The organism is Flammeovirga agarivorans (assembly GCF_012641475.1).
GTDB classification, from domain to species: Bacteria; Bacteroidota; Bacteroidia; order Cytophagales; family Flammeovirgaceae; genus Flammeovirga; species Flammeovirga agarivorans.
Genome location: NZ_JABAIL010000005.1, coordinates 173,015 through 230,685 on the forward strand (window position 1 = coordinate 173,015; position 57,671 = coordinate 230,685).

General features: G+C 34.0%; 54 protein-coding genes and 2 tRNA genes (2 of these 56 running past the window's edge). 31 read left to right on the forward strand and 25 right to left on the reverse strand.

What is annotated here, in order from left to right; genetic code table 11:
* The 3 genes in view from mutY to HGP29_RS16815 are tightly spaced (at most 1 nt apart) and all read right to left on the reverse strand, a layout consistent with a single transcriptional unit that may run on beyond the window.
* A protein-coding gene (mutY, locus tag HGP29_RS16805; protein ID WP_168883592.1) for an A/G-specific adenine glycosylase crosses the window boundary here: on the reverse strand, positions 1 to 591 show its 5' portion. 465 nt of this gene lie to the left of the window's left edge; 591 of the gene's 1,056 nt are visible here — the first part of the coding sequence; its start codon is at positions 589 to 591; its stop codon lies beyond the left edge, outside the window.
* Position 592: 1 nt separating this feature from the next.
* On the reverse strand, positions 593 to 1,114 hold the full coding sequence (locus tag HGP29_RS16810; RefSeq protein WP_168883593.1) for a DUF2062 domain-containing protein: 522 nt from the start codon (positions 1,112 to 1,114) through the stop codon (positions 593 to 595).
* Positions 1,102 to 1,725, reverse strand: a complete 624-nt coding sequence (locus HGP29_RS16815; protein WP_168883594.1) for a rhomboid family intramembrane serine protease — start codon at positions 1,723 to 1,725, stop codon at positions 1,102 to 1,104. Before HGP29_RS16815 ends, HGP29_RS16810 begins: the two co-directional genes overlap by 13 nt.
* Positions 1,726 to 2,048: 323 nt before the next feature.
* Here HGP29_RS16815 and HGP29_RS16820 point away from each other — a divergent pair, with 323 nt between their 5' ends.
* On the forward strand, positions 2,049 to 2,609 hold the full coding sequence (locus HGP29_RS16820; protein WP_168883595.1) for a 30S ribosomal protein S16: 561 nt from the start codon (positions 2,049 to 2,051) through the stop codon (positions 2,607 to 2,609).
* Positions 2,610 to 2,828: 219 nt separating this feature from the next.
* The gene (locus HGP29_RS16825; RefSeq protein WP_168883596.1) at positions 2,829 to 3,239 is read left to right on the forward strand and encodes a hypothetical protein; all 411 of its coding nucleotides are present in this window, start codon (positions 2,829 to 2,831) and stop codon (positions 3,237 to 3,239) included.
* 68 nt (positions 3,240 to 3,307) lie between these two features.
* On the opposite strand, the gene HGP29_RS16830 is transcribed toward HGP29_RS16825, so the two are convergent.
* The 12 genes from HGP29_RS16830 to HGP29_RS16885 all read right to left on the reverse strand — a co-directional run bounded on the left by HGP29_RS16830 (position 3,308) and on the right by HGP29_RS16885 (position 15,830).
* Positions 3,308 to 3,448, reverse strand: a complete 141-nt coding sequence (locus tag HGP29_RS16830) for a hypothetical protein (protein ID WP_168883597.1) — start codon at positions 3,446 to 3,448, stop codon at positions 3,308 to 3,310.
* 113 nt (positions 3,449 to 3,561) lie between these two features.
* Complete coding sequence (locus HGP29_RS16835) at positions 3,562 to 5,040, reverse strand: cysteine peptidase family C39 domain-containing protein (RefSeq protein WP_168883598.1); 1,479 nt, start codon at positions 5,038 to 5,040, stop codon at positions 3,562 to 3,564.
* A complete protein-coding gene (locus HGP29_RS16840; protein ID WP_168883599.1) occupies positions 5,037 to 5,579 on the reverse strand; it encodes a hypothetical protein in 543 nt (180 codons plus the stop codon). The genes HGP29_RS16835 and HGP29_RS16840 overlap by 4 nt, the downstream gene beginning before the upstream one ends.
* Before the next feature lie 229 nt (positions 5,580 to 5,808).
* Entirely contained in the window at positions 5,809 to 5,964 is a 156-nt protein-coding gene (locus HGP29_RS16845) for a class IIb bacteriocin, lactobin A/cerein 7B family (RefSeq protein WP_168883600.1), read from the reverse strand.
* A gap of 30 nt (positions 5,965 to 5,994) precedes the next feature.
* Positions 5,995 to 6,162, reverse strand: coding sequence for a class IIb bacteriocin, lactobin A/cerein 7B family (locus tag HGP29_RS16850; RefSeq protein WP_168883601.1), 168 nt, complete (start codon positions 6,160 to 6,162; stop codon positions 5,995 to 5,997).
* Positions 6,163 to 6,342: 180 nt separating this feature from the next.
* A complete protein-coding gene (locus HGP29_RS16855; RefSeq protein WP_168883602.1) occupies positions 6,343 to 7,674 on the reverse strand; it encodes a TolC family protein in 1,332 nt (443 codons plus the stop codon).
* Between the two features lies 1 nt (position 7,675).
* Entirely contained in the window at positions 7,676 to 7,939 is a 264-nt protein-coding gene (locus HGP29_RS16860) for an HTH domain-containing protein (protein WP_168883603.1), read from the reverse strand.
* A 20-nt stretch (positions 7,940 to 7,959) separates the two neighbouring features.
* On the reverse strand, positions 7,960 to 10,149 hold the full coding sequence (locus tag HGP29_RS16865; RefSeq protein ID WP_168883604.1) for a peptidase domain-containing ABC transporter: 2,190 nt from the start codon (positions 10,147 to 10,149) through the stop codon (positions 7,960 to 7,962).
* Between the two features lie 33 nt (positions 10,150 to 10,182).
* Positions 10,183 to 11,370: an HlyD family secretion protein gene (locus HGP29_RS16870; RefSeq protein ID WP_168883605.1), complete on the reverse strand. Its 1,188-nt coding sequence runs from the start codon at positions 11,368 to 11,370 to the stop codon at positions 10,183 to 10,185.
* Between the two features lie 471 nt (positions 11,371 to 11,841).
* Positions 11,842 to 12,294 carry a hypothetical protein gene (locus tag HGP29_RS16875; protein WP_168883606.1) on the reverse strand — a complete coding sequence of 151 codons (453 nt, stop codon included), beginning with the start codon at positions 12,292 to 12,294 and terminating at the stop codon, positions 11,842 to 11,844.
* A 99-nt stretch (positions 12,295 to 12,393) separates the two neighbouring features.
* On the reverse strand, positions 12,394 to 13,002 hold the full coding sequence (locus tag HGP29_RS16880) for a hypothetical protein (protein WP_168883607.1): 609 nt from the start codon (positions 13,000 to 13,002) through the stop codon (positions 12,394 to 12,396).
* A gap of 20 nt (positions 13,003 to 13,022) precedes the next feature.
* Positions 13,023 to 15,830, reverse strand: a complete 2,808-nt coding sequence (locus HGP29_RS16885; RefSeq protein WP_168883608.1) for an outer membrane beta-barrel protein — start codon at positions 15,828 to 15,830, stop codon at positions 13,023 to 13,025.
* A gap of 217 nt (positions 15,831 to 16,047) precedes the next feature.
* Here HGP29_RS16885 and HGP29_RS16890 point away from each other — a divergent pair, with 217 nt between their 5' ends.
* The 4 genes from HGP29_RS16890 (at position 16,048) to HGP29_RS16905 (ending at position 18,931) form a co-directional block, all read left to right on the forward strand.
* On the forward strand, positions 16,048 to 16,410 hold the full coding sequence (locus HGP29_RS16890; protein ID WP_168883609.1) for a hypothetical protein: 363 nt from the start codon (positions 16,048 to 16,050) through the stop codon (positions 16,408 to 16,410).
* Positions 16,411 to 16,660: 250 nt separating this feature from the next.
* Entirely contained in the window at positions 16,661 to 17,092 is a 432-nt protein-coding gene (locus HGP29_RS16895) for an ATP-dependent zinc protease family protein (RefSeq protein WP_168883610.1), read from the forward strand.
* Between the two features lie 20 nt (positions 17,093 to 17,112).
* Complete coding sequence (gene rimK, locus HGP29_RS16900) at positions 17,113 to 17,985, forward strand: 30S ribosomal protein S6--L-glutamate ligase (RefSeq protein ID WP_168883611.1); 873 nt, start codon at positions 17,113 to 17,115, stop codon at positions 17,983 to 17,985.
* Positions 17,978 to 18,931, forward strand: a complete 954-nt coding sequence (locus tag HGP29_RS16905) for a succinylglutamate desuccinylase/aspartoacylase family protein (RefSeq protein WP_168883612.1) — start codon at positions 17,978 to 17,980, stop codon at positions 18,929 to 18,931. Before rimK ends, HGP29_RS16905 begins: the two co-directional genes overlap by 8 nt.
* 118 nt (positions 18,932 to 19,049) lie before the next feature.
* Here the strand turns inward: HGP29_RS16905 and leuB are convergent, their stop codons facing one another.
* The 3 genes from leuB to leuC are packed head-to-tail and all read right to left on the reverse strand — an operon-like array spanning position 19,050 to position 22,202.
* Positions 19,050 to 20,138, reverse strand: a complete 1,089-nt coding sequence (gene leuB / locus HGP29_RS16910; RefSeq protein ID WP_168883613.1) for a 3-isopropylmalate dehydrogenase — start codon at positions 20,136 to 20,138, stop codon at positions 19,050 to 19,052.
* Positions 20,139 to 20,180: 42 nt separating this feature from the next.
* Positions 20,181 to 20,777 carry a 3-isopropylmalate dehydratase small subunit gene (leuD, locus tag HGP29_RS16915; protein WP_168883614.1) on the reverse strand — a complete coding sequence of 199 codons (597 nt, stop codon included), beginning with the start codon at positions 20,775 to 20,777 and terminating at the stop codon, positions 20,181 to 20,183.
* A 24-nt stretch (positions 20,778 to 20,801) separates the two neighbouring features.
* A complete protein-coding gene (gene leuC / locus HGP29_RS16920; RefSeq protein WP_168883615.1) occupies positions 20,802 to 22,202 on the reverse strand; it encodes a 3-isopropylmalate dehydratase large subunit in 1,401 nt (466 codons plus the stop codon).
* 359 nt (positions 22,203 to 22,561) lie between these two features.
* Here leuC and dxs point away from each other — a divergent pair, with 359 nt between their 5' ends.
* The 4 genes from dxs to HGP29_RS16940 all read left to right on the forward strand — a co-directional run bounded on the left by dxs (position 22,562) and on the right by HGP29_RS16940 (position 29,083).
* On the forward strand, positions 22,562 to 24,505 hold the full coding sequence (gene dxs, locus HGP29_RS16925; protein ID WP_168883616.1) for a 1-deoxy-D-xylulose-5-phosphate synthase: 1,944 nt from the start codon (positions 22,562 to 22,564) through the stop codon (positions 24,503 to 24,505).
* 105 nt (positions 24,506 to 24,610) lie between these two features.
* Positions 24,611 to 26,410 carry a GAF domain-containing protein gene (locus HGP29_RS16930; RefSeq protein ID WP_168883617.1) on the forward strand — a complete coding sequence of 600 codons (1,800 nt, stop codon included), beginning with the start codon at positions 24,611 to 24,613 and terminating at the stop codon, positions 26,408 to 26,410.
* 165 nt (positions 26,411 to 26,575) lie between these two features.
* Complete coding sequence (gene nhaC / locus HGP29_RS16935) at positions 26,576 to 28,015, forward strand: Na+/H+ antiporter NhaC (RefSeq protein ID WP_168883618.1); 1,440 nt, start codon at positions 26,576 to 26,578, stop codon at positions 28,013 to 28,015.
* Between the two features lie 699 nt (positions 28,016 to 28,714).
* Positions 28,715 to 29,083 (forward strand): MotA/TolQ/ExbB proton channel family protein, encoded by a 369-nt coding sequence (locus tag HGP29_RS16940; RefSeq protein WP_168883619.1) that lies wholly within the window; start codon positions 28,715 to 28,717, stop codon positions 29,081 to 29,083.
* A gap of 45 nt (positions 29,084 to 29,128) precedes the next feature.
* Here the strand turns inward: HGP29_RS16940 and HGP29_RS16945 are convergent, their stop codons facing one another.
* Positions 29,129 to 30,541 carry a methyltransferase RsmF C-terminal domain-like protein gene (locus HGP29_RS16945; RefSeq protein WP_168883620.1) on the reverse strand — a complete coding sequence of 471 codons (1,413 nt, stop codon included), beginning with the start codon at positions 30,539 to 30,541 and terminating at the stop codon, positions 29,129 to 29,131.
* Positions 30,542 to 30,791: 250 nt separating this feature from the next.
* Between HGP29_RS16945 and rpsO the strand changes: the two genes are divergently transcribed.
* The 3 genes from rpsO (at position 30,792) to HGP29_RS16960 (ending at position 34,690) form a co-directional block, all read left to right on the forward strand.
* Positions 30,792 to 31,067, forward strand: a complete 276-nt coding sequence (gene rpsO, locus HGP29_RS16950; RefSeq protein WP_168883621.1) for a 30S ribosomal protein S15 — start codon at positions 30,792 to 30,794, stop codon at positions 31,065 to 31,067.
* A 251-nt stretch (positions 31,068 to 31,318) separates the two neighbouring features.
* Complete coding sequence (gene pnp, locus HGP29_RS16955) at positions 31,319 to 33,604, forward strand: polyribonucleotide nucleotidyltransferase (RefSeq protein ID WP_168883622.1); 2,286 nt, start codon at positions 31,319 to 31,321, stop codon at positions 33,602 to 33,604.
* Positions 33,605 to 33,826: 222 nt separating this feature from the next.
* Complete coding sequence (locus tag HGP29_RS16960; RefSeq protein ID WP_044207596.1) at positions 33,827 to 34,690, forward strand: sigma-70 family RNA polymerase sigma factor; 864 nt, start codon at positions 33,827 to 33,829, stop codon at positions 34,688 to 34,690.
* 161 nt (positions 34,691 to 34,851) lie between these two features.
* Here HGP29_RS16960 and HGP29_RS16965 read toward each other — a convergent pair whose 3' ends face one another.
* The gene (locus tag HGP29_RS16965; protein WP_211093321.1) at positions 34,852 to 36,516 is read right to left on the reverse strand and encodes a tetratricopeptide repeat protein; all 1,665 of its coding nucleotides are present in this window, start codon (positions 36,514 to 36,516) and stop codon (positions 34,852 to 34,854) included.
* Positions 36,517 to 36,695: 179 nt separating this feature from the next.
* On the opposite strand from HGP29_RS16965, the gene HGP29_RS16970 reads away from it, so the two are divergent.
* From HGP29_RS16970 to HGP29_RS16980, 3 genes are all read left to right on the forward strand, one after another.
* Positions 36,696 to 38,942, forward strand: a complete 2,247-nt coding sequence (locus tag HGP29_RS16970) for a S46 family peptidase (RefSeq protein ID WP_235958315.1) — start codon at positions 36,696 to 36,698, stop codon at positions 38,940 to 38,942.
* Positions 38,943 to 39,063: 121 nt separating this feature from the next.
* Complete coding sequence (locus HGP29_RS16975; RefSeq protein ID WP_168883624.1) at positions 39,064 to 39,588, forward strand: DUF3124 domain-containing protein; 525 nt, start codon at positions 39,064 to 39,066, stop codon at positions 39,586 to 39,588.
* A 5-nt stretch (positions 39,589 to 39,593) separates the two neighbouring features.
* Positions 39,594 to 40,775, forward strand: a complete 1,182-nt coding sequence (locus HGP29_RS16980) for a potassium/proton antiporter (RefSeq protein WP_168883625.1) — start codon at positions 39,594 to 39,596, stop codon at positions 40,773 to 40,775.
* A 62-nt stretch (positions 40,776 to 40,837) separates the two neighbouring features.
* Here the strand turns inward: HGP29_RS16980 and HGP29_RS16985 are convergent, their stop codons facing one another.
* Positions 40,838 to 41,434: a NifU family protein gene (locus HGP29_RS16985; RefSeq protein WP_168883626.1), complete on the reverse strand. Its 597-nt coding sequence runs from the start codon at positions 41,432 to 41,434 to the stop codon at positions 40,838 to 40,840.
* A 247-nt stretch (positions 41,435 to 41,681) separates the two neighbouring features.
* Here HGP29_RS16985 and lipA point away from each other — a divergent pair, with 247 nt between their 5' ends.
* The 4 genes from lipA to HGP29_RS17005 all read left to right on the forward strand — a co-directional run bounded on the left by lipA (position 41,682) and on the right by HGP29_RS17005 (position 44,748).
* Positions 41,682 to 42,575 (forward strand): lipoyl synthase, encoded by an 894-nt coding sequence (lipA, locus tag HGP29_RS16990; RefSeq protein ID WP_168883627.1) that lies wholly within the window; start codon positions 41,682 to 41,684, stop codon positions 42,573 to 42,575.
* A 73-nt stretch (positions 42,576 to 42,648) separates the two neighbouring features.
* Entirely contained in the window at positions 42,649 to 42,879 is a 231-nt protein-coding gene (locus tag HGP29_RS16995; RefSeq protein ID WP_168883628.1) for a cytochrome b5 domain-containing protein, read from the forward strand.
* 1 nt (position 42,880) lies between these two features.
* Positions 42,881 to 43,777, forward strand: coding sequence for a DMT family transporter (locus tag HGP29_RS17000; protein ID WP_168883629.1), 897 nt, complete (start codon positions 42,881 to 42,883; stop codon positions 43,775 to 43,777).
* Between the two features lie 65 nt (positions 43,778 to 43,842).
* Positions 43,843 to 44,748 (forward strand): DMT family transporter, encoded by a 906-nt coding sequence (locus HGP29_RS17005; protein WP_168883630.1) that lies wholly within the window; start codon positions 43,843 to 43,845, stop codon positions 44,746 to 44,748.
* 1 nt (position 44,749) lies between these two features.
* Here the strand turns inward: HGP29_RS17005 and HGP29_RS17010 are convergent, their stop codons facing one another.
* From HGP29_RS17010 to HGP29_RS17020, 3 genes are read right to left on the reverse strand one after another with little or no spacing between them, the layout of a single operon-like run.
* Complete coding sequence (locus HGP29_RS17010) at positions 44,750 to 45,412, reverse strand: ABC transporter ATP-binding protein (protein ID WP_168883631.1); 663 nt, start codon at positions 45,410 to 45,412, stop codon at positions 44,750 to 44,752.
* 4 nt (positions 45,413 to 45,416) lie between these two features.
* Complete coding sequence (locus HGP29_RS17015) at positions 45,417 to 46,448, reverse strand: DUF4465 domain-containing protein (protein ID WP_168883632.1); 1,032 nt, start codon at positions 46,446 to 46,448, stop codon at positions 45,417 to 45,419.
* Between the two features lie 5 nt (positions 46,449 to 46,453).
* A complete protein-coding gene (locus HGP29_RS17020; protein WP_168883633.1) occupies positions 46,454 to 46,912 on the reverse strand; it encodes a type I restriction enzyme HsdR N-terminal domain-containing protein in 459 nt (152 codons plus the stop codon).
* A gap of 58 nt (positions 46,913 to 46,970) precedes the next feature.
* Here HGP29_RS17020 and HGP29_RS17025 point away from each other — a divergent pair, with 58 nt between their 5' ends.
* The 11 genes from HGP29_RS17025 to HGP29_RS17075 all read left to right on the forward strand — a co-directional run bounded on the left by HGP29_RS17025 (position 46,971) and on the right by HGP29_RS17075 (position 57,308).
* Complete coding sequence (locus HGP29_RS17025) at positions 46,971 to 47,498, forward strand: hypothetical protein (protein ID WP_168883634.1); 528 nt, start codon at positions 46,971 to 46,973, stop codon at positions 47,496 to 47,498.
* Positions 47,499 to 47,615: 117 nt separating this feature from the next.
* Positions 47,616 to 47,688, forward strand: a tRNA-Gln gene (locus HGP29_RS17030).
* A 34-nt stretch (positions 47,689 to 47,722) separates the two neighbouring features.
* Positions 47,723 to 47,795, forward strand: a tRNA-Gln gene (locus tag HGP29_RS17035).
* A gap of 91 nt (positions 47,796 to 47,886) precedes the next feature.
* A complete protein-coding gene (locus HGP29_RS17040) occupies positions 47,887 to 48,612 on the forward strand; it encodes a hypothetical protein (protein ID WP_168883635.1) in 726 nt (241 codons plus the stop codon).
* Positions 48,613 to 48,736: 124 nt separating this feature from the next.
* The gene (locus tag HGP29_RS17045) at positions 48,737 to 49,846 is read left to right on the forward strand and encodes a tetratricopeptide repeat protein (protein ID WP_168883636.1); all 1,110 of its coding nucleotides are present in this window, start codon (positions 48,737 to 48,739) and stop codon (positions 49,844 to 49,846) included.
* Positions 49,847 to 49,884: 38 nt separating this feature from the next.
* On the forward strand, positions 49,885 to 51,432 hold the full coding sequence (locus HGP29_RS17050) for a YifB family Mg chelatase-like AAA ATPase (RefSeq protein ID WP_168883637.1): 1,548 nt from the start codon (positions 49,885 to 49,887) through the stop codon (positions 51,430 to 51,432).
* A gap of 89 nt (positions 51,433 to 51,521) precedes the next feature.
* Complete coding sequence (trkA, locus tag HGP29_RS17055) at positions 51,522 to 52,865, forward strand: Trk system potassium transporter TrkA (RefSeq protein WP_168883638.1); 1,344 nt, start codon at positions 51,522 to 51,524, stop codon at positions 52,863 to 52,865.
* Positions 52,866 to 52,894: 29 nt separating this feature from the next.
* The gene (locus tag HGP29_RS17060; protein WP_168883639.1) at positions 52,895 to 54,364 is read left to right on the forward strand and encodes a TrkH family potassium uptake protein; all 1,470 of its coding nucleotides are present in this window, start codon (positions 52,895 to 52,897) and stop codon (positions 54,362 to 54,364) included.
* Between the two features lie 37 nt (positions 54,365 to 54,401).
* Positions 54,402 to 55,037 carry a lipoprotein signal peptidase gene (locus tag HGP29_RS17065; protein ID WP_168883640.1) on the forward strand — a complete coding sequence of 212 codons (636 nt, stop codon included), beginning with the start codon at positions 54,402 to 54,404 and terminating at the stop codon, positions 55,035 to 55,037.
* Between the two features lie 249 nt (positions 55,038 to 55,286).
* The gene (locus HGP29_RS17070) at positions 55,287 to 55,844 is read left to right on the forward strand and encodes a YceI family protein (protein WP_168883641.1); all 558 of its coding nucleotides are present in this window, start codon (positions 55,287 to 55,289) and stop codon (positions 55,842 to 55,844) included.
* Between the two features lie 114 nt (positions 55,845 to 55,958).
* Positions 55,959 to 57,308, forward strand: a complete 1,350-nt coding sequence (locus HGP29_RS17075; protein ID WP_168883642.1) for a hypothetical protein — start codon at positions 55,959 to 55,961, stop codon at positions 57,306 to 57,308.
* Positions 57,309 to 57,381: 73 nt separating this feature from the next.
* Here HGP29_RS17075 and HGP29_RS17080 read toward each other — a convergent pair whose 3' ends face one another.
* Positions 57,382 to 57,671, reverse strand: partial view of a lactoylglutathione lyase family protein gene (locus HGP29_RS17080; RefSeq protein ID WP_168883643.1) — the 3' portion only. The gene runs 214 nt beyond the window's last position; only the last 290 of its 504 coding nucleotides appear in the window; its start codon lies off the right edge, out of view; it ends in the stop codon at positions 57,382 to 57,384.

The following is a 57,671-nucleotide window of genomic DNA, read 5'->3' on the forward strand; positions in this document are numbered from 1 at the left end:
ATCTTCACAGCGAGGACTTTTAGGAGTACATTGGATAGCTCCCATTTCCATTAATGCCTGATTGAATATATCTGGTGAGCTTTCTGAAATCAATTCATTGGCTACTTCAGTAAAAACTTTTTGTCCTTTTCCAGATGCAATGTCATGGTCGATATCAAATATTCTTGATAATACTCGATAGACATTACCATCTACAGTTGCGACTTTTTCCTTAAAACCAAATGATGCAATAGCTGCTGCTGTATATTTACCAACCCCTTTTAAGGTCAGTAAATCTTTATAATTATCAGGAAATTGACCGTTCCACTTTTCCATCACTTCATTGGCAGCAATATGCATATTTCTGGCTCTAGAGTAATATCCTAACCCTTGCCATAAATGAAGTACTTTGTCGATATCTGCTGCAGCAAAATCTTTTACCGTTGGAAAATTTGCTACAAACTTTTCATAATAAGGTAATCCTTGTTGTACTCTTGTTTGTTGAAGGATAATTTCCGATAACCATATTTTATAAGGATCGGTAGTATGTCTCCAAGGAAGGTCTCGTTTATTTTTCTCGTACCAATTGATGAGCCGATCGGCAAATTCCATATTATTCTGTTACTTCAGTTTGATTAAGATGGTTCATACGTTTGAGCATTCTCTTAAATGCGATTTGAAGAATTTTCTGTAATGGGACTACTACAATTAGTGATACTAATAGCCATGCAGTTGCACCTTGTAACATGAGTAATCCTATTTCCTCCAAACCTTTGAATAGACTTTCATCAATGGCAGCTTGTATTTTTTCTAAAGTGATACCTTTAGATTCTAAACCAAAAATAAAAGTACCTAATTGTATGTATGGGATTATCAAAAATGCTTGTAGTGGAGAAACAGCATAGTTCGCCGCCTGAATTGCAAATTGATTTAGTTTAAAAATAGATGCAATGATAATACATATCCAAGTACATAAACCCAACATAGGAGATGATCCTACAAGCATACCGACACCTACACTCCAAGCCAATTCATTAGGAGTCATTCCTTGTCTTAATAATGTACGGATAGGTACCAAGATTCTATGTGTTACTTGATGCTTAACAGATAAGCGAATATCTTTTAGAATGCCCATGATGAAATTTGTTGGATAAATTGTGGTAAGGCAGAAGGTTCCATCACAATAGCGAACAAAATACCAAAAAGTGCACCATAAAGGTGGGCAGAGTGGTTTACGTTGCTGTCTATATTATTCGTTTGGTATTGTGTATAGATCAAATATATTGCCCCCCAAATAAATCCTGGAAAACATAAGATGCCGTATAGACAGATATCATTCAGTGGGGAATATAGAATACTAGCAAAGATGATTGAAGATACACCTCCAGAAGCACCTAATGATCTATAGTTAAAATTATTTCTTTGTTGAATAAATGTTGGGATATCCGCGACAATTGCCCCTAATAAAAATAAACTAAAGTAAGCTAATGCTACTAATGTTTCATCACCAAGGATAATCATAAAATAATACTCAATATATCTCCCAAAGAAGTAGAGAGTAAACATATTGAAGAACAAATGCATCCAACTTCCATGTACAAATGCAGAAGTAATAAACCTGTACCACTGATTTTGTTTTTGCACCATATATGGCTGCATAAGAAGTTTATTTAATACATCTGGTTTTTGCCATGCATAATAGCTTATAGCTACATTGATAGCGATTAAAATAAGTGTTAGTGACATCTATTTTCTTGAAAAATTTTCTAATAATAATTCTACGCAAGATAGTAATATTGAATCAGAGAAAAGTAAGTATTCAGAGTTATTTTATTTAACAATTACTGAGTGATATTGTTCTCCATACACAATTATTATGAACTAAGATTCTTGAGAATTGCATCTATTAGAGCAATTCGCCGTTTAGATTATTGTTTATTTACGTGTTTAGGTAGTAGAATTCAATTAGTTATATTATCTTTGCACGCTGTAAAGGGAACGCGTTTCCCATATGTTCAACTGTGTCACAAAGGACGAGTTCCTTTCCAACACACAAATGCTTATTTAAAATGGCAGTAAAAATCCGTTTAGCACGTCGTGGTCGTAAGAGAAGACCTATCTACAACGTAGTAGTAGCTGATTCAAGATCTCCACGTGACGGTCGTTTTATCGAGAAATTAGGTACTTTCAACCCTAACACTCACCCTGCAACAATTGATATTGATCCTGCAGCTGCTGCAAAGTGGTTATTGAATGGTGCTCAGCCTACTGACACTGCTCGTATGGTACTTTCTAAAGCTGGTGCAATGTTCAAGAAACACTTACAAGTAGGTGTTATCAAAGGTGCAAAAACTCAAGAGCAAGCTGATCAAGAATTCGACGCTTGGATGTCAGAAAGATCTTCTGCATATGCTGCTGAGTTAGAAGCTAAGAAAACTGCTGCTGAGGCTGCTGTTAAAGCTGAATTAGAAGCTGGTATCGCTGCTCGTAAAGCTGCTGAAGAAGCTGAGAAAAAAGCTGAGGCTGAAGCTCTTGCTGCTGCCGCTGCTGCTCAAGCTGAAAAAGAAGCTGAAGCTTCAGAAGAAGAGGCTGCTGAAGAATCATCAGAAGAAGAAGAATCTGCTGAGTAATTCAAGCAAAAATCTTAAGTCGAAGGTGAATACCCTTGTATTTACCCCGTAAACTAGGTTTACGTAATCCCCAAATCGAAAATATATAGTCCTACTCCTCCCAGGGTAGGACTTTTTTTATTAATAAATTTTAAATTGTTGTTTAAACAAGAACTCTATTAACAACTCTCCGTATATTCATAACACAATACACTCAACTCATACATTCAAAAATAACCTATGGAAAGAAACATAGTAGGTGTTGTTCTAGCTTCTTTCTTTGTATTATCAACTATACTATATGGCGTACTTGGCGAAGACAGTTTTGTATTTCATGTAGATAGTAAAGAAGACCTAAAAGAAGCAATAACAACCACCGATTCACTAATAGAGAATAATAACCTTAATTTTCACAGAGCAGAATTGATAGTCTGCGGTGAAGTAACCCGAAGTTTAATTGATGACATTGATACCATGAATATGCTAAAGTCTGTAGATAAAGAGCATGTACAGGTAACAGTTTGTGAAGCTTCATTAGAGAAGTTAAACATTAACCCAGACGAGCTTCCTCTAGAAATTAAAGTTGTAGAAAGCCCTGAAAGACGAATCAGCGTTCTTAAGCAGTTAGGTTTTGTAACAATAGACTTATAAGAAAACACCTGAAATAGATTAATTCTACTTCAGGTGTTTTTTTATTTAAAAATATGATTTATATCCTTCTAGTGTGAAACATGATAAATAAACTCACCAATTTTTTCACCTACTTTTACAATCATAAAGAAAGAGAATCCTAAACTCATTAGAGTGAAAGAGAATTTTGATAATGAGTTTGCTTCGATAAAATTTTTAATATTTTCCATTTAATAGATTTATATAAAGTGATAAAATGATTTTAGTATTTAAGTAGTTGATTTTAAGTTAATAATATTGATGATTAACTCCAATAATAATAACTATAAAAACCAAAAAGGTATCATAAATTATAATTATCAAACTTTAAAACATCAGATATACTGTATGAAGAGTCAATAAACTTGTCTTCATATATAACTACTGGTATATATGAAAGCTTATTCACTTTTATAAATTTATCAATATCAAGGTTTTCATTTTTTATGGTCTCTATTTTTGAATACTTTTTTATAAACGTTGTATGATTAAAGTGAGTATACCATTCTTGAAATGAATTATAAAAATCTTCTGTGTTTATTGTAAAAAGCTGTGACATAATTTTATTAACTCTACTACTTTCAAAAGTATCTTTATTATCAATAAAAAAAATATCTATTTTTTCAATATCTTTTTTTGATAATGATAAAGCAATCTCTGCACATTTTGGACAAAATAAACTTAATATTAATTTCATTTTGTTGTTTTTTGATAGTGATTTTAGATAATTTTCATTTAAAACAGGTTTATTATTTACAATATTAAAGTTATATTTTTTTATATATTTTATTTCATTATTTTTTTCATAAGCGTATAATAGTATGTATAATATAAAAAAAACAAGAAATTTATATATTAATAAATTTTGATAAATATATATATGATTAATGTTTATAAAACTATAAATACTAATACTAAAATAAAATGACATTATTGTAAAACAGTATATACATAATTTTTTAAAATTTACTATTTGATATAGTAATAAATAAAATAATAAAGGGGTGACTAAAATTGAACTAAAAAATAAAAAATCAACATTATTATTAATAACAATAATTATTGATAAAGTTAATGAATAACATAATGCTATTTTCTCAAAAGATAATGTATAGGTTAAAGCCCATATTTTGAAATTAATTACTGGTTTACATTTTTTTGATGTTTCATTTTTACATGATTCTAGAGGTAACTCATTACTAGTAATTAACCTTAATGCTATTATGTTTATGATAAATAGGTAAAGTGAGCATAATTTAAAATAAATCCCATTACCATGAGTAAAAGAGAGAATAAATATAAAAATTATGCCAATTAATATTGATAATATTTTTATAGATAAAACCCATTGAAATTGATGTTGAATTAAAATTAATCTTAACTTACATACGTATTGGAGAATTTTATTATAGTTATTTTTTTTCTTTAAAGAGATAATAATACCATCCCATTCAAATAAAAAATCATTAATAAATATATTAATATTACTATTTTCTCGAGTGGAGAATATAGTAATATTATCACCTTTTATACTTCTTATTATAACTAAACCGTAGTTGTAAGTATTGTATATGGCATTTAATTTAATATCTTTTTCTTCAGGGAAATCTATTTTATACTTTTTATAATTTACTTTGTATGTATCTAAATATTTAATTATTCTATATAAAGAAAGATCATTTTTATGCCATTCTAAATACTTTAATAATTTAATTATAGAACAATAGATATTTATTTTTTGAAATATAATTAATATTAATATTGTAAAATTAGCTACTTTCATGAGATACTATTATTAAATTTATTAATAACATCTTTAGTATTATATGGTAGTTTATCAATTTTTGTAAAATCCAATAATTTTGTTTCTATATTCATTATTGAATCCTGTATTTTAATAATAGTCTTTGCAAACTCACATATTTCATTCGTTTTTAAAGGGTAATCTCCAAAATGAAAATTCTGAACATTATAATTATAATAATAGGGGTTCGAAAAATCATTTATAACTTTACCTATCATCATTGTTTTTAAATTTACTTTTTCTCCTTTACAAATTATATTATAAATGTTTTTATTATCTTTTACTTTTGTTTCAGTTTTTACTTCTGTTATCATTGAAATAAACTGATTTGCCTCTGCCTTTGTATTAACTTCTGTAAATGAATGGTCTTCATTAATGCCATAGACAATATTTGAATTGATATCATATATTGTTTTATTAATGTCATCAATTTTTACAACAATATATTTATCACTTATTATCTCAGATATAATTGATGATTGATTATTTATTGTCATTTTTCTTTTTATTGTATGCATAAAGTGAGAATTATTTAGTAAAAGAGTTATTTAATAGTATGAGCATAAAAATACGAGTACTCCCAAAACAAGAAGTACTCGTAGATATTAGTGCATAATATGATAAAAGAATTCTCCAATCTTTTCACCAACTTTAGTAAGTATAAAAAAAGAGAATCCAAAAATCAGTAACGAAACAAAAATTTCTGAATTTGAACTTATCTCTAGATAATTTTTGATATTACTCATTTTAATGTGTGATGTTATAGATAAACTCACCAATTTTTTCTCCAGATTGTTCTAAGGCAAACCATGCAGCAGCTCCTACACCAATTCCAGTAATAATACCTGTGAAGCCTACGCCTCCTTCAATATTTTTTAATTCTTTTGTTGTTAATTCTAACATTTTATTTAGTATTTTAAATTAATTATTTGATTACTTTTTTCCTGCAGCTTTGTCTGCAGCGTTGTTATATCCGTTATAAATTCCAACACCGAGTGCTGAACCTACAAATAATACTACTCCTGCAATGCACCATCCACCACAAGCTATACCACCATCAATCGATTTTAATTCTTCAAATTCTAATTCTTGGAACTTCATTTAGATTAGTTTTTAAGTTCATTTACCTACTCTTAAAAAGTATATCTATTTACAATTTTCGGTATCCTTATAAATAGAAAATCAAATAGTTAGCTAGCTTTTTTTGATACTCCAAATCTATTGTTTGACACGGAAAAAAAATTTCCGTTGCTAATTAATTTGAAAAATATTTTGAATAAATTATTTCAATATTTCTCCAGAAATCTTTAATAATCTTACTTGAGAAAGAATAAGATCGTATTGGGCATTAAAATAATTGAGAGAGGCATTCAAATAGCTATTCTGTACTTGTCTAAAATCAAAAGCAGAGATACTTCCTATATCTAATTGTTCTTGGGATAGTTGTAAGTTTTCTTCCGCAGACTTTTGACCCAATAGTCCTATTTTAGCTTTTTCTTGATTATATAAATAGTTTGCAAATAGTTGGTACGCTTCTTTTTTAAGACTTAGCTTTTTATTTTCTAATTCTAAGTGAGCTTTATGATATTGAATCTTAGATGACTGTAATTTTCTATCATTTTGTCCTCCATTGAAAATTGGAACCGAAACATTTACTCCAGCAAAGGCTCCATATAAATGACCATTATTAGTTTGAGAAACAATATCTCCTTCTAGAGTAGGATAATCAGCTTTAAGCCAATTTAGATTTCCTTGATACCCACTTTCAAAGGCAACTATAGGTTGTTTGTTTGTTCTTGTAATATCAATATCTATTTTACTTTGTTGTAATAATGATTGAGATATTCCTAATTGGCTATTTTGCTCCATCATGTTATCAATAATTGTTGTTGGGGATAACATAAGTGTTGGTACTTCTAGACTATCCGTCAGAATAAAAATCGTATTGACTTCTTGTTCACCCAATAGAAAATTGAGTTCCCTTAAATCATTTTCGACAGTTAATTTCTGATTTACAAGATGAATAGAATCAGTAAAATATGTCGTTTTTTCTCTACTTAATTCAAACCTAGAATTTTCACCTAAGGTAACTCCTTTTTCAATTCTAGATATTCTTAGTCCTGCGTTTCGATGTACTTTTCTTAGAACATCTAGTTTCTCTTTTTCAAGTAGAATCTTATAGTATTGAAATATTACCTCTTCAATTTTATTTTCTATCACTAATTGATATTGAAGTGATGTTAAATGTTCCTGTTGATCAAATTGTTTTTTTTGAAGACTAACTTTCTGTCCATTAAATAATATCCATTGCAAATCAATAGAAGCATCTAGTTGAATATTATCATTTTGACCTTCTAAAGAAAAAGGAGACGCTGGTTGATTAATTTGAGAAGATGCTCGATTCCTATTAGATATATTTACTTGTGGTAATTTACCTGAGTTTCCCCACGTATTTTGTTGTTGAGCATCTAATACATCCTGATAAATTATTTGTATTTCAAAGTTATTTTGAAGAGCCTTATTTATAGCTTCTTGAAGAGAAAGCGTATTTTTTTGAGCTAAAATCTGGAAAGAACATAGACTCACAAGTAGTATTATAGATATCTTTTTCATCCTAATTAACTTGTTTTATTGAGTTAACAGCATCTTCATGTATGTAGCCAAAGAAGAAACGGTGTGGTTTACTATACACATAGCTCATTCGATGAGAATCATAATAAATCTCTGCTCCTAGTTCTCGCATTTGAGCTAAAAGTGAACGTAGAGTACGGTCTGTAATTTCAAGTTTATGAGCAAGCTCTTTTGGTGTACCTGTTCCTCTTTTTCTGATTAAATGATCAATTCTCTCAATTCTTAGTAGTTGTTTTTGAAGTAACATTGTCTGCTTTAATTTAATATTTAGGCTATTATTAATTCTTTTAATCCTTTAGGAATTTGGGACTCCCAAAGTTCATGGTATTTTCCATTTTGTTCTAGTAATGAAAAGTGTACCCCATCTTCTACTAGTTTTCCTTTCTCTAATACAAGGATCTTATCAGCATCTTGTATTGTGGATAATCTATGGGCTATGATTATCACGGTTTTCCCTTTCAGCATAAGCTGTTGTATTGTTTTCTGAACAAACTCTTCTGATTTACTGTCGAGCGATGCAGTGGGCTCATCAAGAATTAGTATTTCAGGGTCACGGTATAAAGCTCTTGCGATAGCCAATCTTTGACGTTGTCCACCGGATAAAGTACTTCCTTTTTCACCTATTTCCGATTGAAAACCATTGGGTAAAGACTCTATAAAATCTATAATACCTAAATCTTTACATATCGAAATAACTTTTTCAACATTTGGATGCAATTCTCCTAAGGCTATATTTTCGATTACACTTCCTTTAAAAAGTTCAATTTGTTGGGGGACAACTCCAATAGTATTTCTTAGAGAGCTTCGCGATAGGTAATTAATATTGATATCACCAATTATAATGCGTCCTTCTTGTATTGGGTAAATCTTTTGAATTAGCGCCGCTAATGTAGATTTTCCTGAACCACTTTCACCAACTATTGCAGTTAATTTTCTTTTAGGAATACTAAGGTTTAACTTTTGAAAGACATCTACCCTTGAGCCATAACGAAACGATACATTTTGGAACTGAATATCTCCAATTTTTGAAGGAGTCAGCTCAATTTGTTCTTCTTCAACATTAGATTGTTCATTATCTAAATCTAATAATTCAAATAAACGATCTGCCGCAATTTTTGCATTTTGCCACTGACTATTCATACCAATCAGAGCCGTTACAGGACCTGTTAGGTAATTCAACAAGGCATTAAAGGAAAGTAACTCCCCAGGAGTAAGTTCTTTATTTAAAACAAAGTGAGCCCCAACACCTAAGAGTACCACAGTAAAAATGACCGAAACAAAGTGAGTACTATTTTCTGAAAAGATATTCGTTTGAGAAATACTAAAAACGTTCTTCAAGGTATCTACAAACCGAATTTCTGTTTTCAAGTTTGAAAAGTCCTCTATACCTAACCTTTTTATGGTCCGAATAGAATCAATAGATTCTACAAGTTGAGATTCAAGTTCTGCACTACTTTCCATTAGTTTACGTTGAAACTTTTTGTTTCTATAATTCACAAACCAATAAATACCTCCTGAAATAGGAAGTAGTAAAAGCATTACAAGTGCAAGTTTCCAAGAGTAGATAAACATCGCAACAAATGAAAAAATAAGGATACAGACATTTATTACTAAGGAAATCGCACTATCATTAATAAAAGCTCTGATTTTGACTGCATCATTAATTCTTGAGACAATTTCTCCAACCCTCATTGTATCGAAAAATTGTTGAGGGAGTTTAATAAGGTGTTGGTAATAACCTAATATCAATCGGGCATCTATCATTTGTCCTGTTCGTAGTACTAATTGGCTTTTTAATACACCTAATATTGTTTGGAACATTAAAATAACAACCATCCCAATACTCAATAACCAAAGAAGATTTTTATTACCATCAACAAGCACATAATCAATGATTTTTTGAATATAAATAGATGTACTCAATCCGAGTATTGTAAAGACCAAAGCTCCAATAATAGCCTGAATTAAGACATTCGTATGAGCACTTACCAACTCATAAAATCGACGTGATATAGAAATAGCTTCATTCTTCTTCTCAAAAGAGATGGCAGGTGTAATTAACACTAAAACGCCTGACCATAGTTTTGAAAATTCTTCAAGTGAATAATTATGGAATTGCCCATCTCCTGGGTCCATAACGGTAACTTCAGTTTTGTTTATTTTAGTAATAACTATAAAGTGCTGAAGGTCATTCTCTAGTATAACATGTGCAATTGATGGTAAGGATACTTCTGGTAATGCTGAGATATCTCCTCTTACTCCCTTAGCATCAAATCCAAGTTTTTTAGCGGCTTCTATCAACCCTAATAAATTAGTGCCTTTTTGATCCGTAGAGGCCATCTGGCGAATTTTAGCAACTGAATAATCAGCTCCATAAAATCTAGAAATAGAGAGCAAGCAAGTTGCTCCACAATCTGTAATATCGCGTTGCTTTACTTTAAGCTTAGTCAGTTTCATATATGTTCAGTAGAAAAGTTTGCTTTTTGGGTTTTATAACTTCGCAACTTTATTAGTAGTTGCATCATGTCTTGAAGGGTTTAACCAATCATCTGTTTGGTCATACAGTAGATCAAATAAGCTTCTTTGTGTGACAACAAACCGTGCTTGTAAGGTCATTCCTTTTTTAAGATAGCCTTTATAACCATTGGACAATGAAAGAAAGTCTTTATGAAAACTACATTTTACCTTAAAAACAGGTTGATCATCAAGCATAGTAACATCATGGTATACTTGCGTTATCTTGCCTTCTAAGGTTCCCCAATCATTATAATTATAAGCATCAATCTGCATAATTGATTTCATATCATTATGTAACCAACCTATATCTTTTGGAGAAACATAACATTCAGCAATCAGTTCTGATTGTGGAGTAATTTCTCCAATATTCTGATTTGCGAATACCATTGTACCTTCATGTATTCCATTAAAATTTTGTAATACTCCAGTAACTGTAGATCTGATATAGTATTTATTGATTTGCTTATTTAATTGCTTGATCTCTGAATTAAGGTTTTCAAGCTTTATTTTATGATCATCTAATTCTATAGCCCATTCAGAATGTGCTCTTTTCCATCTTAATGTAAGTTTTGTCTCATTTCTTCTAACAATCAGTTTACTATTTTCAACTTCTTTTTCTGGTATAGCTTGAGTTTGAGCTAAACGCTTTTTTCTGTTTAACTGTTTCTGAGAAATCTCTAATTCTTCCTGTAGAAGTAGAACATCGTTATAAAATTCTTCATACTTTTTAAGGTAGTTTCTTGTTCTTAGTGATTCAAGTTCTTGCAGTTCCTGGACTTCTTTCGTCACTTGACATAAGTGTATTAAATCTTTGTATTGTTTTTCCAGAATTTTAAAATGTTGTAAGGCAAAATCTCTTTTTAGAGAAAGTTCTGTAGTATCAAGAACTAGTAAAATTTGTCCTTTAGAAATAACGGTATTGTCTTTAACAAAGAGTTGAGATACTTTTTCAGTTAATGGAGCTTTTAGACCAAATTTTTCTTGAGTAGGACGTATTAACCCTAGTGACTGAATTGTTATCGGAACTTTAATTATTGGAAGACATCCTAATGCTACAATTACTAAGCTTAAAATAGTAAGATAAATAGCATTTGAAGTTTTATTTAGTTGAGTATAATATTTTGGTAATATTACTTTAATTAGCTCTTTTGGGAGAAGCATTGCGTGAAATGTTATTAATAGTATTTAGTTTATAGGTTAAAATTTTGAAGTTTTTCATTTAAGAAAAAATTAAAATTTGAAATATATCTTTAACCTCATAATGATTCATGAAATAATGATATAATTGATCATTGTTGTGATCTTGAAAATTCAGATGATCAGCTATCCCCCAACAAAGACTTCATATGCGAATAACAATTCTTTAATAGTTTTTAAGGCTACTTTATTTATCATAATAGATTAGTAATAGTTGATAAAAATTTCATTATCATGACTAACGTTCTACAATAGTTTAATTATTAGTATTTCACTTGCTAGTTGGTACTTATGAGTTAGTCAAAGTTTATCAAATTTAAATTTAGCTACGGAAATAATTCTTCCGCGGTGTGGTTATTTTGAACTTTTTATTAACGTTATATCATAACAAAAAAGTCCTACTTAACTTAATAAGTAGGACTTTATTATTGAAGATTATTTAGGTTCTTTATCTAAGGTTTCATGGACCACTTTAATTGAGGTTCCGATTAATACAATTTGATCGTATTGATCTCGATATGACTTTTTCCTATAATCTAACTCTTGTATAGCTAGACCGTTTTTCATAAAAAAGTCATATAAATTTGACCCTGATTGTGAGTTGGTGTATTCTAGCACTCTTCCACCAATTAGATAAACTTCGACATATTTATTTTCACCAAAAGTATATAGTTTAAGGTCTTCTACTCTTTCTATATTTTCAGTGTTATATATTGTTGCAATTTGTTGCCCTTCTAAAATATTAGCTGTTTTCATGTAATAATGAACATCTACATTATTTTCATTAGGGTAATAAGGCTCTACTTCGTCATTTTTATCACATGATGTCATAAATCCTAATAATGATAACAAAAATAGAACGTAAGTAAGTTTTGAAGATTTTCTCATTTTCAATTCGTAGTTGTTTAACATACTCATTATAACGAGATTAATTCGTGTTGTTTTTCCTAATTAGGCCCAAATCACTTCCGAATTTGGTAACTCCTCCTAGTCTATTGGTTGTCTATTACCTCTTTTGGGAACAGAAGCTTTTAGAATTTCCATTTGTTCTTCTGTCAACACTTGGGCCAACATCTGAAACTGCTGTTTTTTAAGGGGTATTAAAGCGTCTCTCATAGCTTCTCTATCTCCTTTATATTGTTCTTTAATTTTAGAAATGACTTGTTCATTAGATGCCTGTATTGCATCATATTTCTCTTTTTGATCAGGTGTCAATTTTAATTTTAGAACTAAAATATATTCTCTTCTTTCTCGTCGATCCAGCATTATAAATTCTTCATAGGTAGTATATGCAGTATCAGGCATAAAATCTTTTACCTTCTTCAAGTGCTTTTGTCGGTACCCATTTAGTTCTACTTTAAGATCCTCTTGGTTGATGTCTCCTTCTTTCTTGGCTATAATCATTGTATTAATGACATCTTCTTGAAGGCGTACATAAGCTTTATTTAATTTTTTCTCAACATCTTCGTTGATATTCAATTTGTCGACAAGTTCTACTGGTAAATCTTTTGGAGAAATATCAGGGAATCTTCTTTGTGCAAATACTGAGAAACATATACTAAATAAAAGAAACGTTGTGATGAATATTTTTTTCATAATCTGTAATTAATTTTAAACTAAAATGGCATCATGCCTCCTCTACGCATACCACCTCTTTCACCGCGTTCTCCCTTCGGGTTTGTTTTTCCTTTTGGACGGTATATAAATGATAGCATAAAGTATCTTGGTAATACATTATATGTACTGGTTTGTATATAACTTTCTGTAACAGTTCTACTAATACTACTATTTTGATTGAGTATATCAGAGACTGAAAAACGAAATTCTCCTTGGCGTTTTTTAAACAGCTTATAGGCGATAGCAGCATTCCACTTATAAATATTCTCCTGTATTAAATCATCATCACCGATATAGATATTACCTGTAAACGAAGTACTTAATTGGAGTCTTTGAATTGGTTCTACTGTTAGTTTTGCTCGGATTTTATTGTGTAGATAATTACCATTAAGAGTTTCATTCTGATCATTATTAATCCAATGATAAGTGGCCATTCCCGAAATATTGAAATCTACATTTTTACTAATATTACTTGCTAGTTTAACCCCTTGACCTAATGAACTATCGAAAGTATACGATTGTAGATCATTAGTAATACCAACATTTCTAGTGTACCCGCCTGTAGTCATAAATGAAATATTGGTTTTAATAGGTCGAATAGGTTTAGAGTAAACTAAAATTCCTCTGGCAGTAAGATATCCATCTAAATTTACAGGGGCTGTATAGGAAGAACCTTTCTTTAATGGTACTCCATTGATTGTAGTATCACTTTCAGCTATGAAAGAATATTGAGTGATCTTATTGTTGGTTTGCTGAGCTGTAAAATTCACAAAGAACAATTCTTTTCTAGCAATATTGAAATTTTTAAAATTGATACGCAGTACATGATTTTCTTCTCCTTCCAAATAAGGGTTACCTGTCGAAACATTTAATGGATCACTATAATCTACTACAGATTGTAAGTTGCTCACCGATGGAAGTGTTACATTTTTTTGATAAGAAAATCTTAACCTTTTACTTCTTGAAAAAGCATAGTTGATAAATACACTTGGTAGCAGATAACCAAAATTGGTACTAGTAACTTCCTCATAGGGATAAATACTTTCATTATGAAGAGTCGAATATTGATATTTTACTGCTGTTGTGATATTCAGTTTATCTTTCTTAAATAATAACCCCGCTTCAGGTCTATAAATATTCTGCTGAGATGTGAAAGTGCTGGATAGGTCTTCTATAAATTCTCCTCCATCGATATTTTGTCCTAGTATATCATAAGTTTTTCGATCAGATTTCTGTTGTTCCCAACTCTGAAAATAATTCAATTTCAACTGTAGATTTGTGGTTAACTTTTCTGTAAAAATAAGGTTGGCTGACGTTCTAAACTTTTCAGTTTCTCCAAGTATTCGCTGAGCTGTGGAATCATTTTCGGTATTATCACTCTCATAATAATTGATGTTCGTAAATGCATCTTGATTGGTATTATCTTGATGGTAATACACTTTCCAATCCAAGGTGATAGTTCTTCCTTCTTGGTTTAACTTATGTCTCAATAAGAAACTATTATTGATATCAGCAGAGTTGGTTGTACTATAATCTGACATCACTGAGCTATTAAGAGCTGTTCCATCTTGAAGATTGGTATTTGATAAGCTAGAAGCAGAACTATTACTATTTTCAAGTTTAACAACAGGACGTATACGAATAGACGTATTTGGGTTGGCTTCATAATCTAACCGAAGGTTAAAGTTATGATTTTCCTTATGTGAATCTATATCAAGGATTTCATCTACCACTTGATTTGTTGACTCTGAAACAAAGTAATCTGTAGTGGAAGTTTCATCAGTTTCATTGTCCACAATCTTATAAGTATAACTTCCATTGACATCCCATTTATCTCCCCAAGAGTCGATATAATTTGTACCAAGAGAATGTGATGTGTTTATACCATTAGACTGAGCAGTTAAGTTGTTAGTGGGTCCATTACCATTACCTCTTCTTCCTCGACGTCCTCTTTTAGGACCTTCCGATAAGTTATCAGACATAAACCCTTGTTGGTTTACATTATTACTTAATCCAGTAAAAGACAAACGCTGTTCACCCTTAAAAATATTGATATTTCCTCCTGCACTATAGCGTTGGTCTGTTCCAACTCCTGCTTCTGCTTTTCCGAAGTAAGAGTATTTTGCATCCTTTTTAGTCACAAAATTGATGGTTTTACTTCTTTCTCCGTCATCAAATCCAGTAAACTCAGATTGATCACTTTTTTGATCGATGATTTGTACATAATCTACCATTTCAGCTGGTAAGTTGGTTAGTGCATTTTTTGGATCATCACCAAAAAACTCCTTCCCATCGACTAATATTTTTTTTACTGATTCTCCTTCTGCGGTAATACCTCCATTATCATCGGTTTCTACTCCTGGTATTTTTGTGACAAGATCTTCAGCTGTGGCATCTTCATGTGTTTTGTAATTACTTGATGAAAACTGTATGGTATCCTCTTTAATTACAATAGGAACATCTCCTACAACCTCTACTTCTGTTAGTTCAGTAAACATTGGCTCTAATTCAATGCTTACAGTTAAAGGTTCACTATCATTAATCAACAATTCTTTAGTGACATTCTTATATCCTAGATACATTGCTTCGATTTTGTAGGATCCTTTTTCTTTTAAAGTGATTTTAAAATATCCATCTAAATTGGATAGAACCTGATATCTTGATGTTGAATTTGATATTGTGATTAATGCATTGACTAATGCTTCATGATTGTCTTTCCCTGTTATCTTACCCTCAATAACTGTAGTCGATTGTGCAAGACCTAGATTTGGTATTAAAAGAAAAAGAATAATAATATATGGTTTCATTGCTTTATCGAAATGGAAGTGAAGTTGGTAATGACTCGATAGTACAAATAAACCCAATTGATGTATGCAGAGAAGAAATATTCAACGAACGGTCGCTTATTTTCAACAAACGCACCGTAAGTTTTAGTATCTTCATTGCAATCATCAAAGTTGTCACAGTTTCATTCTCTATGATATGATTTTTGTCGGTATTTTAATTTTGGTTTTATTTTACTTTATGATCAGAAAGGAAGATCGGATCATACCTTACGGACAACTTAAGGGTAAACATCATATTACCGTAAATACTAAAAACTATTATGTCGAAATAGTACATTTTAAAACTTACGCTAAAGCACACTCATCCTATTTTAAAGTAGTAGAAGCAATTTCTAATTATGGAAAACAAGTTGATGGTAAGTACGATCTTTATGATTGGAATTATTCTATCTATGAGTTTGAGGATACATTAATGGACCTTAGATATTTTAGAAGTCTACACAGTATTATGCTAATTAAAAGTGAGTCTCCATTAAAGGTAAAGCAGTATTTAAAAGATGAAGCAGCAGTGATAGAAACAGCTAAAAAACTAGTCAAATAACACGGTTGATGTAGAATTAAAAATTTAACTTATTTTTTTAATTTTCATTGTAACCTCTTCAAAACAACCGCCGTATTATAAGCTCTCAGCAAACATCACATAATAATTATTGAAAGATTTAATAAACAAATCTCACTTACTATCTGTTTAACAATAAGGTTTTAACATCCTAAAAATCAATAGTCTTCTTTATTTAAAAGATCTCTTTTAATGACCATTAATAACTAAATAAACCCCAAAGAGAAGCTTTATGGAAATTATAGGAAGAAGTGACAAAGTAGATTTCCCTGAACTGCATTTAGAAAATCTTGAAGTGAAAGTAGATACTGGTGCTTATACCTCTTCAATACACTGTCACGATATAAAAGAAATTATTATCGACGAAGTAAAGCACCTAAGTTTTAAAGTTTTAGATCCCGAATATTCGAAATATCATGATAACACGATTACAGTCAATAATTATAAATCAAAGATGATTAAAAGTTCATTTGGTGATGTTGAAGAACGCTATGTTATCAAAACATTTGTAATCCTTTTTAATAAGGAATACCCAATTGAACTATCACTTTCTAACCGAAGTGAAATGAGATTTCCTGTATTAATAGGAAGGAAGTTTCTCAACAAAAAATTTATGGTAGACACATCTGTGAAAAACCAATCTTTTCTCTCAAAACAACCTTAATAACTTAACAAAATACTAAAATGAAAATTGCCATCCTTTCTAGAAACACAAACTTATATTCTACAAAACGTCTAGTAGAAGCTGCAGAGCGAATGGGGCATGAAGCTATCATTGTAGACCATCTAAAATGTACTATCGAATTAGAAAAGAAAAGTCCTAGAATATTCTACAATGGAAGTTACTTAGATGATGTTGATGCTATTATCCCAAGAATTGGCTCTTCTGTAACATTTTACGGTACGGCTGTAGTACGTCAATTTGAGATGATGCAGGTATTCTCTGCAGTAGACTCTCAAGCATTGGCTAACTCAAGAGATAAACTTAGAAGTTTACAGATCCTTGCTAAGGCAGGGGTAGGTTTACCAAAAACGGTGTTCACTAACTACGCAAAAGATGTTGACCATGTAATTGAATCTGTAGGAGGTGCACCGTTAATTCTAAAATTATTAGAAGGAACACAAGGTTTAGGTGTTGTATTAGCAGAAACTAAAAACGCAGCTAAATCAGTAATAGAAGCTTTTAATGGGCTAAAAGCAAGAGTTATTGCTCAACAATTTATTAAAGAATCAGGTGGAGCTGATATACGTGCTTTTGTTGTTGATGGTAGAGTTGTAGGAGCAATGAAACGTCAGGGCAAAGAAGGCGAATTTCGTTCGAACCTACATAGAGGTGGAAGTGCACAATTAATAGAATTATCCAATGAAGAAGAGCTTACAGCATTAAAGGCTACCAAGGCAATGGGACTTGGAGTTGCCGGTGTGGATATGTTGCAATCTAAAAATGGACCTTTGGTTCTAGAAGTAAATTCATCTCCTGGGTTGGAGGGAATCGAAAATGCGACAAATATTGATATCGCAAAAGAGATTATTAAATATCTAGAAAGAAATGTCTAATGATAAATTTGTCTTATTAGGTACAGAGATAAAAAAAGGCAAAGGTGCTATCCTTGAGTTAGAAGTGGCAAAACTTCATACTCGAAATAGCTTAAAAGTACCAGTGATTGTTGAAAGAGGGAAGAAAGATGGCCCTGTTTTATTGCTACTTGGAGGAGTACATGGAGATGAATCTAACGGTGTCGCGATCGTTAGAGATATAATCAGAAAGAAAATCAATAAGCCTAAAAGTGGAACAGTAATATGTATTCCAGTCTTTAACGTTTTTGGTTATCTAAATCTAACAAGAGCATTTCCTGATGGCAGAGACTTAAACAGGGTTTTCCCTGGGTCATCAAGAGGATCTTTAGCTAGTCAGTTTGCAAATAAATTCACAAAGGAAATCGCTCCTTATGTTGATTGTGTATTAGATTTTCATACAGGTGGTGCGGATAGAAGTAACTACCCTAATATACGTTGCAATTTTGATGATAAGGTAGAGTTCTCATTAGCTAAAGTTTTTGGAGCTCCCTATATGATGCATTCAAAATATATTCATCATTCTATCCGAGAAACGATTCACAAGATGGGAAAACCCATTATTCTATTTGAAGGAGGTAAATCGCTTCATTTAGATAACGATGTGATATCAATTGGCGTAAATGGAGCGTTGAATGTTATGAAATACCTGAATATGCATGAGGGCGATGTGGAAATAAAGCAAGACTCAGTATTAATTAAGAAGAGTAAATGGCTAAGAGCGCCTTATTCAGGAATCTTCGAATCAATGGTAAAAAATGGTCAATTCGTAACTAAAAAGACATTGATTGGTAGGGTCTCAGACCCCTTCGGAGAGTTTGAAAAGAAAATATATGCACCTTTTGACTGCTATATTTTCGGATTAAACACAGCTCCCAATGTAAATAGAGGTGATGCTATTTACCATGTGAGTGTAAAACATGAATAGAAGGATTTCTATTCAAACTTAATTAGTGACTCTGATTAAAAAGGTTGTATAAATAGTAAAAGCCTGATCTCTTTTTAAGAGTCAGGCTTTTTTATTATTACTATTTACTGATCTTTAACTATGCAGTTACTGCAGATAAAAGTTCAGCAAGCTTTTTACCTGTAGCTTCAGTATTCATTCTCTTGTCTTCAGGAGTTTCATCTGTAGCGATATCAGTAGTTCTGTAACCTTCTTTTAAGAATTGGTCTACTGCACTGATAATAGCATCGCTTTCATCTTTCATGCCGAAAGAAATATCTAGCATTAATGCACCTGATAAAACAGAAGCAATTGGGTTAGCAATTCCTTTTCCTGCGATGTCTGGAGCTGAACCGTGAATTGGCTCGTATAGTCCGATTTCTGACCCCACAGAAGCAGAAGGTAACATACCCATAGAACCTGCAATTTGAGAAGCTTCATCCGTAAGAATATCACCAAACATGTTACCCGTTACAATTACATCAAATTGTTTTGGATCTCTAATCAACTGCATAGCAGCGTTATCGATAAACATATGTGTAACTTCTACTTCAGGGTATTCAGAAGATAATTCTTGCACTGTTTCTCTCCATAAACGAGAAGACTCAAGAACGTTCGCTTTATCAACAGAACATAATTTCTTACGACGAGTCATAGCTGATTCGAATGCTTGACGAGCGATACGCTCTACTTCCATTTTAGAATAACGAAGTGTATCGATCGCTTCAGTACCATCTTCATTACGCTCACGAGGAGTACCGAAATAGATACCACCAGTTAATTCGCGGAAGAAAATAATATCAGAACCTTGAAGAATCTCAGGCTTGATAGATGAAGTATATAATAACTCATCAAAAAGCTTGATTGGACGGATGTTAGAGAATAAACCTAATTCCTTACGGATTTTAAGTAGACCTTGCTCAGGACGTACTTTTAAGTTAGGGTTATTGTCGTACATCGGCATACCTACTGCACCAAGAAGTACAGCATCTGAAGCCTTACAAGTGTCAATTGTTTCTTGAGGACAAGGTTCTCCTGTTGCTTCGATCGCTGAGTGACCAATCAATGCTGGAGTGAATTCGAACTCATGTCCGAAACGCTCACCAATGATTCCTAATATATTTTGAGTGATACCTGTAACTTCTAATCCGATACCGTCACCGGCCATCACTGTAATTTTCTTTTTCATTATTGTATTGTAGATTTTGGAATTTGTTTGAGTCGTAATTGATTACACATTGAAAGTATAAGCTCTGTTTGCCTCATATTTGGCAATCTCATCTTTCAAGCTTAATAAATAATCAATATCGTCATATCCATTAATCAAACACATTTTTTTATAATCATCGATTTCAAAAGATTGTTTGTTATCTTCTTTTCCTGAAATCCATGCTTTTTGTGTTTCTAAATCTACTTCAAGAGAAGTAGAAGGATCTGCTTCGATATCTGCAAATAATTCTGCTAAGAACTCTTCTGAAACCACTAAAGGAAGAATACCATTGTTTAAGGCATTTCCCTTAAAAATATCAGCAAAGAAACTTGATACAACGATCTTGAAACCATAGTCACCAATAGCCCAAGCTGCATGTTCACGAGATGAACCACAACCAAAGTTTTTACCTGCAACAAGAACTTCACCTTTATAAGTATCTTGGTTTAATACGAAATCGGCAATCGGTTGCTCTTGCTTGTCATATCTCCAATCTCTAAAAAGGTTATCTCCAAAGCCTTCTTTAGTTGTAGCTTTTAAGAAACGAGCAGGGATGATTTGGTCAGTATCAACGTTCTCAATGTTTAATGGAACGCAAGTTGATTTTATATATTTCATTTGATTATTTCTTCTTTAGGTGGATTAAGCAGTCGTTAACTCTTTTCTAATGTCTACAATATGACCGTTTACGGCAGCAGCAGCAGCAGTTAACGGAGAAGCTAATAACGTTCTAGCTCCAGGTCCTTGTCTACCTTCAAAGTTTCTGTTTGATGTAGAGATACAGTATAAACCTGCAGGAACTTTATCTTCGTTCATACCTAAACAAGCAGAACAACCTGGCTCGCGTAGTTCAAAACCAGCTTCAGCATATACTTTGTCTAAGCCTTCTGCAATCGCTTGTTTTTCTACTTGTTTTGAACCTGGAACGATCCAAACATTTACACCATCAGCCTTCTTCTTGCCTTTTACAAATTCAGCAACAGCTCTTAAATCCTCAATACGAGCATTGGTACAGCTACCAATAAATACATAGTCAATTGGCTTACCGATTAAAGATTCACCTTCTTCTAAGCCCATGTATTCTAATGCTTTTTTATCTGACTCACTCTCAGGAGTTGGTACAGAACTATCAACACCAACACCCATACCTGGGTTAGTACCATAAGTAACCATTGGTGCAATATCAGCAGCATTATAAACGAATTCAGCATCAAAAGTAGCACCTTCGTCTGTAGGAAGACTGCTCCAGTAGGCTACTGACTTTTCCCATTCTTCACCTTTTGGAGAAAATTCTCTTCCTTCTAGGTAATCGAAAGTAGTTTGATCTGGTGCGATAATACCACCACGAGCACCCATTTCGATACTCATGTTACAAACTGTCATTCTACCTTCCATAGATAAATTACGGATGGCAGAACCAGCAAACTCAATAAAATAACCTGTACCACCAGATGCAGATAATTTTGAGATAATATATAATACGATGTCTTTTGCACTCACACCTTCTTGTAACTCACCATCCACAACGATACGCATTGCTTTTGGTTTGTTTTGTAAAGTACATTGAGAAGACATTACTTGTTCTACTTGTGATGTTCCGATTCCAAACGCAATTGAACCAAAAGCACCATGAGTAGAGGTGTGGCTATCACCACAAACAATTGTTTTACCTGGTTGAGTAACTCCTAATTCTGGTCCGATAACGTGAACGATACCTTGAAAAGGGTGACCCAATCCGTAAAGCTTTACTCCAAACTCATCACAGTTTTTTGTTAAAGTCTCTACTTGGTGTCTAGATAATGCCTCTTTAATAGGTAAATGCTGATCTTTTGTTGGAACATTATGATCTGCAGTACCCCAAGTTTGGTCTACACGAGCAAGCTGAATACCTCTACCTCTCAGTCCATTAAATGCTTGTGGACTGGTTACTTCATGAATGAAATGCGTATCGATGTAAAGTACATCAGGGTAATTTTCTTTTCTTTGAACGACGTGACTATCCCATACCTTTTCGAATAGTGTTCTCGGTTTGTTGTTGCTCATGTATCTATCTTTTAAATAATTCTCGATTTTACTATCTGTTAAGCTCTAAAAAACTGATTTACTTAATGTTGAAGTTGTTTTTTTATTGAAATTTAGAACTATTTGACTAGGAATTAGTAAAGACCTAAATCTTTGTATTATTTTTGCCTAATCCCCCATAAAGTCTTGGTTATTGAAAACAATTACTATCAGCAGTAAGTTTTCTTTCCAAGATTTTGTTTAAGTTTATGATAGATTACCACACATTTTAAGTGATAATCATGTCAAATTTAGTTTACTACGTAATTTTTTAAAACTCGTTTCGGTTTATAATTACGATTTCAGAACTACAATTTAAGTACTAATTTAACAGTAAAGTTATGCTTATTCAACCAGGTGAACTCCTAGCGAAAATAGACGCACCAAGTGATTTGCGAAAACTTCCTCTTGATAAACTTTATCAAGTGTGTGAAGAGTTACGTGAGTTTATCATAGATAATGTTTCTATCTATGGTGGTCACTTCGGAGCAAGTCTTGGAGTTACTGAGCTTTCTGTAGCTTTACATTATGTATATAATACTCCATATGATCGCATCGTTTGGGATGTTGGTCATCAGGCGTATAACCATAAAATACTAACAGGAAGAAGAGATGATTTTCATACCAACCGTCAGTATGGTGGACTTTCAGGGTTCCCTAAAAGAGACGAAAGTGAGTATGATACATTTGGTGTAGGTCACTCTTCTACATCTATCAGTGCTGCTTTGGGTATGGCGATTGCTTCCAAAGAAAAAGGCGAACATGATAGAATGCACATTGCTGTGATAGGTGATGGCTCCATGACTGCAGGTATGGCTTTTGAAGCCATGAATCACGCAGGAGCATCAGATGCAAACATTCTAATTATCTTAAATGATAATAGAATGGCCATTGATCCTAACCAAGGAGCATTGAAAGACTATCTTACTGATATTACTACCTCTCCTATGTATAATAAATTGAGAGAGGAAGTATGGAACATGTTGGGAAAAGTAAAGAAAATTGGCCCACATGCTCAACAAGCAGTATCTGCAGCAGAAAATGCTTTAAAATCAGCATTATTAGAGCAAAGTAATTTATTCGAAGCATTAGGTCTTCGTTATTTTGGCCCGGTAGATGGTCATGACATCAACCATTTGGTTCATGTTTTAGATGATCTGAAAAATATACCAGGACCAAAAATTCTCCATGCTGTTACTGTAAAAGGTAAAGGATATGCATTAGCAGAAAAAGATCAGACCAAATGGCATGCACCTGGTAAGTTTGATAAACTTACTGGAGAGATAAAGAAAAAAGTATATACCACTCCACAGCCTCCAAAATATCAAGTAGTCTTTGGCGAGACTATCTTAGAGATGGCTAGAGAGAACGATAAAATTATGGGTATTACACCTGCAATGCCTTCAGGAAGTTCATTAAATATCATGATGAAAGAAATGCCTGATAGAGCTATTGATGTAGGTATTGCTGAACAACATGCTGTCACATTTGCGGCAGGTTTAGCAGCAGAAGGTATGATTCCTTTCTGTAATATCTATTCCTCTTTCATGCAAAGAGCATATGATCAAGTGATCCATGATGCTTGTATCCAAAATCTTCCTGTAATTTTCACTTTAGATAGAGCAGGTTTTGCAGGAGCAGATGGAGCAACACACCATGGAGCTTACGATATTGCTTTTATGCGTTGTATACCAAACTTGGTAGTCGCAGCACCTATGAATGAAGCTGAACTTCGTCATTTAATGAAGACAGCAGTAGATCATAGAACTTCACCTTTCTGTATCAGATACCCAAGAGGTCAGGGTGTGATGCCAGAGTGGAGAGTGCCTATGGAAAATATTGAAGTAGGTAAAGGCCGTAAAATTCAAGATGGTGAAGAAGTAGCGATTCTTACTTTTGGACACATTGGTAATTACGTTGTTCAATTAAGAGATAGATTCCAAGCTGCCGGATTGAACCCTGCCCATTACGATATGCGTTTTGTAAAGCCACTAGACGAGGAAATGCTCGAAGAAGTCTTTGCTAAATTTGATAAGGTAATAACTATTGAAGATGGTTGTCTTCAAGGTGGTTTTGGATCTGCAATCTTAGAGTGGGTAATGGATCGTCAGATCATGAATAAGAAAGTTGTTCGATTAGGTATTCCTGATACTATTATCGAACATGGTGAACAAATTGAATTACAAGCTGAAGCAGGTTTCGACCACGAAGGAATCTTCAATGCAGTAGTCAATTTATCAGAGAAAGTGAAAAAATCCGTAGATGTTTTAGAAAAAAGTAAGTAAGAAATATCTATTGAGGCAATATTTTTGAAGTAAGGACTGTTTTAAAAGCATAGCTTTTAGCAGTCCTTATTTTTTTGAGGATAGATTTAACAAGATAATTTCATTATGATATTTCACAAGACTGTTCGTTTCCGACTCCTCGTGTTATTTATAATTAACACTACATTACTCCTGTTTACATTAGGAGCAGTGTTTTTTGGTACACGATCTTTGATCGAAACAAATAGTCTTTCTGAACAATTCGGATCATGTAGTTCAATTTATACCGAATCGGAAATATATTTTAAGAATTTCCTATTGGAAGATTTATCAAGTAGTGATTTCTATAAAAATAGAAAGAGTACAAATACCTCTCGTTCAGTACACCTACTTGACTCTGCTCTTTTCACTGTAGAAGAAGTGAGGAAAAAGATGGAGTCACTTAATGACCCTAGAGCAAAAGAGATAGAATTACTCCGTTCTGATCTTGAATTGTTAAAAGCTGAGCAAGACTTCCTAATGCGAAAGTTCCTAGATCTAGGATATAAAGATTGGGGCATGATCGGAAATATGAGGTCTAAAGTACATAAAATTGAAAATTCTGAAATCGATCTCAATCAAGGGCTTTTACTAACAATGAGAAGAAACGAAAAAGACTTTCTTCTTAGAGGAGACTCAAAATACTTAAGAATGTTTGATGAAAGTGTCGAAGATTTTGAAGCACACATTGTTCAATTGTACCAAGATTCAAAAAAGGAAGCATTAAGCGAGCAGGATGTAAGAGAGTTAAGAGCGAGTTTGGCAGGGTATCAGTTTGGCATGCACAAAGTGGTAGACCTTATGAAGGTGATTGGTAAAGGACAAAGTGCTGGTTTAATGAAGTCGGTATCAGACCTGCAAGAAAAGATCAATTCTCGATTATTAAACCTTTCTGAGAATATTTCATCTTCTAATGAAGAATACCTAAGATGGATGTTGGGGTTATTTGTTGTCATCTTTGTGATACAATCAATTATTCTATCTTGGTTCGTTTTTAATTTCTCAAGAATTCTAGAAAAGAGATTCACATTTATGCAGTTGATTTCTGGTAAACTTTCAAAAGGTGAATCATTAACGAAAATAAAGAAAGAAGAAGTAGAGGAATATGATGAAATCTCTGATATCTCCACTCACTTCTACGAAATAGATGAACAATTAAACGCTGCTCATAACTTTTCAGTAAAAGTTGGAAATGGCGAAATAGATGTTCAATATGAAAAGAAATTTGAAACAACTCCTTTAGCCAAAGATTTATTAAAGATGAGGAATCGATTTAAGGCGGTTCAGGAGTTAGAACATAAACGTAATTGGGTGACAAATGGTATGGCGAAATTCTCCCAATTACTAAGAGATAAACTAGATTCTGATTCAGAGTGGTATGATAACCTTCTAAGAAATATCATGCACTATGTTGATGCTAGTCAAGGTACCTTTATTCTTATAAAAGATGATTTAGGAAAAGAGCCTGTATTAGATCTAGTCGCTTTATATGCTTACGATAAAAAGCGTTACGAAAATAGACAGTTCGATGTTGAAACAGGTTTATTGGGACAAGTATATAAAGAAAAGCAAATGGTATACATTGAAGATGTACCTAGTGATTATGTCAATATCACTTCTGGTATGGGTGGAGCTAAACCAAAATGTCTTATCATCTTGCCTCTTATTTATGCTGATAAAATGTATGGAATATTGGAAATTTCTTCTTTCAATACTTTCGATGAGTATCAGGTAAGCTTCTTAGAAAACCTATCAGAAATCATTGCTTCAAGTATTGCCGATATGAATACTTCGAGAGTAGTAATTAAGATGGAAGAAAAGTTAATGGAGCAAAAAGAGAGAATTAGAGAACTCGAATCCATTATTAATGAAGGAGTTGAGAATTAAGATATTTTTCTAAGATTATAACAAAAATTTAATCATTAATATTTAAGGATGTGAATACTTACTTACCAAAAGTTGTATTCACATCCCTTTTTGTTAGTTTTACTGCCAACAATTATTTAACGAGGAATATCCTTTATGACATTGAAGTCTTATTAACAAATAACTATGAGTTCACAACAGAAACAACCTTCATTATTGGAATCTATTATACCAATTATCTTTCTGGTGATACTATTAGGTGCTAACGTAATGGTATTTGGAGATGACGGATTAGCAGGTTCGAATCAAATTGCTCTTTTATTAGCTACTGCTGTCGTTGGAATAATCGCATTTTTTAGATTAAAAATGTCGTTTGATACATTGATGAATGGAGTCGTCGATAGTATTAGTGCAGCGATGTCTTCTATTTTAATTCTATTAATGATTGGAGCTTTATCAGGAGCTTGGTTATTAAGTGGAATTGTACCCGCAATGGTCTATTATGGTCTTCAAATCCTAAATCCAACAATATTTTTGGTAGCAACAGTAATTATCTGTGCTATTGTTTCAGTAGCCACAGGATCATCTTGGTCTACAATTGCTACTGTTGGTATTGCATTATTGGGTATCGGTAAAGCATTGGGCATGCCAGAAGGGTTAGTAGCTGGTGCTATTATCTCTGGAGCATATTTTGGCGATAAGATGTCACCATTATCAGATACAACAAACCTTGCTCCTGCTGTAGCTGGAACAGACTTGTTTACACATATCAGATACATGGTGTATACAACCTTACCGTCGTTTACTATTGCATCGATCTTATTTTTGATTATTGGTTTCGGCTATGACTCAGAAATTTCACAAGATAATGTGAAATCTGTATTAGTCGCTTTAGATAAAGCATTTTATATTTCACCTGTTCTTTTTGTTGTACCTGCAATCGTAGTATTTATGATTATAAAGAAGGTACCAGCATTGCCAGCATTATTTGTTGGTACGCTTACAGGAGCTATTATTGGTATTTTCCTTCAACCAACAGCAGTGACAGTTATCGCAGGTGGTGAAACAGGATGGCAAGCAACATACATGGTATTTATGAAAGCAATGTATGAAGGATTCTCAATTGAATCAGATAATCAGATTGTTTCTGAGTTGTTAGGATCAAGTGGTATGGCCGGGATGTTAGGAACAATTTGGCTTATTATCGTAGCCATGGGATTTGGTGGAGCAATGGAAGTTACAGGAATGCTAGAAAAGATTACTTCTACTATTATTAAGAATGTAACAAGCGAAACGGGTTTGTTTGCATCAGTGGCAGGTACTTGTATTTTCTTTAATACTACAGCTTCTGATCAATACCTTTCTATCGTTGTACCTGGTAAAATGTATGCCGAAGCTTTTAAAGAAAAAGGACTAGCTCCAGAAAACTTAAGTAGAACTTTAGAAGATACAGCAACGGTTACTTCTGTACTTGTACCATGGAACACTTGTGGTGTAGCACAATCATCAGTTTTAGGTGTAGCAACAATGGCTTACTTACCTTATTGTTTCTTCAATCTTTTAAGTCCTATTATGACTGTATTGTTTGCGGCATTTAAGATAAAAATAAAGAGAATCTCTAAGTAGAATGAAAAGTTCCTATTAACATTTTACTGAAAGACACTTAAGAAGTACTCCTAAATTGAGGAGTACTTTTTTTTGCCTCTAACATTTTAAAACATAACAAAGCCTACATAGTAAAATCACGTTTTTAACGTAATTTTAGGGTCTAAAATGGTATTTATTTAATATTTGTAAATAAAAATTCATAGAAAGTGTTTGTATTAATAAACTTTTTATTACATTTACATCAGATAAGACATTAAAGATTAAAAAACATTAAACGTTTTTGATTGATAATGGGTTAATAAAATTAGGTTTAACAGGAAAGAGCTCGCTGCTTCAGCTAGCTTTTTTTGTTTTTATAGGGTTTTGTGTTCTAATCTTCTTGATAAATTTTGGATTACACTAAAAACGTTAAATCAATATCTTATCAAAAATCATTTTTAAGTGATGTAACTCTTTTGTTCTCTATCAAAAAAAATATTGACCCAAAGAGATTTTTGTTTTATAGCTATTTCATAACAAAGTATCGATGAATGGATTGAATTTGTAGACGGTTCATCAAAATAGGACTACTTTCAAATCATCTCTTGCCTCTTACATCACTTATCTTTTAAAACGTATTGAATTTCCTTCATTACCTCATATATATCGATATATTATTTTTACAATCGATCTACCAAGTAGGTTTGAGTTATTCATTAATCATTAAACAATTGAGTTATGAGTATTTCAGAGTTATATTATTGGGGTGGTCTTGAGTTTATGAATACCATTTCCATCATAGGTATTATCATGGTGGTTTTTATGGTAATGAGAATCATGAAAGTATCGACTAGTATTTTTTCACCTGCAAAGTCTTTAAATCTTATGAAAGAGGCAGGGACGTTAGCTTTGGTCATTGGTGTTTTAGGACAGATCATTGGTTTATTTAGTGCAATGATGGCCATTGAAAGTGCAGGTGGTGTTTCTATGGAAGTATTAGCTGCAGGTATCAAGGTTTCAACAATAACAACATTGTATGGTTTCTTGGTGTTTGTAATTAGTAGACTGGCTTCACTAATTATTCAAGCTACAGCAAAATCAGAATAAAATATAAAGGCTCACTCTTTTAAGAAGGGTGAGCCTTTAATTTATTTATACATCCTTTCTCAGTCGAAGTTCTGATGGATAATAGTTGTTTAATCGATTTGGTAAAGCTTTTACCCAACCTAAGGCTAAACCTTTGTAGGTGATAATTGCCCAACCCTTTACTCCTTGAATAGACTTGATACTCATTTCTTGTTTCTTCAGGAAGTTGATTGCATCTCTATATTCTACTTCTTGTCTTGGAAGTGATTTTGCGACAATATTAGAAACAGCTAATTCATGATCAGGTATTAATTGATTATTCTTTTTGTTGAATTTTCCCATCTTAATACCTTGATGTCTTACCTTTTGAGATACCTTCATGATTTTGAAATCTTGAACCATATGGGATGGAATGGCGAAAACGTCTTCTCTTTCATCTTGATAGAATTCGTAATCTTTTCCATTCTCCAACCATTTTCTTAAGTCTTCTGCTTCTCGTTTTCTCACCATGAAAACACCTTTCATTTTTTTAGGAGAAACACTAAACTTTTGAGTACGGGAAGGTTCACCTTTCTTCATAAAAGCAGCTAAAAATAACCCCTCTCCTTTTGTTTTATGGAAGATGAAACGATATCCTGTTGCTTTCTCACCATCCTTTTCTACCTCTATCTTAGTAATACCCCATTCTGGGTCAAAGTCAATATCTAAAGGCTCAAATTCTCCTGTTTCAAGGATTTGTTCAATGCGTCTTTCATTTTCTTCAGGAGCAAAAGTACATGTACTATAAATATATAAACCACCTTGTTTCAATGCAGATGGTATATGATTTACAATATCTGTCTGAATAGAAGCACAAGAATCAATAAGTGATGGTGACCACAGCTCTGAAGCTTTAGGGTCTTTTCTAAACATACCTTCTCCTGAGCAAGGTGCGTCAGTAACGATGACATCGAAATATTCTTTTAAAGGAGCAAAACTCTCTGCATAATTACCAGTGACAATAGTATTGGGGTTACCCCAACGAACAAGGTTATCAATCAGAGGCAAAGAACGCTTACCAACGATCTCATTCGAAACCAAAAGACTTTTTTCAGTAATTAATGAATTGATCAGTGTACTTTTCCCTCCTGGAGCCGCACATAAGTCCAATACTTTTATATCCTCTTCTAGAGGAGCATATTGTTTTAAAGCTTTCCACAAAAACATAGAAGAAGCTTCTTGTACATAATAAGCTCCAGCAAAAATTAAAGGGTCTTCGGCAAAAGAAGGTCTTTTTGCAATATATTTTGCTTCATCACACCAAGGTACAGGTGTAGTGTCTGAGAACTCAATATCAGCAGGCTTAAATGGGTTTACTCTATAGGAAACAGGTACACTTCCATCTATTGCTGTATTGAACGCTTCAAAGTCTTCAGGAGAAAGTTGTCCTTTTAGACGTTCAGTGAATTTCTTTGGTAACTTTTCAGATCTATTCGACATATTCCGAGGTGTTTAATGATCATCATACTGATTCAGAATACGAATATTGTGTTTTTTCGTTAATGAATACTGATATGTTGAATATTATTCGGATTTTTTCTAAAAGATACTTAGTTTTGCACCCTGAAAATTTTATGTATCATTCGAAATACTACGGATTGAGTGTTACTGATTTCGGCACGCGGTAATCGCTGCCAAGAGGGATCAGCATCGTGAAATTCAAGTTTTTTCGCAAAACTAATTTGTGGTTATGGATTATTTAAGCCCTGAGTACAAGAAAGAGATCTTTGCTAAGCATAGTAAAGGTGGAGAAGGTGACACTGGTTCACCAGAAGCGCAAATCGCTTTATTTACTAAGCGTATTGCACACTTAACTGAGCATTTAAAGCAAAACAAGAAAGATCACGCATCTCGTCTAGGTTTGATGAAATTAGTAGGTAAGCGTCGTTCGATGCTTGACTATGTTGCTAAAAAAGACATCAACCGTTACAGAGCAATCATTAAAGAACTTGGAATCAGAAAGTAATTTTTCTGGTTACAAAGTACCACTCAGGGGATTCCATTTTTGGAATTCCCTTTTTGCGTATAATCCCTTCATAAATTTTCACTGAAAAATGGAAATAAAAGGAGGAAAAATGATTAATCCGCGAAAAATTCACTAAATTTTTGAGTTAGAAAAAGAAAGCTTTTACTAGCCGAATTTTGACAGCAGGTAGGACGTGATCCTTAAATATCTGCTTTATGATGTAGAAAAGAACAAAACACAACACAATTACGATGTTTGAAAACGTGATTAAAAAAACAGTTGCTCTTCCTGACGGTCGTGAGATCTCTCTAGAGACAGGTAAGATGGCAAGACAAGCAGACGGATCTATCGTTTTGCGTATGGGAAATACAATGCTTTTAGCAACTGTTGTTTCTAACCCAGAAAAAAGAGATGGCGCTGACTTTTTGCCTCTTTCAGTAGATTATCAAGAGAAATTTGCTGCAGCAGGTAAAATCCCTGGTGGTTTCTTAAAGCGTGAAGGCCGTTTAAGTGACCGTGAGATCTTAATCTCTCGTTTAGTTGACCGAGCAATCCGTCCATTATTCCCATCAGATTACTATCATGATACTCAAATCATGATTACAATGGTTTCTGCAGACCAAGATGCATTACCAGATGCTTTAGTGGCATTAGCAGCATCAGCAGCTTTATCTATTACAGATATTCCTTTTGATGGTCCTATCTCTGAGGTAAGAGTAATCAAAGATACAAACGGTGAATACATCGTAAACCCTACACCAGCACAGATGGAAGGTTGCACACTTGATCTAATGATCGGTGCTACTGCTGAAAACATCACAATGGTAGAAGGTGAAATGCAAGAAGTGGGTGAAGATGAAATGATCGAAGCAATTAAAGTCGGTCATGAAGCAATCAAAACTCAGTGTGCAATCCAGGTAGAATTAAGAGAAGCAGTAGGCGTTGAAGGATATAGAGAATTCGTAGGCGACGTTGAAGACGAGGAGTTAAAAGAACAAGTTTTCACTGCTCTTTATGATAAATTATATGCTGTAGCATCTCAAGGTATCAAAGGTAAGTCTGAGCGTAAAGCAGCTTTCACTGAGGTGAAGAAAGCTTACTTAGAATCTTTACCAGAAGATGAAGAAACTGAAGAGAAGTTACCATTAATCAAGCGTTACATTGCTAAATGTGAGAAAAAAGCTTCTCGTGATTTAGTATTGAACACGCAAAACCGTTTAGACGGTCGTGATTTGGAAGAAGTAAGACCAATCGTTCCTGAAGTAGATGTACTTCCTTCAGCACATGGTTCTGCTTTATTTACTCGTGGTGAAACTCAATCATTAACAACAGTAACGCTTGGTACTAAAATGGACGAGCAAATGTTGGATTCTGCAATGGGTTCAGGTACAAGTAAATTTATCCTTCACTACAACTTCCCTGGTTTCTCAACTGGTGAGGTAAGACCAAACAGAGGTCCTGGACGTAGAGAAGTAGGTCACGGTAACTTAGGACACAGAGCTTTAGAAAGAGTTCTTCCTCCAGAAAACGAGAATCCTTACACAATCCGTATCGTTTCTGATATCCTAGAATCAAACGGTTCGTCTTCAATGGCAACAGTTTGTGCAGGTTCATTAGCACTTATGGATGCTGGTGTTAATATTACTGGTACTGTATCAGGTATCGCAATGGGTATGATCTCAGAAAACGATCCTGAAACAGGTGAATTAAAATATGCTATCTTATCAGATATCTTAGGAGACGAAGATCACTTAGGTGATATGGACTTCAAAGTAACAGGTACTGAAAAAGGTATTACAGCATGTCAAATGGATATCAAAGTTGATGGTCTTCCATATGAGGTGTTAAAGCAAGCATTAGAGCAAGCGAACAGAGGTAGAGCACATATCCGTGAAATCATGGATGATGTGATCAAAGAATCTAGACCAGATTTAAAACCACATGCTCCTCGCTCGTCAGTAATGATGATTCCTCAAGATTTAATTGGTGCTGTTATTGGACCTGGTGGTAAAGTAATCCAAGAGATCCAAAAAGATACAGGTGCAACTATCGTAATTGAGGAAGTTGAAAACCAAGGTAAAGTAAGTTTCTTTGCTGTTGACAAAGTAGCTATGGATGGTGCAGTAGGTCGTGTAAAAGCGATTGTTGCTCAACCAGAAGTAGGAGAAACATACCCTGGTACAATTAAGTCATTACAACCATTTGGTGCGTTTGTTGAATTTATGCCTGGTAAAGAAGGTCTTCTTCACATTTCTGAAATCGCTTGGGAGCGTACAGATAGTGTTGAAGGTATCTTGAACGTTGGTGACAAAATCGATGTTAAGTTATTAGAGATCGATCCTAAAACAGGTAAATTCAAATTATCTCGTAAGGCTTTATTACCAATGCCTGAAGGTTATACTCCTCCTCCTCCACGTGAGAGAAGAGAGCGTCATGATAGAGGTGACAGAGGAGATAGAGGTGGTTACCGTGGTGGTAATCGTGGTGGTAACAGAGGTGACCGTGATGGTGGCCGCGGAGGTTACAATAGAAGATAATAACCGACTGAAAGACAGTTTAGTAAGTTCTCCAATACTTTTATGAAATATTGTGAGAATTTACTAAACTTTTTATGTCTTTTTTAAGTCAATTATGTAGGATGTTTAGAACTGCACGCTTTTTGCGGTTTTAAGTATCTCAGTATAAATGTTTTGTCACCATTATTTATTATCTTAATAGAGATATGGTGATAAAATCGTAACAATGGCAAAAAAGAACGGATGAGACAACTCAAGATCAGTAAACAGATCACGAACAGGGAGTCACAATCGCTGGACAAATACTTACAAGAAATTGGTAAGGTTGACCTGCTAACACCTGATGAAGAAGTAACTCTTGCAAAGCAAATTCGTGAGGGCGACCAAATCGCATTAGAGAAATTAACGAAAGCAAACTTGCGTTTCGTAGTTTCAGTGGCTAAGCAATACCAAAATCAGGGATTGTCCTTAGGTGACTTGATTAACGAGGGTAACTTGGGTTTGATTAAAGCTGCCCAACGTTTCGACGAAACGCGTGGTTTTAAGTTTATCTCCTATGCTGTATGGTGGATTAGACAATCTATCCTTCAAGCATTGGCAGAGCAATCACGTATCGTACGTCTTCCATTGAACAGAGTAGGTTCATTGAACAAGATTTCAAAGACTTTCTCTGAATTGGAACAACGTTATGAGCGTGAGCCTTCTCCGGACGAATTAGCAGAAGTTTTAGATGTAACTACAAACGAAGTTGTAGATACAATGAAAATTTCTGGCCGTCACGTATCTATGGATGCTCCTTTCGTACAAGGTGAAGAAAACAACCTTTACGACGTGTTAGAAAATGACATGGAAGAGAAGCCAGATACGGAGTTAATGAATGACTCTTTACGTAAAGAAGTTCAACGAGCTCTTTCAACGTTAACTAAACGTGAGGCAGATGTAATTACTTTATACTTCGGATTAAACGGAGAGCATTCAATGACATTGGAAGAAATTGGAGAGAAGTTCAATTTAACGCGTGAACGTGTGCGTCAGATCAAAGAAAAAGCGATCAGACGTCTTCGTCATACATCAAGAAGTAAAGCATTGAAGCCGTATTTAGGATAATCTATTTACTAGCTTTAAAAAGATAAAAAAGCGGAGTATCTCTAAAATGGAGATAAACCGCTTTTTTTCGTTTCATACTTTATCAAAAGTATACTGAATAAAAAAAGGATATCATTCTATTAGAAGAACGATATCCTTTTTAATAACCAAATAATTGCTTTTTATCGAGTATTGATATCATCGATACTCTTGTAGATATCTTTTACCATATCGCTTTTCTTTAAACCAATACCTTCATATAAGGTAATCGCTCTACGATAGGTTTTAAGGGCTGCAGCAGATTTCTCTTCGCCCATATCTTTATAAAGATCACCTAGTTCTTTTATACAAGTTGCATGTTCTAACGTAAGAGCTCCGTAGTAGGCTTCTCTTACTTTCGCTACTTGAATTAATGTTTTCTCCGCCTTTTCTAAGCTATCTTGAGAAGCATATAACATTGATAAACTATAAAGAGAATTACCATAATCGATATGTTGTTTACCTACGCTTTTCTCTCTAGCTGTCATACCTTTCTGGATAGCTTCTTCTGCATCTGCAAATCGTTTAGTTTCGATATAGAAAAAGGCTAAACTATCTAATGCTTTACCATAAGTAGTATGTTTCTGCCCTAAAGATTTTTCAGTATCAGCAATAGCCTTTTTATATGCAGCCTCAGCTTCTGATTTCATATTGTTATGGCCAAAAATTCTTGCCATAGTGATGGAAGCTGCAATACCTTCTGGTGAAGTAGCTTTACCTTTTGAATCATATATTGAGATTGCTTTCTCAGTATTTGCTTTAGCAGCTGGAATATTGTTTTGTTCAATTTCCATTTCAGCTAACTCAATTCTCGTAGCGGCACTTTCTAAGCTACTCTCTCCAAACTTTTTATTATTTGCAGCTAGCTTCTTTTTCACTAAGCTGTAAGCATCCATTGGAGAATGGAGCTTCATATCGTAGTGAACAGCTAATCGATCTACCTCAGTGATATACTTTTTGTTATCGATACCGTAAGCTTTTCCAAGGTTATCAATATAGATATTGTAAGCTTTGATTGCTCCTTGGTTATCTCCATTTTTTTCTAATAGTGTTGCTTCTTTTAAGTATAAGTTAACATATGAAGACTTAGGGGTATTGGTGCCCTCAAATGCTTTTATTGCCATACTTAATTGAATAGAAGCTTCCTCTACCCTTTTCATTCCCATAGAAACATCTGCTTGCTCAGATAAAATTGTAGCAAACTCTGGAGTTCCTTTTAAGTACTTCTCAGCCATTGGTTCTAAAGTACGGTACATACCGTCTGCTTCTTTGTATTTACGCCCAATAACATATAATTGAGCATGCTTATGAAAGGTAGAAGTATATTGTTTAGAGTCTTTCCCGAATACTTTTTCAGCTGTTGTGATAGCATTTCTGTAGTAAATGTCAGCTTGGGGAAAATTCTTCATTACAAGGCTGTTATCAGCAACTTGTAATTGTGTACTTAGCATCTTTTCTGACTCACCATTCCCTGATTTTTTTAGAAGTTTTTCTAAAGATTGGAAATAGATATTGGCATTGCCTAAATCTTTTTGGGCTTGGTATGAAAGTGCTAAATATTCGATGGCTAAAATATAATCTGGATCCGTGTCACCTACAGCTTCTTGCCCTTGCAAACGAGCTGTTTGTAGTTTCTGGATAGCCTGATTATATTTTTTTTGTTCATATGCTGCTTTCCCGCTGTTGAAATTGCTATGAAAATCTTGTGCATAGGTATTTATATTTATAACGAGCGTTAGAACAGTATATGTAATAATAAATTTAAGAGATCGTCCCATAACTGAATAATAGAATTTTTTAAGTCTCATTAAGTATGACGTTTAACCGTAAATCATTATTGCATAAAAATTAGTTAATCTATCTTAAAGTCATACTTTAAGAATACATTAAGCTATTGCAAATCTTAGACCTTAATGTGATATGTGAATACTTTTTGGTAGAATTGTAGATAGAAAACATATGAATATTTACTAACCATACGAGTCTAATGAAGAAATGGATACAATTTCTGCTTGTAATGATGTTGTCATTACAAGCTATGGCCAGTGATTTTGGAAACAACAAACCACTAGATGAGGGGATGTGGCTCCCTATGTTCATATCACGTCTAAATCACGTGGATATGAAAAAAGAGGGGCTAAAATTAACAGCTGAAGAGATTTACAGCGTAAACAACAGCTCTCTAAAAGATGCAATCGTTCATTTCGGCGGTTTCTGTACAGGTGAAATCGTTTCAGACAAAGGTCTAATTTTCACAAATCACCACTGTGGATATGGTGGAATTCAATCTGTAAGTACAGTAGAAAATGATTATCTAACAAACGGATTTTTTGCTAAATCTTTCGATCAAGAAAAAGCAATCGATGGACTTTTTGTTCGCTTTTTACAGAGAATGGATGATGTTTCTGAAAAAGTGAATGGTGAATTAAAAGGTTTATCAGGAGTTGAAAGACAAAAGAAAGCAGCAGAAGTAATGGCTGCCATCAAAGAAGCTAAAGAGAAAGAATTAAACAATGATAGCTATGAAGTATCAGTAAAATCTTTCTTTGAAGGAAACGAATTCTACATGTTTGTATACGAACGTTTCGATGATATTCGTCTTGTAGGTACTCCTCCAGAGGCTGTAGGTAAATTCGGTGGTGACACTGATAACTGGATGTGGCCAAGACACACAGGAGATTTCTCAATCTTCCGTGTTTATGCTAACAAAGACAACAAGCCTGCGAAGTACTCTAAAGATAATGTTCCTTACAAGCCTAAACATCACTTACCTGTTTCTATTAATGGTGTTCAGAAAGATGATTTCGCTATGATCATGGGATACCCTGGTTCTACGGATCGTTACTTAACATCTGAAGGTGTAAAACAACAAATCGAAGTGTTCAACCCACTATTTGTTGAAATGCGTGATGCTATCTTGAAAACTTGGAGAAAGCACATGGATGCAGACCCTAAAGTAAGATTGCAGTATGCATCTAAATATGCTTCTACTGCAAACTACTGGAAGTATTTCATTGGGCAAACTAAAGGTTTAAAACGTCAGCATGTTATTGAGAAAAAACAAGCTGAGGAAGCAAAATTCAACCAGTGGATCTCCCAAGATGCTAGCAGAAAGAAAGAATTTGGTGATGTTACTGACATGTTGAAAGAAGGATACGAAGGTAAACGTGACGGTAGAGTTGCTTACGTATTACTTACTCAAGGCGGTTTCCGTATGGAAGCAGTAATGCAAGCAAGAAGAATGGGAAGGTTTGTTGGTGAAGCAACAAGTGAAGAGACTTCTAAAATTTCATTAGAGAAAGCTCAAGAAGCAGCTTTAGAACAAGTGGAAGGTTTCTTTAAAGATTACAACTATGAAACAGATAAAGCATTAGCTGTAGTTCTTTTAAGAAAGTACAAAGAAGTATTAGGTCGCAAAGAAAATAAGAACCTTCCTGTACCAAGTGTTTACGAAGAAATTGAAAGAGAATATGACGGTAGCTACGAAGCATATGTAGAAAAAGCTTATACATCTTCAATGTTTACTGACAAAGGGCGCTTAGAAGCTTTCATCAAAAACCCTAATGCAGATACTTATAACAATGATATGTTAAAAGTATTACATGATGAGTTTTTCCAATCATACATGACAGTAGCTCAATCAGAACAAGAAGCACAAATGAAAGTAGACGATGGAAACAGATTGTATGTAAAAGGAATCAGAGAGATGAATCCAGAAAAAGCCTACTATCCAAATGCCAACTCTACGATGCGTTTAACTTATGGTCAAGTAAGAGATTACATTCCAGGTGATGCGATGTTCTATGCTTACTATACAACATCAAAAGGTTTATTAGAGAAAGAAGACCCTAAAAACCATGAATTTGTATTACCTAAGGAAATCAAAGAAAGTGTTGTAAAGAAAGATTTTGGTCGTTATGCTGATCAAAATGGCGAACTAAGAATTGCTTTCATTACTAACAATGATATTACAGGTGGTAACTCAGGTTCTCCAGTAATCAATGGTAATGGAGAATTAATTGGTTTAGCCTTTGATGGTAACTGGGAAGCGATGTCAGGTGACATCTCATTCGAGCCAGAATTACAACGTTGTATTAACGTTGATGTTCGCTATGTACTTTGGATTATCGATAAGGTATATGGAGCATCTAACATCGTTAATGAAATGACAATTGTTGAAGGTAAAAAAGCGAAAGGTAAACCTTACGAAGCATTGATGCCGAAAAAATACTAAATCAATATTTAACGATATTTATTGATTTTCAACAAGGAAGCAGCTTTCAGTATTTTGAAAGCTGCTTTTTTATTTTAACTTACTCTTCACTATATAATACCTTAAACCAAATTGAAAATTGATGAATAAGACAATCAAACTATTTTTATTTTGTTTCCCTTTTTTATTGCTTTCTTGTCAGGAAAAACCAAAAGAGCATTTGTTATTAACTTCAGACAGACCTGCTCAGAAATATGTTAGTAAAGACTCTACACCTGAGTTGGTTAATAAAAAATCATATTATATACCGGCATATTCGAACTTATATTATCAAACGGGTGCTTCTAAAGTTTATTTTACTGTTGTCTTAAGTCTTCGTAATACAAGTAGTCATGAAAATATTTACTTTACTAAGATTGATTATTACAACAGTGATGGAGAGTTAATCAGAGCTTATTTGGAAGAGAATTTATTGATAAAACCATTGGGTTCAGCTGAGTTTATCGTTGAGTTTAAAGAGAGAGAAAGTGGTGCTGGAGCTAATTTTATTGTCGAATATGGTACAGAAAAAGAACTAATTAATAAACCAATTATTGAGGCAATTAATATGGGATATATCGGGCAACAAGGTTTTGCTTTTACATCTAGTGCACAGCTTCTAAACTAAATTATATGTCTGTAGAATTTTTCATTCTCACATTTGCTGTTCTGATTGTGATTGGTATTCTATTATACAATCCAGGGAAGAATTTTGGTATTCCTGCTGCAATAATTTTTATTGGTGTAGCACTTTTTATTGGAAATGATCAGGAGTTTTTGTTTGTATATAACAATCCGAACTTTACAGATATAGTCAGTCAGCTATCGTTAGTGACAATTATTTTTGTTGGTGGTTTACATACCGAATTCAAAAGTATTAAGGGAGTAATGAAAGAAGCTACTCTCCTTTCCAATCTTGGAGTATTAGTAACAACCGTAGCATTGGGTGTATTTGTTTCATATGTAACTCCTCTTTCCATAACAGAGGGCTTATTGTTGGCTGCTATCGTTTCATCTACAGACTCAGCTGCTGTTTTTGCAGTGCTAGAAAGCAAAAATTTAAAGTTGAAATATGGATCTGATAAGGTATTAGAATTTGAGTCTGCTACCAACGATCCAATGGCCATGATTCTTACTTTGATTTTCATCAGTATTTTGGAAAACCCTGGAGAGTTGAATTATGGTGAATATATTTTATTCTTTGTCAAGCAGATTGCGATTGGCCTAAGCGTAGCTTTTATATTATACCACTTTGTTAAGTTCATTTTCAAGAACTTAAAATTTAAAGAAGAAGGGTTAATTCCTATTTTTCTATTGGCTTTATTGGTCATGATCATAGAGCTAAACAGTATCTTAGGTGGTAATCCATTAATCAGTGCTTATTTATTGGGTTTATCAATTAATACTCTTCAGTTTCAAAATAAAGACACAACACTTCATTTTTATAATAGCTTAGCTTGGTTGGCACAATCAGTCATGTTTTTAATTTTGGGATTAGAATTATTTCCAGATAAATTATTGGCAGCTGTACCTAATGCTATCTTACCAACATTGTTCTTATTCTTTATTGCAAGACCTGCGGGAGTGTTTATCTCCTATCTCTTTATTAAAACACCGGTACAAAAGAAGGTTTTTGTCTCCTGGTGTGGTCTAAAAGGTGCGACTCCAATTGTTTTTGCACTTATGCCTTTATTGCATAATCTAGAGAATGCAGAAATGATCTTTTACATCGTAAGTTTTATGGTATTAGTCTCATTAATAGTGCATCCTCTAACACTTAAGCCACTGGCGAAGAAATTAAATATCACAGAATAAAAATAGGGTGATTGAAAAGTTGAATTCAATCACCCTATTTATTTTATTTTTCAAATAAAGAATTAAACACCTTCTGCAACCACTTCAGTTACTTGAGGTACCATTCTTTTAAGAAGTTGTTCAATACTCATTTTTAGAGTAAATGTAGATGAAGGACATCCAGAACAAGCTCCTTGTAATAATACTTTTACTACACCAGTTTCTTCATTGAATGAATGGAATTTAATGGCTCCACCGTCTGTTTCAACTGCTGGCTTAATGTATTCGTCTAAAACTCCTTTGATTTTTTTGATAGCTTCAGAATCTGCCGTTTCAACGATTGTTTCATCTACATCTTCAAAAATTGGCTTCTCCGCTTCGAAGTAGTTTAATAAAAACTCTTTGAATTTAGGAATGATTTCCATCCATTGTGGAGTGCCTTCTTTTTTTGTGATTGTAATGAAGTTGCTCATATAGAAAATACGCTCTACTTCATCAAAACCAAAAAGCTCTTTTGCTAATGGTGATACAGCAGCTTCTTCTATACTTGGGAAGTCGTAACTCTCTCCTCCTTTTAATATCATAAAGCTCAACATGAACTTCATTGAATTAGGGTTTGGATTCGCTTCAGTATAGATCGTAATATTTTGCTGGGGTCTCCCTGTTGTTGAATTTTCCATTTTTTTGATGATTTATTTTCGAATGAAAATTGTTCGCAATCACAATATTTGGCAAAACAAACATATAGAGTTTTGGAATCAAAAGAATTCGCTAAATCAAACAAAAATTATCTTAAAAATTAACACATTACCATATGATCATATAAAAATAAGACCTTTTTAGAGCTTGATTTCATTATTGATAAACAACTTCGTACTTTTGTAGATGAGTCAGGAACAGTGACTCAAAACGAAAACGGAAAATTAAATGATAGAACTACCAGTAATCTCTTCGGAGAAAAAGGATAAGCCTAAACGTAGACCAGATTGGTTACGTGTAAAGTTGCCTATTGGAAAAGAATATGCGAACGTTCGTAAATTGGTAGACAAACATAAGTTGAATACAATTTGCCAAAGTGGTAATTGCCCGAACATGGGTGAGTGCTGGGGTGAAGGTACAGCAACATTTATGATTCTTGGTAATATCTGTACTCGTGGATGTTCTTTCTGTGCGGTAGCTACAGGTCGTCCAACAGAATATGATGCCGAGGAACCAAAACGTGTAGCAGACGCTATCCATAAAATGGAAGTAAAGCATGCGGTAATTACTTCTGTAAACCGCGATGAGCTTAAAGATAGAGGTGCAGAAATTTGGTATCAAACAGTTGTAGAGACGAAGAAACTTTGTCCTGAAACGACGATTGAAACACTTATTCCTGACACAAGAAACAATTGGGATGCCTTATATAGAATGATTGAAGGTGGTCAAGAAGTAATTTCACACAACATGGAAACAGTGAAAGAACTTTATAGAGCCGTTCGTCCACAAGCGAAATATGATCGTTCATTAGAGCATATCAAACGTATCGTAGATGCGGGTCGTCGTTCTAAAACTGGTGTAATGCTTGGTTTAGGTGAAACTGACGAGCAGATCTTCAGAATCATGGATGATCTTGCAGAAGTAGGATTGCATGTATTGACATTAGGTCAATATTTACAACCGACTAAGATGCACCATGAAGTAATTGAATACATACACCCTGACAAATTCGACTTCTTAAGAGAAGAAGGATTAAAGAGAGGTATCAAATATGTGGAATCTGGTCCATTAGTACGTTCTTCATACCATGCGGAACGTCACGTAAATGTGCCGATTAAGTAAGCATAATAATATTTTTCTATAGTGGCTTTATTTTCCTTCGTGTTGATAAAGCCACTATTTTTTATGATTAAAGATGGAAAAAATCACAAGAAGCCAATTATCTCTCAGAAACGGTCAGGATAAAGAAGAAATCTGGGTTGCTTTCGAAGGAAAAGTATACGACATGTCTAACTCTAGATTATGGAAAAATGGAAAGCATTATGAACATTGGGCTGGCCAAGACCTTACTCCCGAAATGAAAGATGCTCCTCATACCGCATTTGTGTTTGATAAATTTGATCCTATTGGAGAGTTAGTCGATTAGTATGTCTAAAGTTCAAGCACATTTATTTCTTGTCGCTGCATCTATGATTTATGGATGCAATTTTGTCATCTCAAAGTTGGCAATGCCTCAGTATATAACACCTTATGCTTTTATTTTCCTCAGAATTATTGGTGCGGCAGTTTTATTTACCCTTCTTCATACATTTACTGTAAAGGAGAAGATCGAAGACAAGAAAGATTATAAAAGGCTTTTTCTTGCTGCTGTATTTGGTGCTTGTGTAAATCAGCTACTATTTTTTGAAGGTCTAGCTCAAACGAGTCCAATCAACGCCTCAGTGATTGTAGTTACTTCTCCAGTGATTGTACTGACACTCTCATTCATTTTTTTGAAAGAAAAAGTCACTCCACTTAAGATCATAGGAATATCTATTGGTTTTATCGGAGCCATTTTGATGATTGGATTAAATGGTATTGCATTTCATTCCGGGTCAGTAAAAGGTGATATCATGGTTTTAGTAAATGCTATATTGTATAGTGTCTATTTGGTCATTTCAAAACCATTGTTGGCAAAATACCACCCTTTTACTGTGATGAAATGGATATTTATTTTAGCTGTTCCAATGGTTACTGCTGCCACATGGCAAGATGTTATAGCAGTAGATTGGAAAGCGATTCCACTACCTATTTGGGGAGCAATAGCTTATGTTGTTATCTGTACTAGTTTTTTAGCTTATCTATTTTATGCCATTGCAATGCGTGTATTAAATGCCAGTACAGCTAGTTTTTATATTTATTTCCAGCCAGTAGTGGCCACAATTGTAGCTATCATTGTTTTTGATGAATCGTTGAAAACCGTTCAAGTAATGGCAGCAGCCTTGATATTTACAGGAGTTTACTTAGTGAGTATCAAAAAGAAACAAAAAAAGTCGACTAACTAATCAATACTAAATGAGTTAAGAAGGATAATTTCTTTCACTTACCATTTAACTAACCAATTCAAATAATGTCAGCAAAACATCTCACAAAACTTCAAGCTCACTTTTTCTTAATTGGTGCAGCTTTAGCTTATGGAGCCAATTATAATATAGCTAAAATCGTAATGCCTGATTATGTTCAGCCTAAGGGCTTTATCTTAATGAGGGTAATTTTTGCCGCCATATTATTTACCATTATCCAAGGAGTTTTTGTCAAAGAAAAAATTGAAAGCAAGAAGGACTATAGAAAGTTGATTTTTGCTGCTTTTTTTGGAGCTTGTTTGAATATGCTCACTTTCTTTGAAGGACTATCATTAACCTCTCCTATTAATGCGTCAGTGATTATGGTGTCTTCTCCAATATTAGTGTTAATTATGTCGGCATTTATATTAAAGGAGAAAGTAACATCAAAAAAAGTAGTTGGTATTGTATTAGGATTGATAGGTGCTTTGATTTTAGTAGGTATGAATGGTTTCGACTTTTCTAGTGGAACTGCAAAAGGTGATATCCTTGTAATCATCAATGCCTGTTCTTACGGTTACTATTTAATATTGATAAAACCTTTAGCCACTAAATATCATCCATTCACTATTTTAAAATGGGTATTTATCTTCGGAGTTCCTATGGTTTTACCTTTTGGTATTATGGATTTAGTAGAAGCACAGTGGCTAACTTTTACTCCAAAAGTAATAGGCGCTATAGCCTTTGTTTTAGTTGGAGCTACATGTATCACCTATTTATTTAATGCAATAAGTCTACAAGTTCTAAATGCAAGTACAACGAGCTTCTATATTTATTTTCAACCATTAATAGCTGGAGCTATTGCCATCTTTCTGTTTGATGAACAGCCTAGATGGGAACAATTATATGCTGCCATCTTAATTTTTATAGGGGTTGCCTTAATCTCAAACTGGAGAGGTAAACCCAATAATTAAATTAGTCCTGTACAATCTGTCCATCTCTAACCTTTACGATTCTATCCGCTTTTTTAGCCAACTGAGGATCATGAGTCACAATAACTAAAGTTGTTTGATGATTTTTATTGAGTTCAAACAATAAGTTTTCAACATGTAAACTAGTTTCTTCATCTAGGTTTCCTGTTGGCTCATCAGCAAATAAAATCTTAGGGGTAGTAATAAATGCTCTAGCCAAAGCTACTCTCTGTTGCTCTCCTCCTGATAATTGATTAGGGTAATGTTTCTCTCTGCCTTCCAAACCAACACTATTTAGCATGTCTAAAGCTTTTTGTTTGGCATTTTTTTGTCCTTGCAGCTCTAGAGGTGTCATCACGTTTTCTAAGGCAGTCAGTGAGGGTAACAATTGAAAATTCTGAAATATAAAGCCTACTTTCTGATTTCTAAGGTCGGCTTTATCATCTTCAGAAAGTGATGTTAGATCAACATCATCAATCAATACTTTACCAGAAGTAGGTTGGTCTAGTCCTGCTGCTAATCCTAATAATGTAGTTTTACCAGATCCAGATGCACCAACTATAGCTATGCTTTCTCCTTTTTTTACTTCAAAAGAAACATCTTTAATAATTTGTAAATCCTTTCCTGAAGAGGGGAAAGTTTTAATTAAGTTTTCAATTTTCAGCATTGGGTTAGTTGTTTAACGTTACATTATCACCATTATCATTGATTAGGATAAGGTTGTCGAAACAAAAACGAGTAGGCATATAAATGTCAGATGTTTCACTATCTTTTTTACTGGTATTGATTCTAAACTCTAAACCGTGTACCAATCCAAAAGTTGACAATTCAATATTTTCCCAAACACTTTGTGATGTAATGGTCGTAGCTGTAGCACTAATAAGTCGAATAGAGACAAACTCTTCTGTAACTGTTCCATCCTCATTTACTGCTCTTATTTCAACATCATAATAATCTCCAGAACCGAATTTCAATAAAAGATCATCTTCAGTGGGTTCTTCTGGATCATAATCACCATTAGCAGAGTTCACTACTAAAGGAGAGTTGGCAATGCTTACTCCTAAAGGGCTATAAGCCGCATCAAACTTTAATGTTATTTTCCCTTGAGTATCCGATCTTGCTAAACCGTATGTATTGATCTTATTTGTCAGTAGATAAGCACCATATTTCTCGTATGACTCAGACTCTTCATCAATAATATTTGAATAGCCAAAATCATAAAAATCGTCTGATTCGGTTGGAGAAGTATTTTGGAAAGTGATATTACCCGTTGTAAAAGTACTCTGGGTTCCACTAGTGCCGTCTCCTACCCAATAAGTATTTTCTTCTAGGGTTAGATCTTCAAAAGTAGCGACTCTTTCTACTACGTATACCGTAATTTCAGCACTTGCATCATAACTTTCATTTGAAGCCGAAAACTTAGCAGTTCTAGCTCCTTCTGTGGCATAGGATACAGGTTCAGTACTCAGTTGATTAGAGATTACCTCACCATTTACTTCCCATTTATAAGTATCTGGGTTGGCTCCTCTTTCTCTAGCTTCAAAAACAAACTCCTGATCTTTCAAGATTAATGCTTGAGCTGTAGTTGGGTTAACCACTGGAGATACAATGGCAACTTCTAACCTTGGTGCCTGTATTGCTTCCGTTGAGCAAGCACTAATAACAAATGGTAGAATAAATAATATGTATTTACAGTATTTCATAGATACTATGATGTCTTTTTAATGTAAGATGGTAAAGGGATTTCTTTTAAAAAAGAGTAATCTCCTTTTTCGAAATTTATTGCACAAAAATAATGTTGCATACCATTAGTGATACCAATGTAAGGTGCTTTGATTGTAGCATTATATCTAGCTACTTGTTCAAAAGTAGTATTACTAAGTTTTACAGAAGGGGCTTTACATTCAATCAGTAAAAAAGGACTTCCTCCTCTATCAAATAGTAAAAGGTCTGATCTTTTGGCTTGTTTATTTACTTTCAAACCATTTTCTATACCTACTAAACCCTTTGATACTCCCATACTAAACAACATTTGCAAGAATTGCTGTCTTACCCACTCTTCTGGTGTGAGCATCAACATTTTTTTTCTGATCGGATCAAAAATATATTTTTTTCCATCTCTTTCTTCTATTCGAACCTTTGCCTTCGGTAAATTTAAATCTTGCATTATGTAAATTTAGAAAGAAAAAGATGATAATTTGAAAAGAAATTAATGTGATCACCGATTGAGTACAAATTCAACATATAGTACAGAAAATTCATTTTCTTCTTATACAGATAGTAGCCCTGAGGAAAAACAATATTATTATTCTTACAGTTACCTATATAACTGGATCAAGATAAAAGAGAATAATGATCTTGTATTTACGTTTGATGAAGATTCTTTGATGAAATTAACAACGATATTTTTCGAAGTAAAACTACCTAATACACATAGGAAATTTGAACGTAAACAAATCAAATCTTTGTCGGTTAAAAAGAAGAAATTGATCCTTCCATTATTGCTTGGAGGAATTGTTGCTCCTCTGTCAGTGATAGCTGCAGCGTCATATTCACTCTCGATGTTAACGGGACTATCACTTTTCTTGGGATCAGCTTTTCTTTTTTACTATGGTTACGTTGGAAATTATCAAATTGAAGTGAAATTTTTTAACGGAACACAGAATCAGTTTTTTGTTGATGGAAATGTTTCTGATTTACAGAAATTTATCGTTGATTGTCATCAGCAAATCTATAAGAGAAATGTATTTTGATAAAGATGCAGAGTAGATTATTTACAATTATTTGATGATAATTTTTATCAAATGTTTGGTAGATAAAATTTTATGCTATACTTTTGCATCGCATTTCGGGGAAACGCTCTCAGAAATTGTCCGATGGTGTAATTGGCAACACGTCTGATTTTGGTTCAGAAGAGTCCAGGTTCGAGACCTGGTCGGACAACATAAAAAAAACTTGAGACATTTTCCCGAAATAATGTCCGATGGTGTAATTGGCAACACGTCTGATTTTGGTTCAGAAGAGTCCAGGTTCGAGACCTGGTCGGACAACAAAAGCTTTACAGTTTTGCTCTGTAAAGCTTTTTTTTTGCTCGCTATTTTTATATTTGTAGAATAGAACGAATCAAAATTATCAACTAACATGTCAAGAAGAATAATAAAGGCATTACTTGCACTATCATTGTCTTTCGTTATGATGGGTGTTAATGCTCAAGAGACTGCAGGTTCAGGGACTCAAACGAGTTCAACAAAAAGTACAACACAACAAAGTACTCAAACAAGTACAACAACTGCTAAACCTAAGGTTCAAAAGCCAAAAGGACCTAAAGACGATACTCTAAAGTCAAAATATGAGTATATGTCCAAAAGAGGTGGTCGTTGGAAAGAATATAGAATGATCAAAGGTACTTGGTTAACTGAATATTGGAATGAAGTAGATGATACATTGTCTACTGCATATACAGATGCCATTGAAGCCCGTAAAGAAACTGCTCAAGCTCAGCAAGAGGTAAAAGAAATGGAATCTCGTTTAGCTGAAAAAGATAGATTGATCGAATTAGGTGATTATATCACACTGATAGGTCTTGACCTTGAGAAGTATTCTGTGCTTTATACCACTTTTGCAATCGTTGGTTTATTGATCTTAATCTTAATCGTAGGTTTAATTAAGTTCAACTCTAATAACCAAACAGTCATCTCGGTAAAGAAGGATCATGAATCTTTAGAAAAAGAATATGATGAATTTAGAACGAGAGCACAGGAAAGAGAAATGCAAGTTCGTAGAGAGCTTGTTACTGAAAGAAACAAAGCAGAGGAAATGCAAAAAGAGTTATCATCTTTAAGAAAAAGAGATAATAAACTTTCGTAGTTCCCTAAAAATATGATATTAGAAAGCTCACTTCTTCCCCAAAGTGAGCTTTTTTTTATTTATCATGGTTTGAAAGCAAAACTTTTTACAAATTTACATCTGTAAAATTTTTCAGTATCATTATATGCAACGTTACGTATTCTTTCTTTTTACAATATTCTTAACGATTTCAGGCTGTCAGGAAGAAGATGATAGTTTAGACGGATTAGTGGACGCAAGTTCACATGAAGGAGAATTTTACGAAAAACAAGTTAAGTTTCTGAATAAAGCCATCAGAAGTGATAAGAGAAATCCTCGACTTTATTACCTAAAAGGAAATGTGGAAATTAGTTTACATGCCTATGCTAGTGCATTGGAAAACGCAGAGCATGCGATAAAATTAGATTCAATAGAAGGACGGTACTATTTTCTAGAGGGACAAGCACACTATTACCTTAATAATTTCAGAAGAGCTTTATCGAGTGGTACGAAAGCTATAAAGCTGAAGTACAAGAATCCATCACTTAATATTTTAATGGCAGATGCTTATAATAATCTAGGTAAAGCAGATAGTGCATTACTTTTTATTGAAGAATCTGAAAAAGCAACTCCGAATAGTATTCCGTTACAAAAGGCAAAGGCAAAATCTTTCGAGTTGAAAGGAGATAAGATGAGTGCAATGGCTTTGTACAAAAAAATACTATCTGTAAAGCCAACAGATACTGTCGCTTATGCTCAATTGATTCATTATGAGGTAGAGCAAAAAAATGAGGAAGGAGCAAAATTATTGATTACTCAAGCAAATGAGAATGAAGTATCATCTTTGGATATTCAGCTTTACCAAGGACAATTGATCATGGGAGAAAGTTATTTTGACAGTGCCGAAGTAATTTTTGAGAATATATTGACTGTAAATCCATCTAAGTGGGAAGCATCAAGACAGTTAGGAAAACTGAAAAGAAAAAAGAACCTTCCTTTAGAAGCTAAAAAAGTACTTTTAGAAGGATTAAAACACACCCCTAATGCAAAGCAGCTTTGGTACGAATTAGGATTAACCGAGCAATATATGCTAAGGGATTATGGAGAAGCTAGAAAAGACTATGAAAAGGCATTAGAAATAGATCCTGCTTACCTAGATGCTAGAAGAGCGCTAAATAATTTAAGAGCCTACTTAAGAAAACTATATGCACCTCCTGTTACTACAACAGAAGAGCAAACTGAAGATACTGGAGAAAATACCTCTTCAGAAGAATAAACATATTAGAACTGCAACGATTCTAACTAAAAACAACTATGATTTCTAAAACTTATGGAAGCTCCGTTTATGGAGTGGATGCTACGCTGATTGAAGTAGAAGTAAACGTACTCAATGGAAAAGGACTTTATGTAGTAGGACTGCCTGACAGTGCTATTAAAGAAAGTGAACACAGAGTAGAATCTGCCGTAAAACATTTTGGTTACGTTATTCCTCGACAAAAAGTAGTGGTCAACTTAGCTCCAGCAGCAGCAAAAAAAGAAGGAGCTGCTTTTGATTTACCTATCGCTTTATCTATTCTACAGGCCTCCGAACAAATTGGTGCTAAAGAACTCGATCAGTACATTATTCTTGGAGAACTAGCTTTAGATGGGACATTAAGGCCTATAAAAGGAGCTTTACCTATCGCGATAGAAGCAAGAAAGAATAACTTCAAAGGGTTTATTTTACCCAAAGAAAACGCTCAGGAAGCCGCTATTGTAAATAATCTAGATGTAATTGGGGTTTCAACATTATTAGAAGCCATAGAATTTATTCAAGGAGATAGAGAGATTACTCCGTTGGAAATAGATACTAGAGAATTATTCAACGATATGTTGGATGATTACGAACTTGATTTCTCTCAAGTACAAGGTCAAGAAAATATGAAAAGGGCTTTGGAAATTGCGGCAGCTGGAGGTCATAATGTGATTATGATAGGCCCTCCAGGTGCAGGAAAAACGATGTTAGCCAAACGCCTTGCCACTATTCTACCTTCTTTGTCTCTACCTGAAGCGTTAGAGACTACAAAAATACACTCAGTAGCAGGAAAACTAGGAGCGGGTAAAGGACATTTGATTTCGACTCGTCCATTCCGTTCTCCTCACCATACAATAAGTGATGTAGCTTTAGTTGGAGGAGGAGGTATACCACAACCTGGGGAGATTTCTTTGTCTCATAATGGTGTTTTATTTCTTGATGAACTACCGGAGTTTAAGAGAACAGTGCTAGAAGTAATGAGACAACCGTTGGAAGAACGTAGAGTAACGATTTCTAGAGCAAAAATGTCTGTGGATTTTCCCGCTAACTTTATGTTGATAGCAAGTATGAATCCATGCCCTTGTGGTTATCACAATCATCCAGAAAAAGAATGTATATGTCCTCCTGGAGCAGTACAGAAATATCTAAACAAGATCAGTGGTCCATTATTGGATCGAATTGATCTTCATGTAGAAGTAACACCTGTTTCGTTTGATCAAATGACTTCAGTTAAACCTGCTGAATCAAGTACTGATATTAGAGACAGGGTGATAGCCGCTAGAGAAAAACAACAGGAGAGATTTAAGAGTGAAGGTCTTAAGTTGCATAATAATGCAATGATGCCTTCGCAAGTAGTAAAAAAAATATGCACTTTAGATCCATTAGGAAAAAACTTATTAAAGTCGGCAATGGATCGATTAGGCTTATCAGCAAGAGCATATGACCGAATTTTGAAGGTTTCTCGCACAATTGCTGACTTAGCAGGCAGTGAAAATGTCAAAGCTGAACATATTGCAGAAGCTATTCAATACAGAAGTTTAGATAGAGACTCTTGGGCAGAAGGTTAAAAATTATCGCTAAATGAAAAATCACACTATATTTGCTTTTGTATTCCCATTGATGCGGGAGTGTTTCTATTAAAAAAGAAAAAATAGCTGTGAAAATCATTATTGCAGGTGCCGGTGACGTAGGGTTCCACTTAGGGAAACTATTGGCACATGAAGATCACGACATTACGTTACTTGATACAGATGAGGATAGTCTGAATCATGCAGCAAATCATATTGATGTAGCTACGATAAAAGGTTCTTCGACTTCTTTCAATATTTTGGAAGAAGCCAATGTTTCGAAATCAGACATGTTGATCGCTGTAACGTCTTCTGAAGAGACGAACTTGATCACTTGTATGATTGCTAAAAGATTGGGAGCAAAGAGAACAATTGCCAGAATCATCAATAGTGAATACTTACATTCTAGAGATGTTCTTGACATGAGAAGAATGGGAGTGGATGAAATGATTTCACCTCAAGTGTTGGCAACAAAAGAGATCAAGCGCTTGTTGAAAGAAGCAGCTATTACTGATACTTTTGAATTTGAGAAAGGACTCTTGTCTTTAATTGGTATTACCATAGATCAAGAAAAGCCATTAGTAGGAAAAACGTTAGAAGAAACTACGTACTTGAACCCAGATTTCAAGTTCCTTACTGTTGCAATTCTTAGAAATGACGAGACCATTATCCCAAGAGGTGATACGCGCTTCGAATTGAATGACCATGTGTATTACATCGCAAAGCCAGAAGGTGTAGAGAGTGTATTACAGCTGACGAGAAAGAAACTGAGTAAGAAAATTAAACGCCTAATTATTTTGGGTGGTGGCAAAGTTGGTTTCTATGCAGCGAGGGCTTTAAGCTATAAATACAATGTTGTACTTATCGAAAAAGATAGAGATATCGCCATTGAACTAGCTGAAGAACTTCCAAATACATTAGTAATTCACGGAGATGGTAGAAATGTTGATCTATTAGAGGAAGAGGGCATTGACAACGCAGATGCATTTATTGCAGTAACGGGTGACTCTGAAACTAATATTATCACATCACTAGTAGCGAAGAAACATGGTGTGCAAAAAACGATTGCCCTTGTAGAGAATATGGATTACATCCACTTATCTCAAAATATGGGGGTAGATACGTTAATCAATAAAAAACTAATCGCAGCAAGCTTTATATTCAGATATATCCGAAGAGGTGAGATCATTTCATTAACCAACGTTCATGGTGTGGACGCAGAAGTTCTTGAATTTGTAGTGAACGAAAACTCTCCGGTAACAAAGAAGGAATTAAAAGCATTAGGGTTCCCTAAATCCGCTATTATTGGAGGAGCTATCCGAAAAGGTAAGGCTTATATTCCAAAAGGAGATTTCCAATTCGAACCTTACGATAGAGCAGTGGTACTGACAAGACCAGAGTGTATCGCAAAAGTTGAAGCATTCTTCCGTTAATCTGAATATTATCTTAGGTAAGAGATCAAATGCAACGTAAAAGTCAATTTAATGTAGGACTGATATGTAGAGTCCTTGGTGTACTGATTTTACTCAATGGTATTTTCATGTTTACCTGTCTTCCTTTTGCCTTCTATTTTGGTGATGGAGATTGGAAAGCATTAGTACAATCTGGTGTTATTACAGTAATTGCAGGAGGGTTTGGTATGTTATACGCCCAAAAAATGGGCTATGAACAAGTTTTTAAAAAGAAAGACGGTTATATTATTGTTTCATTAGGTTGGGCATTAATGGCTTTCTTTGGAAGCTTACCTTATATCTTCAGTGAAATACAGGCATCGTTTGCTGATGCTTATTTTGAGACGATTTCTGGGTATTCTACAACCGGAGCATCTATTCTAACAGATATTGAAGGAGTAGGAAAAGGTATTTTATTCTGGAGAAGCTTAACACAATGGATAGGTGGAATGGGTATCATTGTATTAGCAGTGGCTGTACTTCCATTCTTAGGAATTGGTGGGATGCAGCTATTCGTTGCAGAAGCTCCAGGTATCTCTCCTGATAAATTACAACCTAGAATTAAGGAAACAGCCAAAAGATTGTGGTGGGTATATGCTGGTTTAACAGGTGTAGAGACTATTCTGTTAATGACAGGAGGTATGAGTTTCTATGACGCTTTAAATCATGCTTTAACAACCATGGCAACAGGAGGCTTCTCTACATATAATGACAGTGCTGCTTCGATGTCTCCCTACATACAGTACATTCTAATATTCTTTATGGTATTGGCAGGGACTAACTTTACGCTGAATTATTTCTTCTTTAAAAGAATGTTCAAAGCAATCTGGAAAAACGAAGAATACAAATACTATTTAGGAATCATTAGTTTAGCAACGATAGGGATTTCTAGTGTGGTTATTTACACAACTGATTTGGGTATAGAAAAGGCATTTAGAGATGCACTATTCCAAGTAGTATCAATAATTACAACCACTGGGTATGTTTCTGCAGATTACACTGCATGGGCTCCATTTGCCACCATGATCGTCTTCGTATTGATGTTTTGTGGGGGTATGGCAGGATCTACAGCAGGAGGTGTGAAGATTGTTCGACATATTATTCTGTTCAAAAACTCATTTCTTGAACTAAAGAGACAATTACACCCTACAGCGATTATACCTGTAAGGTTTAATGATAAAGCTGTAAAAGGAGGTATCACATTTAATGTACTTGCTTTTATCATGGCTTACTTTTTGGTTTTTGGAATTGGGATATTAGTCATGTCAGCTTTAGGGTTGGATTTATTGACTGCAATTGGTGCTGTAGCCACATCTTTAGGTAATATTGGTCCTGGTGTAGGAACAGTAGGTCCAGTAGATAATTTTGCTCATTTGCCTGATATGGCAAAATGGGTATTATCTTTCTTAATGTTGTTGGGAAGGCTAGAACTTTTTACAGTAATGATTATCTTCACTCCATATTTTTGGAGCAGATTCTAAACATATAAGATTTTTTAATTCCGAAGGGAAAGGAACGATGGGAAATACTAAAAAAACAAGTCTGTCTACTATTTATGGAGTAGCGATATTAGTTATCATTCTTGATCAAGCAAGTAAGTTGGCTGTTCATAATTTTATGGACATGGGTACTTTAGGTGAAATTAAAGTGCTAGGTGACTGGTTTAGGTTGCATTACTTGCTTAATCCAGGTATGGCATTCGGTATGCAATTTGGAAATGAATATGGAAAGTTGATTCTTACATTGTTCCGTATTATTGCATCAGGTGTCATTATCTATGGTATTTCTGTATTGTACAATAAAGGAGCACATACAGGTTTCTTAATTTGTGGAGCTATGATTCTTGGAGGGGCTATTGGTAATTCCGTAGATTCTGTGTTTTATGGTGTCTTCATTGAAGGTAATGCAATACCAGGTTCCTCAACACCTTGGTTTCATGGACAAGTAATTGATATGCTTTATTTTCCGATGATTGAAGGGAATTTCCCTACATGGCTACCATTTGTTGGAGGAGACCACTTCCTCTTTTTTAGCCCTGTATTTAATATTGCAGATTCGGCTATATTTTTAGGGGTATTATTTATTCTAATCTTTCAGAATAAATTTTCGGAGTACGATTTAAATGGTGACGAATCTCCCTCTTTTAATAGTTAAAAAGTAATACAAATCATAAAGAAAAATTGACCAAAATCATGGTCTCAAAACACAAACCTTAATTGCAATAGCTGTTAAGGTTTGTTTGTTTTTATTTAAATCGGATAACAATTTTAATGGTGACTTTTTTACCTTTCTATACTACTTTTGATATGTAATCAATAACAGATAAGCGCTTCATGTTATTGATAAACAGATATTTATAATACCTAATTTTTAGACAGACAACTTATCAGAATTACAATTAATATGAAAACATCATTATTATCCTTTTTATTAATTTTCTCATTATCTACTTTTAGTTCACTTTTAGCACAGACAAAAAACTTCTCGAAAGAGAATAGTTCTGTGAAGATAGAAGGAACATCTTCATTACACGATTGGCATTGTGACGTAACAGAAGTTACAGGATCTATTAATGCCAATATCGATGGTAATACAATATCTTCTATTGATGCTTTAGATTTAACTTTTGTAGTTAAAAGTATCAAATCAGGAAAAGGTGCAATGGATAAAAATATTTATTCAGCATTAAAGGAGAAAAGCAATCCACAAATCACTTTTAAAATGTCTTCTGCTACAATCAGTGGCAATGTAGTAACTGCTCAAGGTAAATTAACTATTGCAGGGTCTACTCAAGATGTTACTTTAACAGCAAATGCTGCTATTGATGGAGATCAAGTGAAATTTGAAGGTAAAACTTCATTCAAAATGTCACAATACTCTGTAGAGCCTCCAACAGCTATGTTCGGAACAATCACTACAGGAGATGAAGTTTCAATCATCTACGACGTTACATTCAACTAAGAAAATCAGTAATTATCCTATAAAATACTAGAGTGTTGTGTCCATGTATGATGTGATGCATGGATGTTAACACCCTAATCCTACCTAATATTTATTCAAATTTTATTTCCGATTATGAACAAATTATACAACTTCAAGAGCATTTTCGCTTTGATTCTGATGATGCTTGCTGGTAATGCATTTGCCCAAAAAGATAGTGGAATCTTTGACCGTGATATGCAATACATGCGTTACAATGATCAAAGAGGTGTAAACGTATTTGAAACTACAAAGTCAGATACAGTTGGTTTCGATGGTATGAAAGTACGTGTTGGTGCAGACTTCGCTCTTCAAATGCAAGGTTTATCACACACTAATACATTAGGGAACCTACAAGACATGCACACCAACTTTAACTTACCAACTGCCAACTTAAGAATTGATGCTCAATTAGCAGATGGTCTTAGAGTAAACTTATTAACGTATTTATCTTCACGTCATCACAACGATGCTTGGGTAATGGGTGGTTACTTACAAATCGATAACTTAAACTTCTTAAATTTAAATAGTCAATTAGCAGATGACCTAATGGATATCGTGACTATTAAAGTAGGTCAAATGGAAGTAAACTATGGTGACCAACACTTCCGTCGTACTGACAATGCTTACTCTATGGGTAATGCTTTCATTGGTAACACTATCATGGATGCTTTTGCTACTGAAATGGCAATGGAGGTTTACGCTCAGAAAAATGGGTTCATCGGTATGTTTGGTATGTCAAACGGTGCATTAAACCAATCAGTAACTTCTACTGGTAACTGGTCAGTATATGGTAAATTAGGTTTCGATAAGCAATTAAACGACGACTTAAGAGTACGTTTAACTGGTTCATACTATCACAACTCGAACTTGGATAACTCTAACATCTATGCAGGTGACAGAGCTGGTTCTAGATTCTACAATGTAATGGTTCCTACTGGAGATGATTTCAGATCTGGTCGTGTTAACCCGAACTTCACAAACAACATCGATGCGGTTATGTTGAACTCATTTGTGAAATTCCACGGATTAGAATTCTTCGGTACTTACGAGAACTCTCAAGGTATGTCTAAGGGTGAAAGTGGTGTAGAAAACGCAGAAAACAGAACTTGGGAACAATTAGCAGGTGAATTAATCTACCGTTTTGGTTCAAAAGAACAATTCAATGTTGGTGCTCGTTACAATACAGCTTGGGGTGCTAACGCTGCTGAGATGGGTGAGTATGCTGACGGTACTGTTTGGTCAATTGGTCAACAAGATGTTCGTCAAAACAGATATGAATTATCTGCAGGTTGGTTCATGACTAGAAACGTTTCATTGAAAGGTTCATACATCAAGCAAACTTACGAAGGTTATGATAACTACCTTGAAACTGGTTCTACAAACGCTAACTTCGCTGGTGGTGAATTCGACGGTTTCATGTTAGAGGCAGCAATCAGCTTCTAATTAGAAAGACTTAGTTAATATATAATATATTTCGAATAAAGGTCAGTTCTTAATTGAACTGACCTTTATTGTTTTATTCCGTATATGCACCAGAAGAATATGTTAATTCATAACTGTGTGTATAAATTTCGAAAACTACACCGAAAGGATCCTCTACATAAACCATTTTGTAAGGTTTAGAGTTAGGGTAATATTCTCTTATCGGCATACGTTGTTTACCTCCAGCATCTACAATTTTTTTAGTGAGTGTTTCTATATCTGGATCTTGTACGCAGAAATGGAATAAACCAGCGTTAAATGGGTTAAATTCTGGTTTCTCAGCCTTTGTAGTAGGAAAGGAGAATAATTCTATACCAATGCCAT

Bases quoted from the DNA above. Each gene is read 5' to 3' on its own strand.
- HGP29_RS16810 (WP_168883593.1), bottom strand. From the start codon at position 1,114: ATGGGCATTCTAAAAGATATTCGCTTATCTGTTAAGCATCAAGTAACA.
- HGP29_RS16815 (WP_168883594.1), bottom strand. From the start codon at position 1,725: ATGTCACTAACACTTATTTTAATCGCTATCAATGTAGCTATAAGCTAT.
- HGP29_RS16820 (WP_168883595.1), top strand. From the start codon at position 2,049: ATGGCAGTAAAAATCCGTTTAGCACGTCGTGGTCGTAAGAGAAGACCT.
- HGP29_RS16825 (WP_168883596.1), top strand. From the start codon at position 2,829: ATGGAAAGAAACATAGTAGGTGTTGTTCTAGCTTCTTTCTTTGTATTA.
- HGP29_RS16830 (WP_168883597.1), bottom strand. From the start codon at position 3,448: ATGGAAAATATTAAAAATTTTATCGAAGCAAACTCATTATCAAAATTC.
- HGP29_RS16835 (WP_168883598.1), bottom strand. From the start codon at position 5,040: ATGAAAGTAGCTAATTTTACAATATTAATATTAATTATATTTCAAAAA.
- HGP29_RS16840 (WP_168883599.1), bottom strand. From the start codon at position 5,579: ATGCATACAATAAAAAGAAAAATGACAATAAATAATCAATCATCAATT.
- HGP29_RS16845 (WP_168883600.1), bottom strand. From the start codon at position 5,964: ATGTTAGAATTAACAACAAAAGAATTAAAAAATATTGAAGGAGGCGTA.
- HGP29_RS16850 (WP_168883601.1), bottom strand. From the start codon at position 6,162: ATGAAGTTCCAAGAATTAGAATTTGAAGAATTAAAATCGATTGATGGT.
- HGP29_RS16855 (WP_168883602.1), bottom strand. From the start codon at position 7,674: ATGAAAAAGATATCTATAATACTACTTGTGAGTCTATGTTCTTTCCAG.
- HGP29_RS16860 (WP_168883603.1), bottom strand. From the start codon at position 7,939: ATGTTACTTCAAAAACAACTACTAAGAATTGAGAGAATTGATCATTTA.
- HGP29_RS16865 (WP_168883604.1), bottom strand. From the start codon at position 10,149: ATGAAACTGACTAAGCTTAAAGTAAAGCAACGCGATATTACAGATTGT.
- HGP29_RS16870 (WP_168883605.1), bottom strand. From the start codon at position 11,370: ATGCTTCTCCCAAAAGAGCTAATTAAAGTAATATTACCAAAATATTAT.
- HGP29_RS16875 (WP_168883606.1), bottom strand. From the start codon at position 12,294: ATGAGAAAATCTTCAAAACTTACTTACGTTCTATTTTTGTTATCATTA.
- HGP29_RS16880 (WP_168883607.1), bottom strand. From the start codon at position 13,002: ATGAAAAAAATATTCATCACAACGTTTCTTTTATTTAGTATATGTTTC.
- HGP29_RS16885 (WP_168883608.1), bottom strand. From the start codon at position 15,830: ATGAAACCATATATTATTATTCTTTTTCTTTTAATACCAAATCTAGGT.
- HGP29_RS16890 (WP_168883609.1), top strand. From the start codon at position 16,048: ATGATCAGAAAGGAAGATCGGATCATACCTTACGGACAACTTAAGGGT.
- HGP29_RS16895 (WP_168883610.1), top strand. From the start codon at position 16,661: ATGGAAATTATAGGAAGAAGTGACAAAGTAGATTTCCCTGAACTGCAT.
- rimK (WP_168883611.1), top strand. From the start codon at position 17,113: ATGAAAATTGCCATCCTTTCTAGAAACACAAACTTATATTCTACAAAA.
- HGP29_RS16905 (WP_168883612.1), top strand. From the start codon at position 17,978: ATGTCTAATGATAAATTTGTCTTATTAGGTACAGAGATAAAAAAAGGC.
- leuB (WP_168883613.1), bottom strand. From the start codon at position 20,138: ATGAAAAAGAAAATTACAGTGATGGCCGGTGACGGTATCGGATTAGAA.
- leuD (WP_168883614.1), bottom strand. From the start codon at position 20,777: ATGAAATATATAAAATCAACTTGCGTTCCATTAAACATTGAGAACGTT.
- leuC (WP_168883615.1), bottom strand. From the start codon at position 22,202: ATGAGCAACAACAAACCGAGAACACTATTCGAAAAGGTATGGGATAGT.
- dxs (WP_168883616.1), top strand. From the start codon at position 22,562: ATGCTTATTCAACCAGGTGAACTCCTAGCGAAAATAGACGCACCAAGT.
- HGP29_RS16930 (WP_168883617.1), top strand. From the start codon at position 24,611: ATGATATTTCACAAGACTGTTCGTTTCCGACTCCTCGTGTTATTTATA.
- nhaC (WP_168883618.1), top strand. From the start codon at position 26,576: ATGAGTTCACAACAGAAACAACCTTCATTATTGGAATCTATTATACCA.
- HGP29_RS16940 (WP_168883619.1), top strand. From the start codon at position 28,715: ATGAGTATTTCAGAGTTATATTATTGGGGTGGTCTTGAGTTTATGAAT.
- HGP29_RS16945 (WP_168883620.1), bottom strand. From the start codon at position 30,541: ATGTCGAATAGATCTGAAAAGTTACCAAAGAAATTCACTGAACGTCTA.
- rpsO (WP_168883621.1), top strand. From the start codon at position 30,792: ATGGATTATTTAAGCCCTGAGTACAAGAAAGAGATCTTTGCTAAGCAT.
- pnp (WP_168883622.1), top strand. From the start codon at position 31,319: ATGTTTGAAAACGTGATTAAAAAAACAGTTGCTCTTCCTGACGGTCGT.
- HGP29_RS16960 (WP_044207596.1), top strand. From the start codon at position 33,827: ATGAGACAACTCAAGATCAGTAAACAGATCACGAACAGGGAGTCACAA.
- HGP29_RS16965 (WP_211093321.1), bottom strand. From the start codon at position 36,516: ATGAGACTTAAAAAATTCTATTATTCAGTTATGGGACGATCTCTTAAA.
- HGP29_RS16970 (WP_235958315.1), top strand. From the start codon at position 36,696: ATGAAGAAATGGATACAATTTCTGCTTGTAATGATGTTGTCATTACAA.
- HGP29_RS16975 (WP_168883624.1), top strand. From the start codon at position 39,064: ATGAATAAGACAATCAAACTATTTTTATTTTGTTTCCCTTTTTTATTG.
- HGP29_RS16980 (WP_168883625.1), top strand. From the start codon at position 39,594: ATGTCTGTAGAATTTTTCATTCTCACATTTGCTGTTCTGATTGTGATT.
- HGP29_RS16985 (WP_168883626.1), bottom strand. From the start codon at position 41,434: ATGGAAAATTCAACAACAGGGAGACCCCAGCAAAATATTACGATCTAT.
- lipA (WP_168883627.1), top strand. From the start codon at position 41,682: ATGATAGAACTACCAGTAATCTCTTCGGAGAAAAAGGATAAGCCTAAA.
- HGP29_RS16995 (WP_168883628.1), top strand. From the start codon at position 42,649: ATGGAAAAAATCACAAGAAGCCAATTATCTCTCAGAAACGGTCAGGAT.
- HGP29_RS17000 (WP_168883629.1), top strand. From the start codon at position 42,881: ATGTCTAAAGTTCAAGCACATTTATTTCTTGTCGCTGCATCTATGATT.
- HGP29_RS17005 (WP_168883630.1), top strand. From the start codon at position 43,843: ATGTCAGCAAAACATCTCACAAAACTTCAAGCTCACTTTTTCTTAATT.
- HGP29_RS17010 (WP_168883631.1), bottom strand. From the start codon at position 45,412: ATGCTGAAAATTGAAAACTTAATTAAAACTTTCCCCTCTTCAGGAAAG.
- HGP29_RS17015 (WP_168883632.1), bottom strand. From the start codon at position 46,448: ATGAAATACTGTAAATACATATTATTTATTCTACCATTTGTTATTAGT.
- HGP29_RS17020 (WP_168883633.1), bottom strand. From the start codon at position 46,912: ATGCAAGATTTAAATTTACCGAAGGCAAAGGTTCGAATAGAAGAAAGA.
- HGP29_RS17040 (WP_168883635.1), top strand. From the start codon at position 47,887: ATGTCAAGAAGAATAATAAAGGCATTACTTGCACTATCATTGTCTTTC.
- HGP29_RS17045 (WP_168883636.1), top strand. From the start codon at position 48,737: ATGCAACGTTACGTATTCTTTCTTTTTACAATATTCTTAACGATTTCA.
- HGP29_RS17050 (WP_168883637.1), top strand. From the start codon at position 49,885: ATGATTTCTAAAACTTATGGAAGCTCCGTTTATGGAGTGGATGCTACG.
- HGP29_RS17060 (WP_168883639.1), top strand. From the start codon at position 52,895: ATGCAACGTAAAAGTCAATTTAATGTAGGACTGATATGTAGAGTCCTT.
- HGP29_RS17065 (WP_168883640.1), top strand. From the start codon at position 54,402: ATGGGAAATACTAAAAAAACAAGTCTGTCTACTATTTATGGAGTAGCG.
- HGP29_RS17070 (WP_168883641.1), top strand. From the start codon at position 55,287: ATGAAAACATCATTATTATCCTTTTTATTAATTTTCTCATTATCTACT.
- HGP29_RS17075 (WP_168883642.1), top strand. From the start codon at position 55,959: ATGAACAAATTATACAACTTCAAGAGCATTTTCGCTTTGATTCTGATG.